The organism is Bacillus cereus group sp. MYBK15-3 (assembly GCF_051916765.1).
Classification (GTDB): domain Bacteria; phylum Bacillota; class Bacilli; order Bacillales; family Bacillaceae_G; genus Bacillus_A; species Bacillus_A cereus.
On the sequence record NZ_JBQAHG010000004.1, the window covers coordinates 402,188 to 459,858 of the forward strand.

A 57,671-nucleotide genomic window follows, 5' to 3' on the forward strand; every position below is an offset into this window, starting at 1 on the left:
TCTAGTTCTGTCGTTGTATCATATATTTCTATATCAAATGTTTGTTTCTCTTTATTTAATGCACCTAGTGCTTGTAATTCTTCTTCTGACGCATATGCGTTTGCAATAATAACATCATCAATTAATTCAGTCGCGAATAAATGCTTCGCCTGTGTTGTCATCGGTAATTCACGATGCTGCTCTAATGTACATAACCCTTCTGTTACTGGCCAAGGTCCGTATGTTGCATCAAATGATGAAATAAAAGCTGCCGTTCTCATACCGTAATCTTTAAATTGTTTCGAGCATTTAATGAAATGATCGTATGATAATCCTGAATAACGATGCGGATAAAAATTATGACAACCAATTAAATTTTCACGATTTGGTCTATGACTCATAATGTTATCTACATACTTCGTACCATTACTCATATTAATCTCAATTTTCAAACCATACGGATTATAAGTCATAATTGATTCTTCTAATCCTGAGAAACCAACATCTAAACGAATACCGTACGCACCTAATTCATGGAAGAATGATAAATCATTATACGAAATACCTAATTGTTCAAAAACAGATGGACTAATATCAACTAATACTTGGAACCCTAATGCATTCGCATGAGAGATCGTTTCTTTAAATTCTTCTATAATTTTCTCTTTTTCTCCATCCACAGATAATAAACATGTGAACACACGTGTAAATCCATATTTACTTGCTAATGTTAAATACTCCTTATCTTTCTCTACTGTTGAATGTTCTGGATAAATAGAAATACCTAATCGTCTCATATGTACACGCCTCTTTCTTCATCATATTGTAAACCTTTTCAAATATATGTAGTAAAAAAGTATATATCCCCTTCTTGTTCACTACTCTTTTGAATCCGCTTTCTTTAAAGAAAAAACAATTTCTATCATTCTTAACACCTACAAGTCTATACATCTATACTTTACATCTTTTTTTCATAGTTGTGTAGCTTTTACACAAATTTGTCAGTTTTTCATCTTAAAAATTGTTATCCGTTTTCAAGACACCTTCCTTGACTGTTGCATTGACCAATACATATACTCGAAAGAAAAGAGAAAATTTTATATAGGGGATGAATATATGGGAGAAGCAATACTCGTAAAACGAGAACCGTTATGGACAAAAGAGTTTGTTGCTTTAATTTTTGCAAACTTATGTATGTTTTTAGGGTTTCAAATGTTAATTCCAACCTTACCTGTTTATGTGAAAGAAATTGGTGGCACAAGTTCCAATATCGGATTTGTTGTCGGCATGTTTACCGTTGCGGCACTTTTTGTTAGACCGCTAACTGGGAACGCCTTGCAAAAATTCAATAAAAAAATCATTTTAATGATCGGCACTGCTATCTGTTTACTCGCTATGGGCAGTTACCTTTTCGCCTCAACTATCTTTCTCTTGCTTGCTGTTCGTATTTTACACGGAGCTGGTTTCGGTATTACAACGACTACATATGGAACTGTCGTTTCTGATTTAATTCCCTCAGCTCGCCGCGGAGAAGGCATGGGATATTTTGGCCTTTCTGGAACAATTGCAATGGCCCTCGGTCCACTTATCGGACTATGGCTTATGCAAACATATAACTTCACAATTCTTTTTTTATGTGCATTATCGTGCACAATTGTTTCATTAATATTAACGAAACTACTTCAAATCCAAAAATCGAAACAGCCTCCACAACAATCATCTAGTACTTTTCTCGATGGATTTATTGAGCGTAAAGCTTTACTTCCTTCATTATTAATATTATGTATTACATTAATGTACGGAGGAATCGGAAGTTTTATCACTCTATTTGCTACAGAAGTCGGCATAGCTGATATTAGTCTCTTCTTTTTATGTAACGCACTAGCAATCGCTGTAACTCGTCCATTCTCTGGAAAGCTATATGATGCGAAAGGCCATACATTCGTCATCATTCCGGGAGTTATTATAACTTTTACAGGCATTATTTTATTGTCGTATACGACGACAATTCCGAGCTTAATTATTGCTGCAGCATGTTACGGAAGTGGTTTTGGAGCGATCCAACCTGCACTACAAGCATGGATGATTGACCGCGTAGCACCGCATCGACGCGGCGTAGCAACGGCTACATTCTTCTCCGCATTTGACCTTGGAATCGGCGCTGGAGCGATTATATTTGGATTTATTGCTCATTTTACAAACTATGCAACTGTATATCGTTACTCCTCTCTATTACTTATTGCTTTTCTCTTCATTTACATTACAAGCATAAGAAAACAAAAGCATGGCGATAAAAACACGGAAAAAGCTGCTGGATAATTCAGTGGCTTTTTTATCGTGTTAAAAGAATTATTTCCCCTCGTTTTGCTGTTATAAAACTACATGCATTTTCCTACATATTTTTTTAACTTTCATCAAAAAATATACGATGAACTCGCAGACGCTTTCCTTGATATTCAAATGAAAAACACTATTCTAAAGAGTGTGATTTTTTTACAAAATTAAGATTTACACATGATGAAAACCAATAAAATACAGCTGTTTCTTTAAGGTATTGTAAACTTTTCTACCCTTTGTAAATTTAGTGTAAATTTTACTAGCAAACCGTTTACAGTGACTCAAGGTTCAGTTAATAATTACATCGTACATGAAATTTAAGGAGTGGAATGCGTGGAATATAATGTTCAAGATATGATCTTCCAGTTCATTGGTGGATTAGGTATTTTCTTATTCGGGATTAAATACATGGGCGATGGACTGCAACAAGCAGCTGGAGATCGTCTTCGTGATATTCTAGATCGTTTTACAACAAACCCACTCATGGGTGTACTAGCAGGTATGTTAGTTACGGTATTAATCCAATCCAGTTCAGGAACAACCGCTTTAACAGTCGGACTTGTAAGTGCAGGATTTATGACATTAAGACAAGCAATCGGTGTTATTATGGGTGCAAACATCGGTACGACAGTTACTGCATTTATTATCGGAATTAAAATCGGAGAATACGCTCTCCCAATTATGGCAGTTGGAGCTATCTTATTATTCTTCTTTAAAAATAAAAAAGTACATTCTTTAGGTCAAGTTATATTCGGCTTTGGTATGTTATTCTTCGGTTTGGAATTAATGAGCACAGGTATGAAACCTCTTCGCTCTTTAGAATCCTTCCAAGAATTAACGGTTAGTATGAGTGATAATCCAATTTTAGGAGTTGTTGTCGGTACAGTCTTTACTTTAATTGTACAAAGTTCAAGTGCAACTATCGGTATTTTACAAGAACTATTCGGTCAAGGTGCAATCGATTTACAAGCTGCCCTTCCTGTATTATTCGGTGATAACATCGGTACAACAATTACAGCTGTATTAGCAGCAATCGGTACTTCTATTGCCGCAAGACGTGCAGCATTAGTTCACGTTATCTTTAATATCGTCGGTACAATTATATTTACGATTTTATTAGTACCATTTACAAGCTTAATTCAATATTTCCAAACATCATTAAACTTAAATCCAGAAATGACAATTGCATTTGCACACGGAACATTTAACGTAACAAATGCAGTTATTCAATTCCCATTTATCGCTGTATTAGCATGGATTGTAACAAAACTTATTCGCGGCGAAGATTCTGCTATTGATTTCAAACCGCAGCATTTAAACCCAATTTTTATTGAGCAATCTCCAGCTATCGCTTTAACAGAAGCTCAAAAAGAAATTATCCGTATGGCTGAGTTTTCATTACATGGATTAAAAGAAGCAAACCAATTTTTAAATACACAAGACAAAAAACACGCTGACATGGCTACTCAATTAGAAGGAGCTATTAACAATTTAGATAAAAAAATTACCGAGTATTTAGTTTTACTATCAGAAAAGCCGCTTTCGCCTACGGATTCTGAAAAACATTCCGTTTTAGCAGGTGTTGTTGGAGATATTGAACGTGTCGGTGATCATGTAGAAAACCTTGTAGAACTTGTAGATTTCCAAATTTCAAACCGTGTTTCACTATCAGACGAAGCACTAGCTGAATTAAATGAAATGCTGGAATTAACAATTTCAACACTACAAGACTCAGTTGAAGCTTTAACAAACTTCGATACTGAACTAGCTCAAACTGTTATTGCTAAAGAACGCAAAATCGACCAAATGGAACGTGTTCTTCGTAAACGTCACGTATTACGTCTAAACGAACGCAGCTGTTCAGGTGATGCAAGTATCATCTTCGTCGATATGGTAAGTAACTTAGAGCGCATTGGCGATCACGCTGTAAATATCGCTGACGGTGTTTTAGGCGAACAAGGAAAAATCAATTTAAAACAATCATTATAATAAGAAAGAGACGCTAACGTAAGCGTCTCTTTCTTATTATATTTTAACAACTGTTCTTCCTTTTAACTTTCCTTGCAATATAAGTGTAAACTTCTCCTCTAATTCTTCTAATGTACATTCTCCTGTATAAGATCTTAACTCTTTATTACTCCATTCATTTGCTAAGAGCGTCCACACATCACTTCTCACATCTGCTGGACATTGCACAGAATCTATCCCTAAAAGGCTTATGCCTCGTAAAATAAACGGATATACCGTTGTTTGTAATTCCTGGCCTGCCACATTACCGCATGTCGTTACACAACCACCATACTTTACTGTTTTTAAAGCTGTTTCTAACATACGTCCACCTACAGTATCAATAACTCCGGCGTATATCCCTTTTAACATCGGTCTTCCTGATTCATCATTCAATTCCGCGCGATGAATCACTTTTTTCGCTCCTAGACGTAGTAGCATATCTTTCTCTTCCATTTTCCCTGTCGCTCCTACTACGTTAAACCCTAACTTACTTAATATACTAACAGCTACACTGCCTACGCCGCCTGTAGCACCCGTTACTAAAACATCTCCCATATTAGGCTTGATTCCTGCCCCAATAAGCTTATATACCGACAACGCCGCAGTAAAACCTGCTGTCCCATACATCATACTTTCCTTTAATGACATTCCTTCTGGTAAAGGCACGACCCAAGATGATGGCACGCGAATATATTCTCCGAAACCACCAGAGGTATTCATACCTAAGTCATATCCCGTTACAATAACTTGATCTCCTGCTTTAATGGTAGCATCTTCACTACTCACAACTACTCCTGCAGCATCAATTCCTGGCGTATGAGGATATGTTCTCGTAACACCTTTATTACCAGTAGCTGAAAGAGCATCTTTATAATTTAATGAAGAATAATGAACTTGTATGAATACGTCTCCCTCAGGTAAACTACTTACTTCTCTCTCAACAACTTTTCTTACAAACTGATGATTTTCCTTTTCGTTCACAACGATTGCTCGGAATGATGTATGATTCATTATGCTCTCTCCTTTATCCGTCAAATTCTTCTTTATTATATAGAAGAAATAAGTAAGCTTACTCATTTCTTCTTGGCTATATTTCAACAAATCTTACTTCCCTATCACTTTCTCATAATATATATTTTCATTTCTACTAAAAGCCCTTATACTTATTCTACATCTGACAAATAATATATAGAAAATCTGACTTTTTATAAATATATTGAATTTTTACGAAATGTAAATGTTTTGTAATGTTTTTTTTCGCTAAATTTCATTATAATAAGTGGATATGAGTGTCGTATTTCAATCCAAATGAAGGAGTACAGGAAATGGAGCAAAACCCATCTTTGCAAGAAAATACACGCAATAAACCGAAAAAAAATAAGAAAAAAATAAAAATTATTATAAGCGCTATACTATTCGTTTTATTAATAGGCGGCGGTTATACTTGGTTTTTAGTAAATAAAGCATCTTCTGCTGTTCGAAATGCCGCACACGATTTAGCACGCGGTGATAAATCTGATTTACGTGATAAGGCTGTAAAACCTATTACAAACAATGTCTCTGTTTTAATAATGGGTGTCGATGAAAGCGATGTCCGAGGAAAAGAATATGGTGAAGCTATAAGAACAGACGCGCTTTTACTTGCAACATTTAATAAAGATAGCAAAACTGTTAAACTATTAAGTATCCCACGTGACACATATACTTATATTCCAATAGAAAAGAAAAAAGATAAAATTACACACGCTCATGCATTCGGTTCTGCTAAAAACGGAAAAAATGGTGGACCACAAGCAAGCATTGATGCAGTTGAAAAATTAATGAATGTTCCTGTCGATTATTTTGTAAAATTCAACTTTAAATCATTTATAAAAATCGTCGATGACTTGGGCGGTGTTGAAGTTGATGTACCAGTTGAATTTACTGAGCAAGATAGCAATGATAATGCTGAGGCTATTCACCTAGAAAAAGGTGTTCAAAAGCTAAATGGCGAAGAAGCTCTTGCTCTTGCTAGAACAAGGCACATCGATAGTGATGCAATGCGTGGACAACGTCAACAACTCGTTATCGAGGCTATTTTAAAGAAACTAACAAGTGTTGGTTCTGTAACAAAAGTTGGCAACATCATTGATGATATTAACGGACAATTCGTTACCAACTTAACATTTGATGATATGCTTTCATTCTATAAATATGGATCGGATTCGGAAATTGAGAAATTACAAATCCAAGGTGATGATTGCTACATGGCAAAAGGTGACGATACTTGTAGCAAATCTGCTGGTGGTGGTCGAACTTACTACTACAATCCAGATAAAAAAGAATTAGCTAATGTTACAAATGAACTTCGTACTCATCTTGGGCTACCTGCATATACAAAGTCTGACTCAAACTCTGATTCGAAAAAGACAAAAGAATCTAAGTCTGAAAATTCAAGTGAACGCGAATCAAATAACAATGAAGTGAAAAATAAGAACAAAAATAGCAGTGAAGATACAGAAACATCGTCTAATGACAATGAATAATATAGAAGCGGTTCTCTATGGAGGTAGAGGACCGCTTCTTTTTATTCTTCCAAATATAAAAATCAGAACTTTCTAACTATCTTTTTTAATATTTTTAAATTATAATAAATAGTAGCAATCTATTCCAATTATCAGGGGGCTCATACATATGAAAGCTGCAGTAAAACATAACATCTCAGATTTTAAAGACTACTTAAAATCTAACGATATATACATGGAAGAAAATATAGATGAAAATGATGGCTCTGTTCATTTTTCAGTAGGATTAGAGACTGAAGCTGGCGCAAAGATTCAACTTATCGCTGCTTTCCAAAACGAACATCCTACGGTGGATATATACTGCTTCAATGTTGCTCACGTGCCTGATGCAACATCAACAAATGATATTTTACATGTCATCAATGAATTAAATACATCTTATCGCTTTGCAAAATTCACATTAAATAAGCAAAATGCAATTGATATTTCAACATCTCTTGCATTCTCAGAACCAAACTTTAATCCAGCACTTGTCTTTGAACATACGAGAATGCTATATAAATTAGCAAATGACGAATATAAAAACTTAATGAAAGTTATTTGGGCATAAAGTAAAACTATAATCCGTTAGGTTTACGGGCAATAAATAAAAGGATGGGCTGTAAGCAGCACCATCCTTTTATTTTGATATCATATCGATCCACATTTTAACAGCAGTGCCTACAATTAAAGTGGACAATACATATTGCAGTACTTTTTGATTTAGCCTCTTCCCGACTCGTGCTCCAAGTGGCGCAGCAAATATACTTGCAACCGCAATAATTAGAGCTGGAATGATAACTACTTGCCCAGTAACCATTTTTCCTGTAGTAATCCCTATTGAGGAAATAAACGTAATAGCGATAGATGTTGCGATCGTCATGCGCAGTGGTAATTTTAAAATAACTAGCATAATGGGAACTAAAAGGAACGAACCTCCAGCTCCTATAATGCCTGAAGCTCCCCCTACAACGAACGCTAACAAGCTTGCTAACCATTTATTATACTTCACATCTCCACTATTATTTTGTTTCGGTACAAACATCATAATAGCAGCAATTGTGGCTAAAGCTGCATAAACAACATTGACCGTATGTTCCGCTAATACGTTAGCACCAAAACTCCCTATGAAACTTCCTATTAATATACTAGCTCCCATATATACAACTAGCGTTTTATCCATATCATTACTTTTCCGATAGGCCCATGCCCCTGCAAAAGTTGCAAAGAATACTTGTACCGCTGTAATACCGCTCACTTCATGTGATGTATAGCCAGAAAATCCTAGCAATACCGGAATGTATAAGATCATCGGATAATTAATAATCGCACCGCCAATTCCAACCATTCCTGATATAAACGATCCTATAAATCCAATTATAAAAAGTAATACGACTAAGCTCATCTTACATCCCCTCCCTTCTAGAAAGAAGATGAATTAAATGAATAAGTTTACATTCCCATCCGAAGCATCTGCTAAATAAGCTCCTACTCCTGCAAACTCTACCCCTTCCATAATCTCTTCCTCTTTTAACCCTAATAAATCTACTGTCATTTGACAAGCGACAAGTTTAATCCCCTGTTCTTTCGCCAAATCGATTAAATCTGGTAAAGGCATCGCATTATGTTTTTTCATAATACCTTTAATCATCTTTGGTCCCATACCTGCAAAATTCATTTTTGATAATCCCATCTTATCCGCACCGCGTGGCATCATTTTTCCAAACACTTTTTCTATAAAAGTTTTCTTTACCTTCACATGCTCATCTTTCCTTAAAGCATTTAATCCCCAAAAAGTATGAAAAATAGTTACCTCTTGATCATACGCCGCTGCACCATTTGCAATAATATAAGCAGCCATTGCTTTATCATAATCTCCGCTAAATAAAACGATTGTTGTTTTCTTCTGTTGTTCCATGTTGTTCTCCCTCCGATTACCTATAGGGGTATTTTATCATTTATAAAAAGGCTCAAATCATGTATCCCTGTACTATACGACTTTACCTTCCCATGCTAACATACCACCTACCATATTAATTGCTTGAAAACCGTAGCTCTCTAAAAACTGAACTGCTCGTGCACTTCTTCCGCCAGAACGACAAACGATAATATACTCTTTCTTTTTATCCAACTCATGCATACGAAACTCTAATAGTCCTAGTGGAATATTACACGCTTCTGGAATTTTCCCTTCGGCTACTTCTTCTACTTCACGTACGTCCATGATATTTACTGCTTCTTTACGTAACAATTTTTCTTCCAATTCTTTTACTGTCATTTCTTTCATTTTAAACTCCCTCCTCACAAACCATTCATACCGCCTGAAACATTGATAACGTGCTGAAATCCTAATTTCTTTAATACCTTTGCTGCTTGCTTACTTCTCATTCCACTTTGGCAAATAACGATTACTTCCTTATTCTTATCTAATTGATTCGCCTTACTTGCTAGATCATTTAGGGGGATATTTTGAAAGCCTTTCATATGATTCCCTCTATATTCACCTACTGTACGGACATCAATAAAATACTTCCCTTTTTTCCCCACTATACTTTTCAATTCTTTGCCATTTATATTTTGAACACCTTTCACTGGTAAAAATCGTGAAATAACAAACCATGCAGCAAGTACAATGAAAAGCGTACTTAATATTGTGTTCATATAACCAACCTCTCTATATTTACAAAACTATTGCTTCACTACGCCTTCCTAATCCAAAACTTCAGCACATCGCCTTCTTCTTCAAGCTTTACGATGTCATGGCCACATTTATTTGCCCACGCTGGAATATCCTTAACTGACCCTTTATCCGTTACATGTATTTCTAACACTTCTCCAGTTTGTAGAGCATCCATTGATCTCTTTGTTCTTACAATCGGCATTGGACATGCTAAACCTTTCGCATCTAACACTTGTTTTATATTCATCATCAATTCCTCCATTTTTTATTTATTTCATTATTCGTGCACTGCACAACGATTTGGACCAATCTCCATTTCACGCTCTTTATCCACACTTGGGTGAATTTTACCCATATTGGTTTGACGAATTTCTTCATATGCATTTGGCTGAGGTGGTAAGTTTTCTGTTACAACTTTACGGAACTCTCCCTCATCCTCAATATTTAATCCTGCATTATGCTCAAATAAATCTTTTAATTTTGCACTAACGATACCACTTTCGTTCATTTCACTTATTTTTGAATAATGAGCCGGTAACACAACTAAATTTTGAGATAGCTCTTTATATCGGCTATACAAAGTATTACGTAAATCACTCACCCAATCTTCAGCCTTACCAGCAAGATCAGGACGCCCAATTGAATCTACAAATAAAATATCGCCTGATAATAAATAAGAATCATCTACAATGAATGACGTACTTCCAATCGTATGCCCTGGTGAGTATAATGCGTCAATTACAATTTTAGTACCCCCCACCGTAATAACAGATCCTTCAACAAGCGGTTCGTATGAGAAAACAACTTCCTCTGCATCTTTTGGTGGTAACCAATACGTACCACCTACCTTTTCCGCTAACTTACGTCCTCCGGAAATATGGTCTGCATGTAAATGTGTATCCATTACATTCGTAATCGTAACGCCATGCTCTTTCGCAAACTCTTCGTACGCTTCAACTGTTCTTACTGCATCAATAACTGCTGCTTCACCGTTTGAAATAACCATATATGATAAGCAACCTTTTCCAAGACGGTTAAACTGATACATACTTCCGCCATCTTTTAAATCTCCCACTTTTATAGGCTTTACATATTCACTCCAAGCCTTCATACCACCAGATAAATAGTAAATATTTTCTAATCCAGCCTCTGTTAATTGCTCTGCCACAAATATAGAAGACCCTTCTTTTGCACATACTACTAAAACATCTTTATCTTTAGGTAGTTCACTGACAATATGATCTACACCATCTAACAAGTCAAAATAAGGTTTATTAATAGAAGAAACTTGTTTCCCTTCAATTTTCCAATCTTCATAATCCGCCTCATTACGAACATCTAAAATGAATAACTCTCCGAATAACACTTTCTCTGCCACATCTTTTGCTTGTAACGGTTTAACACTCACTCTATTACCCCCATAGGTATATTTTTATTCAAAAAATTTATTTCTCTATATTCCCTTGCCACTCTAACATACCTGGAATGACATTTTTCACATTTGAATAACCTTTCTCTTTCAACATTTGGCAAGCTATATCACTGCGATTACCAGTTCGGCAAATAACATAAATTTGCTTCGTCTTATCTAATACTGCGCTGTCTAATTCACCTAATGGTACCGAAATGGCGGATGGAATATGACCAAAAGCAAATTCCGCTGCTTCGCGAACATCTAATACAATGCTCTCTTCTCCATGAGACAATATAGACTGTAATTCTGCATTCGTAATTGTATGTGGATATTTCACAATTTCATTCACTTCATGCTCGTTTGCTTTCCTAACATAATGCACCAATACATCATCCTCGTGTTTCGTCCCGATATATTGATGTCCTACTTTACCCGCCCAACTTTTTATATCTACCGTAGATCCTTTATCTGTTGCCTGAACTTCAATCACTTGCCCTGGTGCTAATCCTTCTATCGCCTTCTTCGTTTTCACAATCGGCATCGGACAAGCCAACCCTTTACAATCTAAACTCATATCCACTTTTATACTCATAATTGATTCCTCCACAACTTATATACATATACCTGTAGGGGTATATTAAAATGTTTTTGAAAATCTGTCAACAATTATATTTGACAGATTATCGGCTTTTTACAAGTAATTGAACAGCTTCTTTAATTAACTCTTCATTTGAACCATTACCACTTTCAAACTGCTCACGCAAACATTGCTCTAAATTAGTCCCAACAACGAGCCCAATTGTACGATCAAGGGCAGAACGAGATGCCGTTAACTGTGTAATAACCTCTCGGCAATCTTTTCCTTCTTCCATCATACGAAGCACACCACGAACTTGACCTTCAATACGTTTCAATCTATTTTTCATATCTTGATTATATTCCATCCTATAATCACCTCATTACCATTATGTCACTATTTATAACCTATGACAATATATTATACCCTATAGGGTATTTTGTAAACCCCTATTTTTAATATTTATCTTATATGTTCACAAAACAAGAAGTGAAACCTTACTATATAGGCTTTCATCTTCCACCAAATTTTGAAGTGGAAGATGAAAAAATATTAATATACAACACATTCTGGTACTACTGTTCCGTATAATTTAAAGCCACCATCTAAGTTCTTTACCTTATATCCTTTTTCCATTAACATGCGCGCTGCAACATACCCTCTCATACCAAGTTGGCAAGTGATATATATTTCTTTGTCCATTGGCACTTCATCCAATCGATCACGTAATTCATCTAACGGAATATTAATAGAGTCTTTAATCATTCCCTGTTTTAGTTCATTAGGCTCTCGAACATCAATAAGATATCCACCATTTTTAACAATGTGATCTATTTCATGCCATTGCACTGTGTCCACAAAACCATCTACTATATTACTTGCCGCATACCCCACCATGTTTACTGGGTCTTTTGCAGCAGAATAGGGCGGGGCATATGATAATTCTAAATCCGGCAAATCGATTACAGTTAAGTTTGCCTTCATTGCCGTTGCAATAACATCAATACGCTTATCTACACCATCACGCCCTAACGCCTGCGCTCCATAAATTTTTCCGCTTTCTTTATTAAAGATTAATTTTATTAGCACAGGCGTAGCATTCGGATAATATCCCGCATGAGAATTTGCCTGTACATGTACTACCTCATAGGGTATATTTAGTCGTTTTAATATTTTCTCATTCACTCCAGTCGAAGCAACTGTTAAATCAAAAACTTTAGCCACAGAAGTTCCCATCGTACCTTTATATAAAGAATCCGTATGACCATGAATAATATCTGCTAACATGCGACCTTGACGATTAGCTGGCCACGCTAAAGGAATCATCGTTTCTATTTCTGTAACAAAATCTTTCACTTCAATCGCATCACCAATTGCATATACATATGGGTCAGATGTTTGAAATTTCTCATTTACCTTTATCGTTCCTCTAACTCCCAATGCTAATCCTGCCTCTTTCGCTAAACTACTCTCTGGTTGTACACCAATTGCTAAAATAATCATATCTGTTTTTATAACTGAGCCACTTTTTAAACGTACAATAGCCCCGTGCTCTTCTAACGCATCTACACCATCTTCAAAAACAAGCTCAACATTGTGCACCTTCATATGCTCATGTACATATGCCGCCATTTCGTAATCAATTGGTGGCATCACTTGATTTGCCATCTCTACAAGAGCAACCTCAATCCCGCGTTCTCTTAAATTCTCAACCATTTCCACTCCAATAAATCCTCCACCAATAACCGTCGCATGACGTGGTTTCTTCTCATCAATATACGCTTTTATACGATCTGTATCAGGTACATTTCGTAACGTAAACAACGCCTTCGCTTCTTCAATGCCCGGAATAGGTGGAACAATTGGTTTTGCCCCTGGTGAAAGAATTAAAATATCATATTCCTCGTTGTATGTTTCATTTGTAGTTACATTCTTTATCGTAATTGTTTTCTCTTCTTTATTAATCTTTACAACTTCACTCAATACACGTATCTCTAAATTAAAACGTTTTGACATCCTTTCAACAGTTTGTACTAATAACTTTTGTCTTTCTGTAATGACACCGCCAATATAATATGGCAATCCACAGTTTGCGAACGAAATGTATTCACCGCGTTCAACCATAATAATTTCATCTTCCTCACTTAAACGACGAAGCCTTGCAGCTACTGATGCCCCGCCAGCAACTCCGCCTACTACAACAATTTTTCTAGACATATTTCAAACCTCCATGTTATTTATTATTTAATTTCCTCATGCATTAAACAAAAACCTATACCTGTATGGGTATATGATAGAGTATAAAAAATTTAATTTCAATCAATATGTCTTTCTTTCACAAATTTGAAACAAATAAAAAAGAACTTAGATACCTCCAAGTTCTTTTGCGTATAGTTCTATAACTTTCTGCACGATTAAACCAATGTATAAATACGTGTTTTGAAAATTTAAATACACCTGTATTTAAATTTTCAAAATCAATAGCTTCTTCACATAAGGTTAAATCCATTCCACGTAAAATTCTTTAATGCCACAACCTGAGAAAACGAATCCCAATGGACTCTTTTTCTACAATGATATATTTATTTTTTTCGTTGCATCTCTATCATTAATCATAACCATCTGCGTCTCGTTATTTGGCAAAAATACGATATATTTTCCCGTTCTCACATTCCTCCAAATAACTTTTCCTTCTTCGTCTGTTTTCCCTATTGAGATCCCAATTTCTTTACTGGGTTCAGGTGATTCGTCTTTCATAAGTATAATTTCAAAATCTTTTATTGGCTGTTTGTCTTTATTTTTCACGTGAAAAGTTACAGAATTAACAACCTTACTAAACTTCTTTTCATTATTTACTATATAACTAGTCATTACGATTATGACCAATACACAAAATAAAATCCATAAAAGCTTATTATATTTATTCAGACCATTTTTTAAGATTATTAAAAACATCGTCTGTCACCCGGTTTCCAGAATTCCAAGAATTACTTCCTACTGTATGGGTAGCTATTATTGTTACACCCGTGCGAGAATAGTCATGATATACAGGTGCTCCACTTTGACATCCATAAGTGTCCATCCTATATGTTAAAATTCTAGGACTAGTGCCTTCAATTGGTCCATAATCTGTCCACATAGTATATTTTTCATTTCCTACTTTATCACATGGATACCCTGGAACTACTGCGAGTAATCCCTTTGGAGACTCTACATTAGTAGTTCTATATCCTAACCAACCTGTATAATCTCCAGGAGATCCATTTAATTTAATGGCTCCATAATCAAATTCCGAATCTCCATCATCAGTCCATCCACTTACTGAATAAAGCTTTGTCCAACTATAAGGCAAATACGGTGCTTGGTCTCCATTTCTACCAGGAGTCACAATAACATTTTTTGCCCATCCACCAAGCTTTTTATTGTAAACACAGTGCCCAGCTGTAAATACTGTATCTTTACTAATTAGCGCTCCTGTACACCCATAAACCTCTTGTCCATTAAATTGAATTACTAAGTGTACTATAGCCCTATAAGGATACAAAGTTGTATTAGTAACTCTAATTCGATCATCTCTTCCTATTACAGAATGTGTAAGGAGATTAGATGGATAATTAAAATTACTGTCGCTTAATAAGTATCCCCAATCTTCCCCACCATGTTTACGCCCTTCAAATGAAGGTGAAACAAGATCTTCTCCCCTTCGATCATTACTATACAAAGATTGTTCTTGAAAAAGTACACGTTCTCCCTCATTTGAAACTGATGTCCACGGTACATCTTCTGCATACACCTTCTGATTCACCAAAAATACTGTACAAAAAAAGATAAAAAGAACACCAAAACTATAAAGAGCCAACCTACATCTTATAGAAATAAAGCTATCCAACATAACTTACCTCCTATACAAATGATAGCGAACAATTGAAGATCCCTTTATAAATTCTAGTTTTTCTTTTTTTAGAAGTCAATGTAATTAATAATGATTATCATTATTAATTACATTGACTTAACAAAATCAAACAATGAGTCATATTCTTTACTCTGCGTTCAAAAACCTGTCTCATTAAAGTTTCACCATATTACATAAATCCATAACCTTTTTCACAATCAACTCCGCAGTATTCTCTCCCGGTGGCATTAACAAATTTGTAACTGTTCCATACACAATAGGACTTAATTCTACTTCATATCCGCCATATGCATATTCGTCTTTTGTCGGTAAATAACCAAGATATCCGTTCATATATCCACCAAAGAAAGCCAATTCATTTTGAAGGCTCTCTTTCATTGCTAAGGCAGTTTCTGAAAAAGGTTCCATCGGTATACCTGAAAACATACCATCATTAACTTGAAACAGTTGAACTTCTAAATCTATACGTAACTTCCGAATACCTTGCCTATATTTCTCTAATACGATAGCAAGCCATTCATCCGTATTCACGCCCCACTGCTTCTCGGCTAATCGAGCCATGCTTCGTATCTCATCAATTTCAGGAATATCCTTCAACTTCATTTGCATCATACTTGAAACTGTCCTTAATTTTACAATTGGACTATATGTAACTGTTGGTAACATCGTTAATACATGTCCACTAAGTATGTAAGCCATTTGTTTTAACGCTTCCCTTGAACCGCGATATTTCGCATTCACATTTCCAGCGGCACCTTGAACAATAATAACAGGGCAGTTCACTATCTGCTCTAGAATCTCTCTCGTTATTCCAGGATAATCTGCTGATAATTCATCGCTATCACCTTTTAAAACATTCGGATGCGCAGTACAAAATACTATAATCCCAGATAGCTCCTTCGTTTCAGCATTTCTGATTGCCAACATGCCAATTCGTTTATCTACAACACCCTCAATATTTGTTCCCATCTTTGCTCTTCCATCAGATGTTCTCTCTCGTCGGTTTACACCGATATCACCTGTCGTAACACCCCATCCAACTTCGCATCGCTTTAAATTGTTATTTGCAGTAACAGCACCATGTACTACATTATTTACTAAAATCATTTTATACGACTGCACTAGCGGATCATCACCGACTGTCTCTGGACCGGAATGCGTATGAGTATAAACAACCGTTATTCGCTCAAATGGCACATGAAGCCTACTTGCTACTCGCTCACGAATCATATTCGTATCTTCTACTAACATCCCAATATTATCGATACTTATAAACACAGTTTTCATTTCATCTTTTTCAAATACAAAAACTGTCCCATAAATACGCTCTTCAATATTATTTATTCCTGTCTCTCTATGATATCCGACAAAATCAATACCTACAGGCGGCGTAATATCAACCTTACATACCCCTATTTTGCTCATTTAAATCACTCCATTTCTCTATATAATTCCCTTTTTTCAAGAATAGCATATTTAACTTGGTTCCAAATAAAAAGAACGGACACAGTATCCTATGTCCGTTCTTCCCCTCACACATACTTCCGATGCACCATCTTACCATCATAAGAAAACACAACGCCCTTACTCTCCACAATGGACTCCATATGCACCGTTCTTCCCCATAGTTGATGAAGATATGGTAATACTTTTTCTAAGTATTTTAAATCGAGCTCGATTCCTTCGTAACTATGTTTAATGTATAATTCTCCGTTCTTTAAGTAGTCTCCATCTTCTACTACTAAGTACGGGAACCCACCATTTGTACGCATATTTACGAGTTGATCACGTACATTTTCCCATTCTTTATCTATTACCTTATATTCTTTTCCTTGGCGCTGGAATAAGTACATATCTTCTCGCATAACAAGATCTTTATTTAAGTAGTTTCTTAAGAACGATACGTCCCATTCAATTTCTCGTACTTCAAACATTTTGTCACGGCCCGATCCTGGTTTTACGCCCCGTCGCTTCATTTCTTCAGTCGGATTGTTGTACCGTTCTTCAATATCTTCAAAGATTTTAATACCGAGGTAGTATGGATTAATACTTGTTTTTGATGGCTGAACGACACCTGCATTTAGTTTCGCAAATTCAATTGCTTCATCAGAGGTTAAGTCCATTTCACGAAGTATGCGTTGATGCCAGTAGGATGCCCAGCCTTCGTTCATGATTTTCGTTTCAAGCTGCGGCCAAAAATATAACATTTCTTCGCGCATCATCGTTAATATATCACGCTGCCAATCTTCTAACTCACGGCTATATTCTTCAATAAAGAGAAGTAAATCCTTCTCTGGTTGCGGTGGGATTTTCTTCTTTTTACGTATATTAGAGCGCTCTTGTTTTTTATTTCGGTTATCTAAATTCCATAAATCATCGTATTGCGATACCTTTTTCTTTTCTACTTCTTCCTCTTCTAAATCATCAATACTCCATGCGAGCTTCGGACGCATAAGCGACGGATCAATATGCTCTTGAATGGCAAGTACGGCATCTAAAAATGTTTCTACCTCTGCTTTTCCATACTTATGCTCATAAGCTTTCACACGGTCCGCTGTTGCGGCCATACTCTCTACCATATCTCGCTTCGTATTTGAAAAACGAATATTATTTTTGAAGAAGTCACAGTGTGCTAAAACGTGCGCGACAATTAATTTGTTTTGAATTAAAGAGTTCGTATCTAATAAAAAGGCGTAACATGGATCAGAGTTAATAACGAGTTCGTATATTTTACTAAGTCCTAAATCGTATTGTAATTTCATTCTGAAAAATTGTTTTCCAAAACTCCAATGTGAAAACCTTGTCGGCATCCCATATGCACCAAATGTATAAATAATTTCCGCTGGACATATTTCATAACGCATCGGATAAAAATCAAGCCCAAATCCAGTCGCAATTTCCGTAATTTCCGCAATCGCATATTGCAGTGCTTTATCGTCACTTGCTCTCATTATTTTCCCTCCTTACACTTTCCCTTAAGAAAGTGTATGATGAAGAACAAGCTTTCATGAGGATTGATTGCATAATAAAAAGACACCCCCGCAAAAACGAGAATGTCTCATCTATTAACCTTCAATAATCTCCATCTTCTCCGTAATCGGAGTACGTGCTTTTCCTTCTGGCGCTTTATCGAAATAGCCGATATGAAGAATTCCAACGATACGTTGGCCTCTTGTTAAACCGATTCCTTCTATAAATAATGGATTGTAGTTTAATCCGCCTGATTTCCAAACGCAACCTAATCCGCGTTCCCAAGCAAGAAGTTGGAAGTTTTGCATGAATGCACATGTTGCAGCATAATCTTCATCACGTTGAATTTGACGCGGATCTTCATTTATATATACAACAATTTGTGCAGGCGTGCTTAAAAAACGATCTGATAAAATTTTACCGCGTTTCGCTCTTTCTTCTTCCGTGAAAGAGTTTAATACTGCATCTACTAATTTCTTGCGGCCTTCTCCGATGTATAGTTTACAATTCCATGGTTCACGGTGCTTATGATTTGGTGCCCATGTTGCATCGTTTAATAGTTCAATTAATAAATCTTTTTCTACTGCTTTGTCTGTAAATGTACGAACAGAGCGTCTTTCTTTAATCACATTAGCGATGGAAGTATATGTAGTCATATTTATCTCTCCCTTATTTTTATCTATATGTATAAGTTTATCGTCATCATTGATATTGATTTTCAATTTCGATTATACCTTAGTTTTTTACTATTAATCAATGTTTTATGTTGGAAAACTTCTAAAAACGTCATTTCATACTGTGAATAAAAAAACTTGATTTGTTCACAAGTATTTCACATTTTATGGAAATGATATGTGTACAGTTTTCTACATTATCCATCTAGGAGGAGTTTACATGTACAAAAAAATCGCTGTTTGTATGACTATGGCAGCATTATTATGCGGGATATCCACCTTCCCTACATCCGCTGCCACACCAAAAGAAGTAACAATGCATCACCATAAACCAATTCCAGAAGAAGAAGTGCAATCGCTAGAAAAACTCGGCTATAACAAACATGAAATTTGGAAAGCTGCTCATATTGCAAGAATTAGTAATAAAGAAATAAAAGATGTTTTAGCTTACTATAAGCAAAATAAATCTTGGGAGAAAACAGCCGAGCATTTCGGTGTAGATCCAAGTAAGCTGAAAAAGCATCATATGAATAAAGAAACAAAGCAAGCACTGCTACAACAGTTAGCAACTATGCAAAAATCCACACCGGATCAGCTAAAGCAAAAAATGAAAGAATATAACATCAAATTGCGTCATCTTACTGTGTTAACAATCATCTCTCAAAAAAGCAATACCCCTCTTGATGATGTATTAAAGATGAAAAAAGATGGAATGGACATTAAACAAATTGCCGAAAAATTAAATGTAAAAAGAGAAGATATACGAGCGGAAATGATGAAATTAGTGAAGTCTATTAAAGAACAAAAAACAAATTAAACTGCTAAAAAGGAAGAGGCTTTCACTACTCTTCCTTTTCTTTATGAACTTTCAATTTTTAAGTATAAATTCCCGTCTTTCCCAAAAACTAACACAAGTAAATGATGTAAGTTAGGGGTGAGAAAATGTTCGGTTTATCATCTAAGAAATCAAAAAAGACTAATACAAAAACACTTTGTTCTATCCCAGAATTTATACAAACCATGAAAGAATCAAGCGATTTTGTCTCTTATAACATACTTAAAGATGAAACGTTGTGCTTGTTTTATTATAAATCTGTCGTGGAAGCACTTATTATTAAACAATTCATTTTAACTCCTATAAAAAAGGAATCGGAACAAATCCAAAACATCTCTGATTTATGTAATATTATCTCTATTGAAGACATTATTACCTCCCCTTCTATTGATGATATTCGTGAAAAATTATTAGGTGGATATATTTTAATACGCTTAAAAAACAATTCGAATCCTGATCAATATGCTTTAATTCGTGCCGAAAGTACTGTTTTAGGAAAACGATTATATAACGATACAGAAAATGAGTATAGCGTAATCGGGCCTAAAATCGGTTTCGTTGAAAACCTTGATACAAATATCCACTTATTACGCCGAAATATCGTAACGGAGCAACTCATTTTTAAAGAAGTTACCGTCGGATCTATATCAAAAACAAAAGTAGCAGTTGCTTATATAGAAGGAATTACAAATGAACAATTTGTCAACACCGCAATTCAACGGCTAGAAGACATTGACTTTGATGTCCCATTTGATGCAACTATGATTGAGCAATTTATTAGTGATAATAGCAATTCACCTTTTCCTGTTCTATTACCTACAGAACGATTAGATCGAGCTGTATTTGCATTAATTAACGGGGAAGTTTTAATTTTAACAGATGGCTCTCCATATGCTTTATCAGGACCAACAACGTTACTGGATTTTTTCATTTCACCAGAAGATTATTATTTACCGTGGATGATTGGATCGTTCTTTCGTATTATTCGTTTTTTCGGAGCTATATTTTCTCTTTTTTCCTCCGCTATTTATACAGCGGCTTTAACATATCATTATCAAATGATCCCTGCCGATCTACTAGGTCCTATTATTTTCTCAAGAGCTAACGTACCTTTTCCTCCTATTCTAGAAGCACTCTTTTTAGAAATTACAATCGAATTGCTTCGTGAAGCAGGGGCGCGTTTACCAACAAAAGTCGGACAAACGATCGGGATTGTTGGGGGGATTGTAATTGGCCAAGCATCTGTTGAAGCAGCTTTAACAAGTACAATTTTATTAATTGCAGTTGCTTTATCCGCCCTTGCATCTTTCACAACACCGACTGTAAAGATGTCTTCTACTATCCGGTTGTTACGCTTTCCGCTTATTCTCTTAGCCGGTGCATTCGGAGGATTAGGCCTCGCTGTCGGATTTGTATTTATTTTAGCTCATTTAATTAAATTAAAATCGCTTGGATCACCTTATTTGTTACCTTTATATCCATTTCGTGGTTTAGGTACAGCAGAAGGTTTTCTTCGATTACCATTTAGTCAAACGGCACAAAGACCTTCTTTTCTTAGACCAAAATCAAAATGGCGCTACAATCCAAACAAATCGAAGCAAAAACGTGATGGTGAGAATGAATGAAAAAAATTTTATTGCACCTTATCATTATCTTCTTCGTTTTACAAACTGGCTGTACACAAACGTATATAGTGGATGCACAGCGTATTATTCATATTGCTGGATTTGACATCACAAAAAACAAAAAATTCCAAGGAACTATTCTATTCCCAGAGTACACACATGGTGTAAAGTCTAAACCAGAGACGCAAACAACATCTGCCCGTTCACTTGAAACAATTGCTTCACGATTAAATGCGAAATCTCCTCACAATGTTGTTGTAGGTCAAATGCGTGTCGTCCTATTTGGAAAGGCTCTAGGGGAACGCGGAATGGGAGAGATTATTACTAACTTACAACGTGACCCAAATATCGGGCGTGATGTACAACTAGCAATTGTAGATGGATCGGCTGAAGAGCTTTTAAATTACGGGAAAAAAAATGGGTCTTTATATATTGCTGATTTACTCGAGCAAAATATAAGAAATGAGAACATTCCACAAACTGAATTAAACATTTTTTTATATAATTATTACTCTTCTGTATGTGATGCCTATGTTCCTTATATTAAAATGGACGATAATCATTCTGTCGCTGTCAAAGGACTTGCCTTTTTAAAAGGCGATAAAGTCGTCATGTATACGGATAAAAGACATTCTGTTTTAGCAAAATTACTTATTAATCCTACGAAAAATGGACGTTACGAAGCAGCAATAAAAAAGGATAAACATAAAGGTATGGTTGTTATACAAAACTTAGCTGGGGAAAATAAGTATGATATAGATCAAACTGGCGACATACCAAAAGTAAAAATCCATTTAAAACTAAATGGATTAATTAAAAACTCTCCTAATGGGATTGATCTAAGAAAAAAAACAAATATCAACTATATAAAAAAACAAATTGAACGAAATGTCGAAAAAGACTGTGAAGATTTAATAAAACAATTTCAAGAAAAAGAAATTGATCCTTTAGGAATACGAGATGAAATTAGAAGCCATACGAGAAAATGGAATATAAAACAACTTCGAAATATGTATAAAAATATAGCGGTAGATATAAATTTAGATCTTAATATTGTACAATCTGGAATCGGAGAATAGTGAGGTGAAATAAGCAATGAATACAATGAATAAAACAAAGACCGTATCTCCATATTTTGCATTTATTTTATTGCATTCTCTCCAGGTTGGTATAGGAATTCTCGGATATCAACGTGTAATTTTGAAAAATGCAGGTTATGATGCTTGGATTTCTCTTATTATTGCAGGTATTGCAACTCATATTGTACTGTTTTGTATGTTAAAAATGCTTGAAAAAGACGGAGATTTAATTAGTATTCATACAACAACCTTTGGAAAATGGGTTGGCTCTATATTTTCTGTAATTTTCACTCTTTATTGCTTATTATTTTGCCTTACTGTTCTTCGTACATATATAGAAGTGATACAAGTTTGGATTTTCCCTACCATTAAGTTATGGAAACTTACGCTTATGTTTTTATTAGTCACTTACTACATTATAAAAGGTGGCTTCCGTTCTGTGACAGGGATATGTTTTTGGGGTATTGTTCTTCCTATGTTCGTTGTATTCTTTTTAGTCTATCCGATGAAGTATGCACATTTTCGTAATATTTTACCCATTTTTACACATTCACCTTTTGACATGCTTATATCTGCAAAACACTCTGCATTGGAATTTCTAGGGTTTGAAACAATTCTTATCTTTTATCCCTTTATTGAAAAAGGAAAATCTTTAAAAAGATGGGCCCATGCTGGAATTGCTTTTAGCACCTTAATTTATGTAGTTTTAGCTATCGTATCTTTTATGTATTACAGCGAGGGACAATTAAACCGTACTATTTGGCCTACTTTAACGATGTTAAAAATAATTAAAGTTCCTTTTATTCAGCGCTTTGAATATATTATTATTTTCGTTTGGTTTTTAATTATTTTACCAAACCTTTGCTTAACCATTTGGTCATCATGTCAAACGATGAAGCGTTCCTTTCATATTTCATTTAAATTTACATTACCGTTTTTTATTTTCATCATATTTTCAGCTTCTCTACTTTTCACAAACCGTGAAAGTATCAACACATTAAATACCGTACTATCTCAAGCGGGTTTATATATTGTATACGCTTATATCCCAATTTTATTTCTATTCCATTCGCTAAGATGTCGCTTCAAAAATCAGTCAAAAAAATCTTCAACCGATACACCGTAATCTCTGATACAATTTGATTAATACATTTGTAAAGGGGACAAGCGAATGAAAAAGTATGTATTTTCTTTACTTGCAGTACTAAGCTTAATTCTTGCTGGATGCGGAAGTACTGGTACAAATGACCAAAAATCTTCTGAATCAAAACAAGAAGAACATGACCACGCATCGCACACTCAGCAAGCTGACATTCAAGAGAAAACAAAAGGAGTCGACACACTTCCAACCTTCCTAGATAAGCTTGATCCACAAATGAAAGATATCTACACCGTCGCTGGACAAAATGCAGAGCTATTAGATTGGATTCCATGCTATTGTGGTTGCGGTGAAAGTGTAGGACATAAAAATAATAAAAACTGCTTTATTCGTGAAATTAAAAAGAATGGTGAAGTTGTTTGGGACTCCCATGCAACGACTTGCGTCAATTGCCTAGAAATTGCAGTTGAATCTGCTTCCATGAAACAAAAAGGAAAATCAACGCTTGAAATTCGTAACTATATCGATAATAAATACAAAGAAGGCTATGGCAAACCAACACCTACGCCAATGCCAAAAGCTTAAAAAACGAGGGAATTCCTCGTTTTTTCTTTTCATTCTCATTTTTTCTTAACAAATTCTTTCAAGTGTATTTCTCCTTACTTATCACACACTATATATAACTCTCGGTAAGGAGGGTACACAGTGCAAACATATAACGACTATGATAAAGCTCTCTATTACACGTATTGCTGTAATTGGGATAAATTACTCGTTCTCATGGTTCAAACGAACGATCAATTATTTTCTAAGCGTATTGAGCATTTTTTACACGCTTATCAATACAGCAAGGAACTGCCAGAAGTTGATAAACAATTGCAGCTCCTATTTCAATATATTGACCACGCATCCCAAAAGTCGCATGTAGAAGAAGTAGAACAAATTCAAATGTAAACTATAGCGCTATTCTCTTCCGGAGAATGGCGCTTTTTTTAAATTTTTATATCAATAAAAGTTTCTCCTCATAAAACTTTTATTGATAAACATATTTTTTCTTTCTTTTCCATACCACTTCATACTATAATTTAGTATGTAACTATTATAAGAGAGGTATAAAATATGGGACGAGAAAAAAAGCAAGAATATGCTTTACTTACCGCATGGGGAGCTTCTTTTATCGCTACACTGGGAAGTCTTTATTTTTCCGAAATCATGAAATTTGAGCCTTGTGTACTTTGTTGGTATCAACGTATTTTTATGTATCCATTCGTTTTATGGCTCGGTATCGCTGTAGCAAAAAAAGATTATCGCATCGCAAGTTATTCTTTACCAATTGCAAGTATTGGTGCTTGTATTTCTTTATATCACTATGCAATTCAAAAAGTCCCAGCGTTTTCAGCTGCTGGAGCAGCTTGCGGTCGTGTACCCTGCACCGGAGAATTTATAAACTGGTTTGGTTTTATTACAATCCCGTTTTTAGCACTTATCGGCTTTATTACAATCGCTGTTTGTAGCTTTATTGTCATCAAAAACAAATAAGGAGATGAAAGAATGAAAAAAATGCTTATATTTGGTGGTATTATTATCGCCTTGTTCGTAGCAATTTTCGCTGTCACACAAATGGAAGAAAAAAATGCTACTAGCCAAAAGATTGATAATCCTACTGAAAGTAAGACAAACGGTCCTGACTACTACACAAATAAAATCTCTCTTTCAGATCTTCAAAAGAACTTAAAAGAGAAAAAAGAAGAAACAGTATACTTTTATCAAACATCTTGCGTTCATTGCCAAAAATTATCTCCTGTCCTAGTGCCAATGGCTAAAGACTTAAACGTTGATATGAAAGTTATGGATATTGAAAAATTAGATGCTCCTTGGGATGAATATAAAATTCAAGGAACACCAACAATCATTCATTTTAAAGATGGCAAAGAAGTGAGCCGTATTAGCGGTGAACAGCCGAAAGATAAATTAAAAGAATGGCTTGAGCAAACGAAAAAGTAACGAGAAAAGGAAACTCCTTCTACACATGAAATGGGTGTAAAATCCCACACTAATGTATAAGGAGGGGGTTTTATGCCAGAAGTAAGATGTTCTGTTTCCAACTGTTCTTTTTGGGGACAAGGTAACTTTTGTCAAGCAAGTGCGATCATCGTTCAGCCTGATGCAGATGAAACTGGTCAAACTGAAAATGATTCATATACAGCTGCTGTTTTAACAAACGAGACGCTAGAAAGTTCTGTAGCAACGAGTGTAGAGACTTGTTGTCATACATTTAAGCCTAAATATTAACAATTATTCCACCTCATATACGTGAGGTGGTTTTTTCTTTCTCTCTTCTTGTTTACGTCATCTCTAATTCTCCCTATAATAAAGTTAACATTTTTATGAATACGAAGGTGAAATACTATGGCTAAAACAATTGCAGATATCGCCAAATTGGCTGGCGTTGCAAAAAGCACAGTCTCTCGTTACTTAAACGGCGGATATGTAAGTGATAAAACAAAACTTAAAATCGAAGGTATTATTCAGGAAACAAATTTCTCTCCCAATACATTTGCTCAAAGTTTAAAAGCAAAAACAACAAATTTAATTGGTGTCATCATCCCCCGATTAGACTCCTTCGCTACAATGAAAACACTTATCGGGATCGATAAAACATTACAGGAAAATAACTATCAAATGCTTGTAGCAAATGCAAATCAAACAACCGAAACTGAAATACAAGCAATTGAAAACTTTATAAAACAAAAGGTAGCTGGCATTATTTTATTAACAAAAACATTAACGAATGAACATCAAAAAATTATGGCTAATTCAAACATCCCTATTTTATTCGTCGGGCAAGAATATAAAGATCAATATTGCCTCGTTCACGATGATTATGATGCAGCTTATGAGTTAGGGGCATACGTTTTATCCCAAGGCCATCGACATATTGCCTATTTAGGGATAGAAAAAGATGATATTTCTGTTGGAATACATCGAAAAAATGGTTTTCAAAAAGCAATTGAAAATTTAGAACCGACTTGCAACGTTTCATATTACGAAACAACTTTCCGCATAGAAGATGCCATGAAACAAGTACAACATATTTTAGATAATAATCGCCCAACTCTTATCGTATGTGCTACAGATAACATCGCTCTTGGCGCAATGAAAGTCATTCACTCCCACTCCCTTTCTGTACCAGGTGATATTTCTGTAACAGGATTCGGTGGATATGATATTTCAGAAATGGTACACCCTAGTTTAACGACAATTGCGTTTGACTATGAGTATGCTGGAAAGCTTGCTGCCACTTCTCTTTCACAGCTTGTTGAAAACAAAACTATACCAAAAATATTACACTCTCGTTATACATTAAAAATCCAAGAAAGCGTTGACAAAATATAAAGGCGCTCTATAATAAAATTAAAACCGGTTCCACATTTTAAAAACAGGATTTTCAACATCATTTCCCTGTTTTTTATTTTAACTCATTACGGAACCGGTTCCATAAAAGAGAATTTATAGTAAGGGGGAATTTTTATGGATATGAAGCAAATTGCAACTCAAGTAATACAGAACATTGGTGGAAAGGAAAACATTGTTCGTGCCACACATTGCGCGACTCGCCTTCGTCTTATATTAAAGGATGATACGAAAATAAACTCTGCAGAAATCGAAAGCATCGATGGAGTAAAAGGTGCTTTCGCAACGACCGAGCAATATCAAATTATTTTTGGAACTGGCATAGTAAACAAAGTATATGATGAATTCTCAAAACTAATTGGAATAGCCGAACTAGATTCTACAACATCAAACGATATACCTAAGAAAAAAATGAACCCTATCGCCCGCCTAGCAAAGACACTATCTAATATTTTTGTTCCAATTATTCCAGCTATCGTCGCAAGCGGTTTACTTATGGGTCTACTCGGAATGTTGAAAGCGTTTAAATTAGTTCCTGGAGATCACTCACTTATCCAATTACTTGATATGTTCTCAAGTGCAGCTTTCATTATTTTACCTATTTTAATTGGAGTTAGTGCCGCTAAAGAATTTGGTGGTAACATTTTCTTAGGTGCAGTTGTTGGTGGTATATTAACTCACCCAAGCTTAACAAATCCTTGGACTCTTTCAAATGCAAAACCAACTGTTTTACATTTCTTTGGTATGGATATTGATATGATTGGCTATCAAGGTACTGTTTTACCTATTTTATTATGCGTATATGTTATGAGTACAATTGAAAAAGAACTTCGAAAACGTGTTCCGAACTCTTTAGATTTATTAGTTACACCATTCTTAACAATTATTATAACTGGCTTTTTATCACTTATTATTATCGGACCAATTGGATATAAAATCGGTGACGGCATTACGTACCTTTTAAATACAATCTATCAATTTGCAGGACCAGTAGCTGGACTTATATTCGGCGGATTGTATTCAACAATCGTTCTTACTGGCTTACACCATAGCTTCCACGCTATTGAAGCAGGCTTACTCGCAAATAAAGATATCGGTGTCAATTTCTTACTCCCTATTTGGTCAATGGCGAACGTTGCACAGGGCGGTGCTACTTTAGCTGTCTATTTCAAAACAAAAAACAAAAAAACGAAAGAAATTGCAATTCCGGCCGCAGCTTCAGCATTTTTAGGAATTACAGAACCAGCTATTTTTGGTGTCAATTTAAAACTTGGTAAACCATTTATTGCAGCAGCTATTGGCGGCGCAATTGGAGGCGCTTACGTTGTTTGGATGCAAGTGGCGGCTAATGCATACGGTTTAACAGGTATTCCGATGCTTACAATTGTTGCACCTCTTGGCATGATGAACATGATTCACTATATAATTGGTTTCGCTATTGCAGTTATCACTGCTTTTGTTGCCACATTCATTTTATATAAAGAAAGTAAATAATAACGGGGTGAAAACCTATGTCAAAATATAAAACAATACTGCAATCTAATAAAGACGAATTACATTCTTTATATGAAATTGCAAACCAAGATTCATGGAAACCAATTTATCATATCCACCCACCATTTGGATTAATGAATGATCCTAACGGTGTATCCTACTACAATGATGAATATCACGTTTTTTATCAGTGGTATCCATTTGGTCCCATTCATGGAATAAAGCATTGGGGGCATGTGAAGTCAAAAGACCTTATTAACTGGGAGCGTATGCCTGTAGCCATCATCCCTACTGAAAGCTATGAATCACACGGTGCATATTCTGGTAGTGCTATCGTAAAAGATGGCCTTCTTCATTTACTTTATACAGGGAATATAAAAAAGCCTAATGATTCCCGTGATGCAAAACAATGTATGGCAACAATGGATTCACAATATACGGTGACGAAATATAGTAATAATCCTGTTATTGATATAATTCCTGACGGATATACAAAACATGTACGTGATCCAAAAGTCTGGAAACATAATGATATGTACTATATGTTACTCGGTGCCCAACGTGAAAATAAAACAGGAACTCTATTACTATACAAATCACAAGACCTATACAATTGGCATTTCCAAGGTGAAATTACAACAAATTTAAAAGAATTCGGATTTATGTGGGAATGCCCCGATTACTTCCAATTATCAGGGAAAGATGTACTTCTCTTTTCACCGCAAGGAATTGAAAAAGACGGCGAAAACTTTCACAATATATACAATGTCGTTTATGCCATAGGCCATTTCGATATTAAAAATTTATATTTCCATGTTGATTCCTATTACGAAGCTGATAAAGGATTCGATTTTTATGCCCCTCAAACTTTAGAAGACTCTACTAGTCGTCGCCTATTGTTTGCTTGGGCAGGATCAAGTGAAATCACATATCCTTCTGATGATTATATGTGGGCTCATTGCCTAACACTTCCACGTGAATTAACATTAGAAGATAACATCTTAAAACAAAAACCAGTTTCAGAATTAACAAAACTACGAACAACAAAAAAAGAAATTTCAGGAGATATAACAGCTGGATTAAATGTATTATCAACGCTTGATGATAAAGGCTCCTATGAATTAATTGTTACACTTAAAACAGAAGATGCAAAGCGTTTTGGGCTTTCTCTCTTCCACAATGAGGAGGAATGTTTCCCCATTACATTTAATCGGGCACAAGGTACTATTTCTATAGACAGGGGCAACTTCTACCATCAATTTGGCGGAGAATATGGATTTGAACGCTGTAAAAAAATCGATATTCAAGATACGATAGAACTACAAATATTTGTAGATAAAAGCATCGTGGAAATTTTCTTATACGATGGTTCAACAGTCTTTACGTCCCGAGTTTTTCCTCGAAAAGACATGAAACATCATATCGCAATCTTTTCAGATGCAAAACTAAACTTTATCATCACACAATATAAGCTGAAAAGAGGGATTGTATGAGAAATGTCTTTTGTATAGGTGAACTATTAATTGATTTTGTGTGCCGAAATACTAACGTTTCTTTAGTAAACGGTTCAGATTTCGAAAAAAAAGCTGGTGGAGCACCCGCTAACGTTGCTGCTGCGATTACAAAATTAGGTGGACACGCTACATTTATGGGGCAAGTAGGAAATGACCCATTTGGTGAGTTTCTTGAACAAACTTTACAGCGTGCGCAAGTCGATACATCCATGCTCATAAAAGATAAACAAACAACACTTGCATTCGTATCCATCGATCAAGATGGGGAACGTGATTTTACTTTTATGCGTGGTGCAGATGGTGAATATCAATTCAATAGCATTGATTTATCAAAAATACAAACGAATGATTTAATACATTTCGGTTCAGCGACAGCTTTACTATCAAGCCCATTAAAAGAAACGTATTTTCAGTTGTTACAATATGCGAAAGATAACGGCCATTTTATTTCTTTTGATCCAAATTATCGAAGTGCACTCATTACAAATACAGAACAATTCTCTCAAGATTGTCTAACCTTTATAAAACATGCACACTTCGTAAAAGTAAGTCAAGAGGAAGCTACTATGCTCTCTAAAGAGAGTGATTTACAACAAGCTGCACTCAAATTATTAAATTATGGCGCAAAAGTAGTAGCTATTACACTTGGAAAAGACGGTACACTTCTTGCGACAAATGAAGGTCAAACCATTGTCTCTTCTATTTCCATTCAACAAGTCGATACAACTGGTGCTGGTGATGCTTTCGTTGGAGCAATGTTATATCAGATTGCCCAAAGTGAACATACACTTTCATATCATTTCAAAGACTTAACAGCGTTTATCTCCTTTGCAAATAAAGTAGGTGCTATCACATGTACAAATTACGGTGCAATTGCCTCTCTTCCATCATTAACAGATATAAAAGCATACGATTAATCGTATGCTTTTTTACATTCCCCTCCAAAAATCATGCATAATAAAAAAGTACAAAATAACGAGAACGGCCGTCCCGCATAAGGTAATGCGCCGATATATACTCTTCTCTCCTTCCCTCGCTTTCACAAACGCCCAAATAAATCCGAAGAACAATATTAAATCAACATATGGAACATAAAAAGAAAAGACGAGAAACGCATATAAATACACGATAAATAAACAGGTCGTTACTAAAAAAACTTTAAACGCAAATTCACTTTTCATAATATAACCGCCCCCTATCTGTACTGTATTATATTCAGCAAAATATAATAGTTGCAGTTAAACTCCAAGTATAAATAAGCTACCGTCTATAAAACGGTAGCCATTACGGAACATTGTATTCTCGTTTATATATATTACTTAAAATCGAAGAAGGAATTTGCTCGTAACGAATTTTCTCTCCTGTTTCATCTATAATATACAAATTGTTTCCTATATAATATATTCCATCTTTTCGTTTTGAGTACACTGGATATCTTTCATTTGGCAATACCGTTTTCACTTTTGTTAACTGTCCATTTGGTTCTTGCCAATATATATCCGCGCGGTCTACTAGCGTAAGTACTCCAATTTGTTCTTCTTCTATTTTCCGACTATTCCAGCTCACAACGCGATAACCAAGCTTATTCGCTTCATATTCGGGGCTCGTATGAAAACGAGAAATGATTACTTTTGTTTGTAATTGTACTCTGTCATATAACCATTGTATATCCCTGTCATGCATGCGAATACAACCATTTGATTCCCTACTTCCAATCGTCCATTCCCGATTTGTCCCGTGAATTGCATATTCATTCTTATCTAGTCCAAGCCACCTCGTACCGAGAGGATTATTCGGTGCACCCCCAGGTATTTTTTTTCGATGGTATTCTTTATTTTTAAATTTAGTTATAATACAAAAGTTACCTTCAGGCGTAGGTGTACGATCTCTTCCAGTCGTTACTGGAAATGTTTTTGTATAATTTCCATTCTCAAAAAAAGACAACTGATTTGTCGTAAGATTCACTAATATTAAATGATCTGTATTAGCAAAAGCACTAACCGGTAGGATGAAAAATAATAGTATGACGAAACATAACTTTTTCAGCTATATCCCCCCTAGCGCTCACTATAATAAGTGGAATTAACATTACTTTGCTCTTATAAATGAAAACTATCCATTTACAATAACGCCCCCATTTACATGTATCATTTGTCCAGTAACATAAGAAGAATCACCAGACGCTAAATATACGTATGCCGGCGCTAACTCATATGGTTGACCAGGCCTTTGCATTGGGACATTGCTCCCAAACTGAGAGACTTTCTTCTCATCAAAGCTCGATGGAATAAGCGGTGTCCAAATCGGTCCTGGTGCAACACCATTTACCCGAATCCCTTTTTGCACTAACGATTGAGAAAGTGATCTTGTAAAAGCTACGATTGCTCCTTTCGTCGCGGAATAATCAATTAACGTTTCATTTCCTTCATATGCAACGATAGATGCCGTATTTATAATGACATCCCCTTTCTTCAAATGAGAAAGGGCTGCTTTCGCAACGTGAAAATAAGAAAAAATATTAATACGAAAAGTCTTTTCTAGCTGTTCTGCTGTAATATACTCTAGTCCTTGCTGCGGATATTGCTGCGCGACATTATTTACTAAAACCTGTAAACTACCTAGCTGCTGGACGGTCTCTTGAACAACATCTTTACAATGCTGTTCATCACTTAAATCACCCGGCAACAATACACACTTTACACCTTCTTTCTCAACATATTGCTTCGTCTCATTAGCATCTTCTTCCTCATCTAAATAAGCAATCGCAACATTTGCTCCTTCTTTTGCAAAAGCGATGGAAACTGCTCGTCCAATTCCGCTATCTCCCCCTGTAATTAATACATTCTTTCCTTTTAACTTTTCGCTACCTTTATAATTGGGATCTTCAAACTGTGGTAGAGGATTCATTAATGATTCAATACCAGGCTGCTTATTTTGATGTTGCGCAGGCATTGTTATAAAGTTTTTTTGCTGTGGCATAGCTGCTTTCAACTCCTTTTCCTTAGCATGTGCACAATAAAAAGCTGAAATTCACACATCGGTTTACGATTAATATTCGAATTTAAGACACAAAATATGAATTGTTATAAACTTTTTATGCAAAACTATTGCAAAATAGATAAAAAACGAATATTATATATAACTGTTGTGAAAATTATTCGTAAACAGAAAGGATGTTTATATGTTTAACCTTTCAAAACATAAAACTTCTATTAAAACTGAAATTATGGCAGGTATTATTACCTTCTTAACAATGGCATATATCATTGTCGTAAACCCTGTTATCCTTGGAGATGCAGGTGTTCCATTTGAACAAGCATTTACAGCAACAATTATTGCTGCTGTTGTCGGAACATTATTTATGGCAATCTTTACAAACTTACCAATCGCAATCGCGCCAGGTATGGGATTAAATGCTTACTTCTCTTACTCTGTTGTAAAAGCGCATGAAGGCATGACTTTCGCAATTGCATTCTCTGCTGTATTCGTAGCAGGTATGATTTTAATTTTGCTATCATTTACATCTTTCCGTACAAAATTAATGGAAGCAATTCCTGAAAACTTAAAACATGCAATTACTGCTGGTATCGGGTTATTTATCGCCTTTATCGGTTTACGATTAACTGGTATCGTTACAAAAAATGATGCAAACTTAGTTGGACTTGGTGATCTTCACTCTGCTCCAGTTCTACTAGCATTAGCTGGACTTGGAATTACTATTATCCTTATGTCTTTAAATGTAAATGGCGCACTATTTATCGGTATGCTATTAACTGGTATTATCGCTTTCCTCACAGGACAATTAACATTCTCAAACGGTGTTACATCAATGCCTGGATTACCAGAAGGAATTATCGTTTCAAATCCAATTACTGCTGTATCTGACGTAATTAACTATGGATTATACGGCGTTGTATTTTCATTCTTCCTTGTTACATTATTTGATACAACAGGTACATTACTTGGGGTAGCTCAACAAGGTGGATTTATGAAAGACGGAAAACTCCCAAAAGCTGGACGAGCTCTTCTATCTGACTCATTCTCAGCAACTATTGGTTCTATGTTCGGAACGACACCATCAACAGCTTACATTGAATCATCTGCTGGTGTTGCAGCTGGTGGTCGTACTGGTTTAACAACTGTTACAGTAGCTGTTCTATTCGCACTAGCAGCATTCTTCGGACCATTAGTAAGTGCTGTCTCTGGTGTATCAGCTATTACTGCTCCATCATTAATTATCGTTGGTAGTCTTATGATGGGTTCAGTTCGCCACATCGATTGGGACGCATTTGATGAAGCATTCCCAGCATTTTTAGTAATCTTAAGCATGCCTCTTACATCAAGTATCGCAACAGGTATCGCACTTGGATTTATTTCATATCCACTTATGAAAGTGGCAAAAGGTAAATTCCGTGCTGTTCACCCACTTGTATATGTATTTGGAATTTTGTTTGCTTATCAATTGATATTCTTACCACATTAAAAAAGTAGAGCATCGAAATCCGATGCTCTACTTTTCTTTTACAACAATCATTCAAAATATGAAGAAGGTTATAACCTTTTAATACTTCTCTTCTACCTTTAATTCTTTACTATACTTTTGAATGAAAACTGATGAAATAACCATTACTATGCCCACACTAAAACCAATAAGTTGATCTATTAACATTTCATCATGAATAAACCAGCGAAGTAAAAATACGCTACCAAAAATAAACATCATAATAAACCCAATATGCCTAAGTCCTTTATAGACATTTTCCATATGTATCACCTCTTCACATAACATTATCCATATTATACCATGCAACCATCAAGTAACCGTATCGTCCTCTGACAATATGCAGCTACCTTTTGATCATGTGTAACAACTAGCACTGTTTTTCCTTCTTTATTAATCTCTTGTAAAATACTCATAATTTTCTCCCCATTTTCTTGATCAAGAGCACCAGTCGGTTCATCAGCAAGTATAATTTTTGTATCTTGTGCTAAAGCCCTTGCTATTGCTGTTCTTTGCTGTTCTCCTCCTGATAACTCGTAAGGATATTTGTTAATATGCCTCTCAAGCCCTACCATTTTCAGCATTTTTTTTGATATTTGCATACGTTTCTTATGAGAAATTCTTCTATATATAAGCGGAAGCATTACATTGTCAACAACTGTATAATCATCTAATATAGTAGGTTACCGCTTAGAGTTGGATAGAATGCACTTGTTGAGGTTGATGTTGCTAATAATACTAAAGTCGTAATTGAAAAAACTTTTCCTTTCATTAACAATCACCTCATAAATTTAATAGTTTAGTAGCGCTACATCATCATAATATCCTTCAAATAAATTCTCCTCAACAAGAAACCCCGGTGTTTTACAAACTCTTTAAACACTTAAACATTCATACATTTTTAAAAAGTAACGTATAAGTAGCAATATAAAAAAGCTGCGGAGAAACTCTTCTCCGCAGCCTAATACTTATTTTTGCAAGAACGCCTTTAAATCTGCAAACTGTCTCTTTGCATCTTCATAGCCTTGCTCGTATAAATTTTGTAGTTTTGCTGTATCTTTTTCCATACGATCTACTTGAAGCGGCACTTCTGGGCGAATAACAAATAAATTGCCAGCTTGTTCTTCTTTTTCAATATAGTGAAGTGTTTCATTATACACTTCATAACGATTCAGCATCGTGTTAACAAGGTTCGGATATTTTTTATAAGCTTTCGCTGCAACCCATCCAAACCTTGATTTTTTCTTCGCGTAGCCATGATTTCTCGTTAAAATAACGACTGATTTTTTAAATCCATCCTCTTGCGCTTTACGAACTGGAATTGGATCAGAAATCCCGCCATCTAACAGTTGTTTACCGCGGTAATTTACTACCGGTGCAATGAAAGGCAATGAACTAGACGCTTGTAATAAATTTAGCGCATCATCATTCGTTCCTTCTTTTTCAAAATAAACAGATTGCCCTGTTTCACAATCCGTCGTTCCTACAAGGAAACGTTCCGGGCTATTAAAGTATGTTTCAAAATCAAACGGCACATACTTTTCTGGAATTTCATGAAAAATGAAATCCATATCAAATAGCTGACGTTTTCTCCATAAGTTTTTATACGATAAATATTTCGGATGTGATGCATAATCAATATTGACCGTTTTATTTCTATTTCTTTGTCTGGAAAGATACGACGCTGCATGACAAGCACCAGCTGATACACCGATTACATATGGAAAATATAAATCTTGTTCCATAAAGTATTCTAATATCCCGCCCGTGTACACACCACGCATACCGCCGCCTTCTAATACTAACCCCGTATTTTCAAGCATGTTACTCTCTCCTCTATATATATTGACTCTTTAATTATTCACCATGTTAAGTATCTTTTTCTATTATATATGAGTTCTTTCAGAAATTATATTTAAAAGACTTGAGAAGAAGGAGTTTTTTCTTCCAATTATATTTCCAAATGATTGGAGACATCCTTTATAAACCTTTGAATAAAGTCTTGCTCTTCTTTCGTATATCCATCTAAAAGTAACAACCACTTTTCTTCAGCTTGCTTATGCAATTTTTCATGAGCTTTATATATTTCATTCCCACTTTCCGTTAAGCGGAAGAAGATTTCTTTTTGATTATCTAACATTTGCATCTTCTCAACGAATTGCTTTTGAAACAACTTTGTACAAATTTTAGAGATTGCTCCCTTCGTCATGCCCATTTCTGTCGTAATTGCCGTTACATTCATCAAACCATTTTTTCCGATACATTCGATTACATGTAACTCAGATAAAGACATACTACTTACACCTGTCTCACGAAGAAACTTCTCGTTTTGTCGTTTTAAATGTTCTTCTTTTTTATGCAAAAGTGTACGAATGTCCGACAGTATTTCCATTTGCTTCGTTGCATGCTTCAATCCGTTCGCCTCCTAAGTTTCCGAAGAAACAATTTAACTATATACCATTTTAAAATTATTTTTTCATCTTTACAAGTGAGAAAATCATGTTAAAATAAATTTAGTTTCCTAGGAAACTAAATTACAAGGGGGTTAACAAGATGAAAAAATCTAAACTAAATTTCATTTTATATGTTATCTGTATTAGTGCCTTATTCGGTTCCTTCGCTCAAAATATTTACACACCTATCTTACCGATGATTCAAAATTCTTTTCATACTTCTCTTTATCTTGTAAATGTAACAGTTTCACTTTTTACATTCGTTCTTGCGATTATGCAGCTCATATATGGCCCTTTAATTGATACAAAAGGGAGAAAATCTGTCCTTATTCCTAGTTTAATTATTAGTACGATTGCTTCAATCGGATGTGCTTTTTCGGCAAACATTTATTTATTTCTCTTTTTTAGAGCTGTTCAAGCTATAGGAATAGCGGCTATACCTGTAGTTTCAGCAACGATTATCGGCGATTTATTTGAAGGAAAAGAACGCGGAGAAGCGATGAGCCTATACCAAATGTTACTTGCCCTCGCACCTGCAATGGCTCCTCTCATAGGTGGTTATCTTGGCAGTATAAATGGTCACTTATCTGTATTTCTCTTTTTATCTACACTTGGCATTATCTTATTAATGATAAACATTTCACTACTTCCAGAAACAAAGCCAAGTGTAATTAAGCAGTCTAAAGCACAAAAGAATTACTCTCTTATCTTAAAAAATAAAACTGGATTTTCTATTACTCTTATTGGCTTCATTCAATTTTGTATTTACTTTTGCTTTCTCGTTTTTTTACCGAGTATTTTAACAAATTCATTTCATTTAACTGTAAATAAAATTGGTCTTATGTTTGTACCAATGTCTCTTTCTATCATGCTAGGAAGTTTTTGCTACAAGTTTTTGCAAAAACGCCTCACAACAAAGCAAGCTTTATTTATTACGAGTTTCTTCAATATTATATGTGTCGTTTTATTCTCTTTCACATATAGCATCAATATCCCCTTCATCATTATCGTTACATCTTTGTACGGTTTTAGTATGGGACTTTCTATGCCAACTCACACTACTTTATTAACAGAAGAATTCGTACAAGAACGTGCAACAGCTATCGGTATATACAACTTCATCCGCTATCTTGGTATGGGTACAGGGCCACTTATAGGTGGATTTCTTTTATTTAACCAAAATTACTTTTGGATTTTCTTCCTAGGCGCAATTATGTTTTTACTTGTAATCTTATATGCAATGAAAATGCTAAGTTTTCATGCTGTACAAAAATTAAAATAGAGCCCCCAAAATGTCGGCTCTATTTTACCCTCTTTGATCCGCAACAATATGAATATCAATATACTTTGTTTGTCTCATAATTTCATTTACAATAGAGCCTTTTCGTATTTCTTCCCACCTTGTTCTTGCAGATTGTCCAAGTAAAATTTGCGTCACTTGTAATCTTCTTGCGACTTCAATAATAACATCCGCTGGTTTTCTCCCTTTCGCCTCTTCTAATACAAAACTCGCATCAAATTGATTGGTTAACGATTTCCACTCTTCAATCGTCTGCTTTTTTCCAGCTGAAATAGAATCTATATTTTCCCTCTCAACGTTTAATACGTACAATTCAGCATTTAACCGATCAGCCATGCGCCATCCCCGTCTTATTAATTTCTCCGCTGTTGAACTGTATTGTACACAAACGAGAATTTTTTCTTTTACGCCAATTGGTTCTATTACTGTTTGGCTAATTTTCTCGTCCATATCATCAGCAACTTCTCGAAGTGATAATTCCCTAAGTGCTCCTAAATTATTAAGTGTAAAGAAGTTTTGTAAGCTTTGCTGAATTTTTTCTTCTTTATATATCTTTCCGTCTATTAGTCTCTTCCTTAATACCTCAGGCGTTGCATCAACGAGCTGAATTTCATTTGCTTTTTGTAAAATAAAATCTGGAATTCGTTCTCTTACTTTTACATTCGTAATTTGAGCTACAATATCATGAACACTTTCTAAATGTTGAATATTAAAAGCTGATAATACCGATATACCAGCCTCTAACAATTCCTGCACATCCATATAACGTTTCTTATATTTAGAACCAGGAACATTACTATGAGCAAGTTCATCCACTATGACTACTTGCGGCGCGCGTTTTTTTATTCCTTCCACATCAAGCTCATAAAATACCTTTCCTTTATACTGTATTTCTTTTAAAGGAACTTTTTCTAAATAAGCAATTGCTTCTTCCGTCTCTTTTCTTCCATGCGTTTCAATTAAACCAATTACAATATCAATTCCATCTTTTTTCATTTCTCTTGCATCAAAGAGCATTTTATAACTTTTTCCTACGCCTGGAGCTGCTCCGACATATAGCTTTAACTTTCCGCGATTTTGCTGACGAATATATTCTAAATATTCCTCTGGCGTTCGCCTTTGAAACTTCGGTTCATAATCATCTGCATACAAAATAAACACTACCTTTCATTCGAAACAACGCTACCTCAATCCATTAGATTGAGGTAGCACTGTTACTATTTCATTAATTTCTGTAATGCCAAATTTAGCTTTAAGACGTTTACGCGGGTCTCTCCAAATAAACCAAGCGCAGCACCTTCTGTTTGATCTTTAATCAATTGATTAAGTTTTTCTTTCGGAATATTCGTTAATTTTGAGATGCGATTCACCTGCACCGAGGCCGCCTTTGGACTAATATCAGGATCAAGCCCTGAACCTGAATTTGTCACTAAATCTATCGGTACTTCTGTAACTGGAACAGCTGGATTTTTTTCCTTCCAGTCCGCAATACTTTTCTCTACTCGCTTTGCTAAATCTGGATTAGATGGTGCATAGTTATTTGAACCAGATGCTTCAGCCTTATATTCAATACTAGAAACACGCCCTTGAAAATAACGTGAATCCGTGAAGTTTTGACCAATTAATTTAGAACCAATCACTTCATTTTTATCATTATATATTAGACTTCCATCCGCATTATCCTTCATCACTGCTTGTGCAATACCAGTAACAATAAGTGGGTATACAAGTCCACACAATACTAGAAATGTAAAAGTAATACGGATAATTGGTGATAGTATACTTTGTTTCTTCTCCATCTTTTTCCCCTCTTCCTTATATAAACAAGCCGACAATCATATCAATTACCTTAATTCCAATGAACGGAACGATAACTCCACCAAGCCCATAAATAAGTAAGTTTCGGCTAAGCAATGCATTAGAACTCATCGGTTTATATGCAATACCTTTCATCGCTAACGGAATGAGTAATGGAATAATAACAGCGTTAAATATTAATGCTGATAAAATCGCTGACAATGGTGATGTTAATTTCATAATGTTCAATGCTTCCATTTGCGGAATCGCAAGTGTAAACATTGCTGGAATGATTGCAAAATATTTCGCTATATCATTCGCAATACTAAACGTCGTTAACGCACCTCGCGTCATTAACAATTGCTTACCAATTCCTACAACCTCAATAATTTTCGTTGGATTCGAGTCTAGATCAATCATGTTGGCCGCTTCTTTCGCTGCTGTCGTACCACTGTTCATCGCTAATCCAACGTCGGCCTGCGCTAATGCCGGAGCATCATTTGTACCATCACCTGTCATCGCTACAAGTTTCCCTTTATCTTGCTCTGCTTTAATAACAGCAATTTTATCTTCCGGTTTACACTCAGCAACGAATTCATCTACTCCAGCTTCTTTTGCAATCGTTGCTGCCGTTAACGGATTATCACCTGTACACATAACCGTTTTAATCCCCATTTGGCGTAACTGTTCAAAACGCTCACGCATACCCGGTTTTACTGTATCCTTTAAATAAATTAAACCGTAAATACGATTATCTACTGCAACTACAAGTGGTGTTCCGCCCTCTTTTGAAATTAAGTCTGCTTTTTGATTTACATCTTTCGGAATTATTCCGCCTTGTGACTCAACCCATTCAATAACGGCACCTACAGCACCTTTTCTCACTTTCGTTCCGTCTTGTAAATCAACACCACTCATTCTCGTTTCTGCTTTAAACGGAACAAAATCACCTTGTTCTGCAAGTTCTCTATTATATGATATAGATTTTCCCTGCACATACTCGATAACAGATCGACCTTCTGGTGTTTCATCTAAAACAGAACTAATAGCGGCCCACTTTCCAACTTGCTCAATCGTTTCATTTCCTACAGGCAATAATGTATGAGCCATCCGGTTCCCAAAAGTAATTGTACCTGTTTTATCTAAAATAATTGTATTAATATCGCCAGCAGCTTCTACTGCTTTCCCCGACATCGCTAACACGTTAAACTTTGTCACACGGTCCATCCCAGCAATACCAATTGCCGATAATAGCCCACCAATTGTCGTTGGAATTAAACAAACTAATAATGCAACTAGCACAGCAGTATCAATTTGAAACCCTAAATAATTTGTAAAAATCGGCAACGTCACAACGACGATCAAGAAAATAAGAGTTAAGCTCGTTAATACTGTATTTAAAGCAATCTCATTCGGCGTTTTTTGACGAGCAGCTCCTTCTACTAAAGAAATCATTTTGTCGATAAATGATTCACCAGGATTACTCGTAATGACAATTGTAATTTCATCACTTACGACCATCGTTCCACCTGTTACGGAACAAAAATCACCGCCTGCTTCTTTTATAACAGGAGCTGATTCCCCTGTAATTGCAGATTCATCTACAGATGCTAATCCTTTGATTACTTCGCCATCATTCGGAATCATTTCTCCTTGTTTTACGATAACAACGTCACCTTTTCTAAGATCAGTTGCTGAAACTTGGACAATGTCTCCATTTTCTTTTACTACATTTGCAAACACATCTTTCTTCGACTGCTTTAAAGAATCGGCTTGCGCTTTACCACGACCTTCTGCTAATGCTTCTGCAAAATTCGCAAATAAAACTGTAAATAATAGAATGAGAGAAACTGTTATATTAAACCAACCTGGTATACTACTAGAACTACTTGGAAGAAAAGATAAAATGAACGTAATGATAAATCCAATTTCCACAACGAACATAATCGGATTCTTTATCATGACTTTCGGATTCAATTTCGCAACGGATTGCTTCATCGCATGTGTTACGATATCACGATCCATCGTTTTCGCTTGTCTAACTTCATCTTCTACAGCATGTATTTGTGACTCATTTAATTGTTTTTCTTTTACTACTACCGGTCTCATCATTTACCCTCCATTACTTCAATGTAAGAAATTCTGCAATTGGACCGAGTACTAACATCGGGAAGAATGTTAATGCACCGACAATTACAATTGTTCCGATGAAGATGCCACCAAATAAACTATTATCTGTACGGAACGTTCCGACTGTTTCTGGCACTACCGTTTTTTCTTTCAGCGAAGCTGCCACTGCTAGCATCGTAATTAAACTGAAGTAGCGTCCTAAAAACATAACTAAACCAGTCGTAATATTCCAAAACGGTGTATTATCTCCTAATCCTTCAAATCCAGATCCGTTATTCGCAGCTGACGATGTATATTCATATACAACTTGCGTTAAACCATGAAAACCGGAATGAGAGATAGCATCCGTCCCTAAATTTGTTGAAAGAGCTAATGCCGAAAATCCTAAAATGAGCAATGGATGAAATAAAATCGTGACCGCGATTAATTTCATTTCCTTACCTTCAATCTTTTTACCTAAAAACTCTGGTGTCCGTCCAACCATTAACCCAGATATAAACACCGCGATAATTGCATACATAATAATGTTTACAAAGCCTGCTCCAACGCCGCCATACACTGTATTTAACATCATATTTACAAGTGGAACTAGACCGCCAATTGGTGTTAACGTATCATGCATCGTATTAACAGCCCCAGTTTCAGCAGCTGTCGTTACTGTTGCGTATAGTGAAGAAAATACTGTTCCAAATCGTACTTCTTTCCCTTCTGTACTTCCTTGTACATGTTCGATACTCATTCCATTTAATGCCGGGTTCCCGTTTAGTTCAGATGTCGTAATCGTTATAAACCCTAGTAAAAATACCATAAATAGTGACACGAAAAGGATGCGACCTTGTTTTTTATTTCCTACCATTCGTCCGTACGTAAATGGAAGTGCTGTTGGTAATAACATCATAAGCATCATTTGCAAAATATTACTCATTTGCCCTGGATTTTCAAAAGGATGCGTAGAGTTTGCTCCGAAAAATCCACCGCCGTTATTTCCAAGTTCCTTAATGGAAACAAATGATGCAACAGGTCCACGTAATATACTTTGTTTTGCCCCATCAATCGTTTGTGCTGTAACCGCTCCATCTAACGTTTGCGGTACGCCAAGTGCGACAAAAACTAGTGCCGCAATAAATGCCATAGGAAGAAACACTCTCGTTAACGCTCTCGTAAAATCAACGAAAAAGTTACCAAGTTCTTTTCCAGCAAGTCCTCTTATAAAAGCCATAACGAGCGCTAATGTCGTTGCTGGTGCCGCAAACATTAAAAATGTAATCCCGATTAATTGTGATAAATAGGATAAACCATTTTCACCGCTATAATGCTGTAAATTTGTATCAGCCATAAAACTAATCGCTGTATTAAAAGCGAGCGTAGGCTCCATCCCTTCAATATGCGCTGGATTTAGCGGCAACACACCTTGTAATCTGAAAATGAAATATACAATAACAATCATAAATCCGTTGAGTAAAACTAATGATAATGCGTACTGTTTCCACGTTTGATTGTATTCTTTTACACCCGTAATTTTAAAAATAAGTTTTTCAAAAGGCCCGAATACTTTATCTAGCATTTTGCTACCTTGAAAAGCTTTTTCTAAATAAATCCCCATTGGCTTTGCTACTAAAATAAACAAGAGCATTGTAATAATGACTGCAACCCAAATCATAATGAATGATTCCCCCCTAATTAAAACTTCTCTGGATTTAATAATGCATACACTAAATACACTGTAATTGCTGCGACAATAACTGATAAGACAATCATCATGATTGCTTTCCTTCTTTCACAACTTTATCTGACCAACTTGCAAGACTTGCCATTGATGCAACTAATAAAATAAAAATCCCGACCATTACAACATCTAACATAGCTATCCCTCGCTTTGTTTTTGTTAAAATTTACCATCTGAATATTAAAAAAGAACACTGAGCTCTACTCAGTGTTCAAAAAATGAACAACAAAAAGTAAACCTCCTCTCTAAACGCTTACGAGGTTAGCTGTCGGATTCGGGCCTAAAGAGTAGCCCTACTTTCAAAACTGAAAGATTCACCCCAAGTGACGATGCACAAAATTGGTTCCCCCGCTCCATTTCTGGAACTCAGCGATTTTAGGTTTTTTTGGAAATTTTATGAATGATTTATGAGAGTAAATATACTCCTCTATATTTCACTTGTAAAGGGGTAAATTACTGAAAATAATAATATTTACATTCATTTAAACGCTTACATTGAAGATTATTACTATTATTTCATCTATTTTCTTTATTTCTCTTCTCTTTTCTTAAAAATGACCTTTTAAATATGAAATAAAAAGAGCGAATGAGATGAAGTGCATAGCTTGTTGCACTCAGCATTCGCTCTTTTTATTCAACCTTTATTCTCCTCGTAAAAATGCACGTAAATTTCTCCCGCGAATATAAACTTGTGTCAATTCTGCATGTAGCTGCTCATACTCGGTAATATCCACCTCTAAATACAAAGCATCTTTTGATGGTAATATAATATACGGCCCTGGAAAAAGGGGATCGATCTGAACCAATTCTTGAACTCGCTCTACCGATACTGCCCAACGATTTGCTATATCTCCAAGTAATAATACCTTCATCATTTCTTCCCCCGCCCTATTCAAAAAATAAAAAAGAAATATTATCACAATTTGTAAACACGACAAACTTAGCTCCAATTGTTTCATAGAGCCTCGCTGGATATCGTTTATTCCTTGTAACAACAGTAATAGGTGCTTGAAAAGAAAAGCGAATGTGTTCTGTGAAAAAACTAACGATTGGAAGCTCATCCCCTAGTAAAATCACCTTCTTAATACACTCACAAATACTAGTAAAGTCCTGCTCCTTACTGCAGCTATAAGTCCAATCAAACCCACAATTCCTAACTTCAGCCGCTATCTCTTCATTTGCTGTAAAAATAATTAACTCATGTTGAAATGATACTAGATCTCTTAAACTATCTACCTTACTTTCTTCTCCAACACAAATAAGTGTTAGTTCCATGTACCTCATCCTCCTTAGTATAAAAGAAATCAAACATAGATTGATATTCCCCTATACTAATCAGATCGATGAAGTGATGTATCCATCATGGCACCGTCCTCTCTCAAGACGCTTACGAAGTTAGCTGTCGGATTCGGACTTTGAGAGTAGCCCTACTTTCAAACTTGAAAGATTCACCCCTAGTGCCTACGCACAAATTGGTTCCTCCGCTCCATATAATTGGACTCAGCGTTTACAAAAAAATGTATTCTGGCTGATATATTACTCCTGTATTTTGAAAAAGTAAACAGAAAAAAAGCCAGTTATAAAACTGGCTTTTCACTTACCTATGCACGCGTTCTATTCACTTTATATGCAAAATGATTCGTCGGTCCATGGCCACTACCAATATTCAATGGCTCTTCAATTGCTATACTAATAAATCGTTTTGCTTCTTGAACAGCATCTTGAATTGAGTATCCTTTCGCAAGTCCTGCTGTAACCGCTGAAGCAAATGTACACCCACTTCCATGCGTTTGCTTTGAAGGAATTCGCTCGCTTCTAAACTCAATAAATTCTTCTCCATCAAAGAGGAAATCAATTACTTCATTACCTTGATATTCTGCATGTCCGCCCTTCATAAGCACATATTTAGCACCTAATTCGTGCAATACTTTTGCAGCTTCCTTACTATCTTCAACATTATGAATCTCCATCCCAGTTAACACTTCTGCTTCTGGGACATTCGGTGTTATAACAGTTGCTACTGGTAATAAATATTCTTTTAATGCTTGAACTGCTTCTTGCTGTAATAATGATGCACCGCCTTTTGCAATCATAACGGGATCTAGCACAATATTATTCCAGCCAAACTTTTTAATTTGTTCTGCAACAATTTGAATTATTTCACTACTAAATAACATTCCTAGTTTCACTGCATCTGGTGTTAAATCCGTACCAATTGAATTCAACTGTTCTGTAATACCTTCTAACGGAACAGGATATACCCCTTGAACGCCAAGCGTGTTTTGAGCAGTAATTGCCGTAATAGCCGTCATTCCGTATACACCAAGCTCTTGGAATGTTTTTAAATCTGCCTGAATTCCAGCACCGCCGCCGCTATCAGACCCTGCAATTGTTAAAGCTTTATTCACTTTCATCCCACTCATCCTTTTCTATCCAAAATAGCGATGATAAATCGTTTTTGCTTCGCTTATATCTTTCGTTCCATGTACGAGCACACGGCCATCTTTAAAGGCGACTAACCTCTTGTCTTCAATAGAAAATGATAGTAAATATGGATTTATATTTAAATCATTCACACGACCTTCCAACAACTCTTTATATTGTTCAAAATTCATTTCCTCTTTATGAGGTGGTCTAATTTGAACTGTATTTCGCCCGCATAAAACTGCTGTTTTTGATGTGTTCTCTTTATTTAAATACGGATATAATGCATTCTCTCCGCATGAAGGACAATTATGCTGGCGAAGCTTTTGCACATTCATACATGAATACTCATTCTTCCACATATCAAACGATACAAGCCCATCTCGAAGTGATTCGTAATCTTCTACTAACAGTTTAAGAGCTTCTGTTACTTGATGAGAAACGACAAGAGATACAGCAGGTGATATAATACCCGCTGTATCACATGTTGCCCCGCCAAGCGGAATCGACTGTAATAAACATGATAAACATGGTGTTTTACTAGGAAGGATTGTGTAAGAAAGACCGTAACTACCTACACATGCACCGTAAATCCATGGAATAGAATATTTTTGTGCTATATCATTCACAATAAAGCGTGTTTCAAAATTATCAGTCGCATCAATAATTACATCAACATTTGTAACAAGTTCTTCTAGCTCTTCAGCTGTTACATCTTGAACGAGAGCTTCTATTGTTACATCACTATTAATCTCTTCTAAACGTTTTTTAGCCGCTATAGCTTTTGGAAGATTATTCTTTACGTCGCTCTCTGCATACAATTGTTGTCTTTGTAAATTACTCCAATCTACATAATCACGGTCAACAATTGTTATCTTGCCAACACCTGCTCTTACAAACATCTCTGCATTTGCACTACCTAATGCACCTGCACCGATAATAAGCACATGCTTTTCTCTTATCTTTTGCTGTCCTTCTTCTCCAATTGGAGAAAATAGTTCTTGGCGAGAATATCGATTATTCAACTACGCTCATTCCTTCTAAAGGACTACTTGCCGTTGCACAACGCTTGCGTGCAATACGACCTGCTTCAAATCCTAAACGACCTGCTTCAATACTTAATTTCATTGCTTGTGCCATTTTAATAGGATCTTTTGCTCCTGATACAGCTGTATTTAATAACACGCCATCTGCTCCTAATTCCATTGCAAATGCTGCATCAGCTGGGCTACCAATACCGGCATCAACGATAACTGGTACTGTTGCTTGTTCAATAATGAAGCTCAAATTTAATGGATTTACAATACCAAGTCCTGATCCGATTGGAGATGCTCCTGGCATAATCGCATGCACGCCAAGCTCTTGTAATTTACGTGCTAATACAACATCATTAGATGTATACGGAAGTACGATAAATCCTTCTTCCAGTAACATTTCAGATGCCTTTAACGTTTCTACCGGATCAGGTAATAACGTTCTATCATCACCAATAACTTCTACCTTTATCATGTCACAAAGCCCAGAGGCTTTTGCTAATTTTGCAATACGAACAGCCTCTTCAGCGTTTTTTGCTCCTGCTGTATTTGGTAATAACGTATATTTTTTCACATCAAGTTTCTCTAATAAATTAGGTTGCTTTGCATCAAAGATATCCATACGACGTACTGCAAACGTTAAAATTTCAGCTTCAGAAACGTCAATTGCCTTTTGCTGTACGTCAAAATCAGGGAATTTACCTGTTCCTAATAAAAGTCTAGAATGAAATGAAAATGGTCCAATGTTTAACATAATCAACCGCCTCCTACGAAAGTTACAATCTCAATTTGGTCTCCATCAAAAACAGATGTATCTGTATGATCATCTTTTTGTAAAATATCTTTATTACGCTCTACTACAACAATTCTGTTATCTAACTCTAAATGTGTAAGTAGCTCAGCTACTGTTTTTACACTCGCTGGCACTTCAATTTGGTTACCATTAATTTTTAAATTCAAACTTCCATCCCCTTTCTAAACGCTTCTAGAAAGCAATGAATCTAGCAAATGATTCTCTTGCTTTCCTTCTATTAAATCGGCCATATATTGACCAGAAATAGGACTTAATAAAATACCGTTTCGATAATGGCCCGTGCAAGCATATAAACCTTTTATTTCTTCATGCTCTCCCATATAAGGAGCTTCATGATTCGATTGTGGTCGTAATCCTGCCCACGTGCTTTCCCATTCTGCTTCTTTTAAAGCTGGCAATATTGTATAAGCACGCTCTAATATAGAAGTTATACTTTCTGGCTGCACAGTTTTATTGAACGTATGTGGCTTCATTGTTGCCCCAATTACGTAACGTCCACCGCGCTTTGGAGTAATGTAAAATCTTTCTTGAAAAATAGGTGCTTTTAAAAGTTGTTTTCTACTTCTTACCGCAACCACTTCTCCCTTAACTGGATATGTACCCCAATCACGGTGAAAATAACCTAGTAACTTCGTGCTCCATGAACCACCTGCAATAACGACTTTCTCACATGTGACAATACCTTCACTTGTAATAACTCCAGTCACTTTATTATTTTCAATACGGATATCAAATACTTCTGCCTGTTCATATATATCAGCACCGGAAATTGCCGCAGAATGTGCGAATGCTTTCGTAAGCTCTGGTGCAATAACATGACCGTCTTTCGGATAATATACTGCTCCTATAATAGATTCGGATAGATATGGCTCTTTTTCCCGCACATGGTCTCCCGTTAGAAAATAAGAATCTTCACCTGTTTTCTGCTGCCAATCCATAATGTGAAGAATTCTTTCCTTCTCATCTGCATTTTGAGCAATACGATAAATTCCTTTTTCTTCATATCCAATATCAATACCCGTCTTTTCACGTAAAACTGCTGCAAGTTGTGGAAATATAGCACGGCTTTCTCTAGCAAGGTCAAATAGCGGGTCATATTCATCCCATTCTGCCTGCACCCCAAGTAAACCAGCGGCTGCTTTCGAGGCTTCAGATGCAATCTGTTGCTTCTCTACAATCGCTACTTTATGTCCTCTTTCTGCTAGAAAATGTGCAACTGAACTACCAATTACACCACCGCCAATTATCGCTACATCATACTTCTTACACATGTTTTTCCGCCCACTTTCTTATTGATTCCTTATAAGATTTCGCTTTGCTATACGGGTTACTACTACTTATAATCCCAGACATAACTGCTATACCACTTACACCGTTAGTAAGAACATCCACTGTGTTTTCTGGGGTAATTCCTCCAATTGCTGTAATCGGTATAGATAAACACCTTGCAATGTCTGAAATTTCTTCAAGCCCTCTCGCTGGCACACCTTTTTTACAATCTGTCGGAAATACATGGCCATAAACGAGTGAATCCGCTCCATTTTTAAAAGCTACTATTGCTTCATCTAGCGAATGCACAGAATAACCGACATGCAAATACGAAAACTTTTCTTTCACTGACTTTACATCTGTACTTCGATATCCTAGTTGAACACGAGGTATATTTAATAAAATTGCAATATCAATTCGATCGTTTATGACAATTTTAGAAGCCGGAAAGCCCTCCATTAATAGACTTTCCACACCTTCATATAATTCCTTCGTACTCTTCTCACGCTCACGAATATGCAAATAATCAATCTCACTCTCAATTTGCATCGCTACATTCACTAACTCTTCGAATGGCATATGGCCATTTGAGATTACGTGGAGCTCATTTTTCATATTCATTCGCCTACTTTAAAATATTTTCGAATAGTTCATCGGCTGGGACGGTTTCTTTCGTCATTCCTTTGTCCTTCAGCCACTTATTTTGTTTCTCCCAAGATTCTTTTGAATCTGATAAAAATGGCTCATCTTTCGTTTCCATCTTCTCTAATAAAATTTTCATACTTTCCTTTTCAACTTCTGGCACAAGTGGGAAGTTTTCTTTTTCTTGATGATTTAATAAAATATTCAATGCTTCATCTGGGTTTTTCTTCATGAAATCATAGCCCTTTTTCGTACCACGTAAGAAAGCTTGCAACGCTTCTTTATCTTTTTTCAACGTTTTATCACCTGTTACAAACACAAGCTCATGGTAGTTTGGTACTCCGTAATCAGCTGGATTAAAGTACGCTGGTTCATGGCCTTCATGACGCATAACAGGTACTTCATGGTTAATGTATGCCCCTGTTACCGCATCTACTTTCTTCGTAATTAATGCTGGTACTAAATCAAATCCAACATCAACTACTTTCACTGTATCAGGATTACCACCAGCTTCTTTTACCATCGTTTTTAAATACATCTCACTTAAAGGTGTTCCAGAGTATCCTACTGTTTTTCCTTCTAAATCTTTCGGTGATTGAATGCCCGCTGATTTCAGTGATACAACATGATTTAATGGTGAACGTACGACAGCTCCAATTGATTTCACTGGAATTTGCTCATTCGCTCTCGCCATAACAACATCTGGCTGATAATACAAGCCAACTGTTACCTTCCCTGCTGCTGCCAGCGTTAATGGATCAGTCGGATTAGAAGGGAATTTAATATTTACCTTTACACCTTCTTCTTTAAAGTATCCTTTTTCAATTGCTGCATAGATAAAGCTATGTACCGCATTTGGATACCAATCTAACATGACTGTTATTTCTTTCTCTTTTTTACTTTTGTCTGATGCTGAATTACTCGAACATCCTGCAATTATTGCAATTAATAATGTAAACACAAAGATGCGCTTTAAAAATTTCATGAATACTTCCTCCAACTAATGAATTTCTTTTCTAATATGGAAATAATTACGACGAAGAAAATAGCTAATAATGATAACAATACAATAGGTGCAAATACGCCAGCTCCATCTAACTGCGTCATCATTCTCTTACTGAAATATCCAAGCCCAGCTTGTGCACCGAGCCATTCTCCAATTGCTGCTCCGATAACACTAAGCGGAACTGCAATTTTTAAAGCTGAGAAAAAATAAGGAAGAGCAGACGGCAACTTTAATTTAAGAAAAATATCTCTTTTTGTTGCTCCATATGTAACTAAGAGCTCCTCCCATTCTTTTTTCGTACTACGCAGTCCATCATACGTATTGACCGCAATTGGGAAAAACGTAATTAAAACTGTGACAACAACCTTACTCCAAATTGTGTATCCAAACCATAAAACAAATAGCGGAGCAAGCGCAGTAATCGGAATCGTTTGTGAAGCAACTAATAATGGATAAAATGCTCTCTCCATCCATGTACTCGCATTCATTAACATCGCTAGCCCTACACCTAATACGATAGAGATAACAACACCTATTAAAACGACGTATAACGTTGCAGGTAAATGAACTGTAAATAATATGTCTTTTAGTTTCCATATCTTCATTACAATCGCAGAAGGTGACGGTAAAATGTACATCTCATCTACAATTCTTGCTCCTATTTCCCACACAGCTAGTAAAATACTAGAAAGTGTAATAGCAGGAACTAATTCTTTCAATCGGTTCATCACACAAGTACCTGCCTTTGTAACATACTAAGAAGCTCATCTTTCAGCGCTAATACTTCCGGTTTATATAAATCTTTTCGTGTTCTGTTATAATCAAGCGGTACAGTCCGCTCAGTCAAAGTCGTTATCGGCTGCTGTTCCACTACTAAAACTCGGTTTGAAAGAAATAACGCTTCGTCAACATCATGAGTAATGAATAAAATTGTTTTTTCCCACTCTTGCCATTGTTCAAACAACCATTCTTGCAAAGAGGTCTTCGTTAAAGCATCCAACGCACTAAATGGTTCATCTAACAGCAATATTTCCCCGCCTGTTAATAAAGTTCGAATAAAAGATACACGTTGTCTCATACCACCAGATAAATCTTTCGGATATTTTTTCTCATACCCTTGCAAACCAAATTTATGTAACAGTTCCTTTGCCTTTACTTGTGCTTCTTTCTTCTGTACACCTTGGCACTCTAGCGGCAGGGCAGCATTCTCAATAATTGTTCTCCACGGCAAAAGCATATCTTTTTGCGGCATATATCCTACAGGATGGTGCTTTGTTTCTGTCAGTTCTATCTGTCCAGTACTTACCTTTTCTAGACCTGTAATAAGGCGAAATAAAGTACTTTTCCCACATCCACTCGGTCCGATAATACTGACAAACTCTTTCTCATGTATAGAAGCATTTAATTCATGGATGATTGGTTTCTCATCGTAAAGAAAAGAAACATTATGAAACTGTAGTATGTTCTTGCTCCTCAAATCCCCACATCTCCTTACGATAGGACATATCCCAGAATAAATATTCAAATCGACTGGAATATAAGAAAATCTCCTCTAATCTTTCTAGTTCTGTCTCAGACTTTCCCACTGCCATTTCATTTAATAAATCTATTAACCAAATACACAGATTACCGTATTCTTCCGAACTATATCCTTGAATCCACTCACCAAAAAACTCATGATCTCTTGCTCCAGGAATATCATTTAAACGCTTTCCAATTTCCCAATAGCTCCACATACATGGAAGAAGCGCTGCTATTAATTCCGCAAGTGTGCCATTTTGAGATACAGACATCATGTAATTTGTATAAGCTAAATTTTTAGCAGATGGTTTCGCAGACTCTATCTCCTCTATAGAAATTCCAAGTCTTTTTGCATATTGTTTATGGATTGTCATTTCGCCATTTAATATTCCATCAATTTGTTCAGCGAACTTTCCCATTACTTGTGGATTCGTTGCTTTTACAACACCAATCGCATATAACTTTGCATAATCTAGCAGATATAAATAATCTTGAATAATATAATACTGGAATTTATTTTTTTCTAACGTGCCATCTCCCATACCTACTACAAACGGATGATTATGACTCATCTCCCAAACCGGTTGCACAGTTTCTAATAATCTATCGCAAAATTTCATTTCTCTATCCCCTTTCAATATATGTATCTAAATAAAAAACCACTTCTATATATAAGAAGTGGTTACAGCAAATAAAGTTATACATTTATTCGATGTTCCACTTCCCTTCGCTAGTATTACCTAGATCAGGTGTTGTAAGGGTTAAGGATTATTCCTCTCTCAGCAAATCAAGCACCCCTAGTGGTTTCAATATGAAATTTTTAAATAAAAAAGCCCCGTTTCTATACGCAAAGAAACGGGGACTCATTGTTAGTGTCCGAATTGCTTCCCTACGCTAGCATAATCTAGATCAGGTAATAAAAAGGATCAAAGGCTTACGGCCTACTCTCAGCTGGCAACACCAGCTCTCCTAGCAAACTATAAAATTATCACTGTCAGTATAACACCCTAATAAGACATCATCAACTTTTTTAATTTTCTTAATTATCAACATAATATCAAAGTTATACAATACATACATTCTATTTTAGAAAATAAAACCCCAATTAATTGCATAAGAAGGAATCATTATCCTCAAAAAATTTATTTTTATATTGATTTCATATTACATTTATGTGAATACACCCACTATATTATATCTTTATACTATAATAAAATTACAACTATACAACTAGAGGAGGTCTCTATTCCATGAATATGAAAGCTACTGCTTTAACAGCAACTACTGTAGCGATTGCTTCTTTACTTCCTTCTATGGGTGAAACAAATGTACAAAAAGCAAACGCTGAACAATTATCTAATATTAAAACTGGGTATGTCAAAGTCGATCAAGTAGCATTACATACAGAAGATAACGTAAAAAGCACATCAATTGATACAATTCGCTTTAATACAAAAGTGAACATCCTTGAAACAACTAATGAGTGGTATAAAGTATCTGTTCATAATAAAGTAGGTTATGTACAAAAAGATACTATTTTACTAAAAAACAAACTTCATTCTAATGATCAATACATCGTTAATGCTAATGCATTAAACGTTCGCTCTGAACCTAATTTAGAATCTTCCATTTTAGATGTATTACCAAATGGCAAGTTTATTACCGTTCAAGAAGATCAAGGCGAATGGTATAAAATATCGCATAATGGCCAAACAGGTTACGTACAAAAAGCATTCATCTCTAATGGTTCACAACCCTTAGTAAAAGGAATCACCGTTCAAAATAATACAAAATATACTGTTGCAACACCTAATCTAAATGTACGTAGCAACGCTAGTACAAGTAGCGCTCTACTCGGTTCATTACAAAACGGTACACAAGTACAAGTAGTAGAAACTGTAGGAACTTGGTATAAAATTCGTTTTGGCACAGGATACGGATATGTAGCAAAACACTATGTAGTACAAAATCAACCACAAGCTAAAACAGATCAACCTTCATCAATTCCAGCTGCTTTCAAATTCCCTGCTCAAGGAAGAATTAGCTCAACCTTTGATATACGCTGGGAACAAATGCATTATGGTATAGATATTGCCGCTCCAGGAAACGTCTCTATCCAAGCTGCTGCTGCAGGTAAAGTTGTGAAATCTTATTATTCAGCTAGCTATGGCAATGTTGTTTTCATTGCGCATCAAATCAATGGGAAATTATATACAACTGTTTATGCTCATATGAAGGATCGCACTGTACAAGCTGGTGATCAAGTACAAACTGGACAATTAATAGGTCATATGGGAAACACAGGTCATTCATACGGGCAACATCTTCATTTTGAATTACATAATGGAGAATGGAATTTTGAAAAAACAAATGCAGTAAATCCACTGCCATATTTAGTTAGGTAAATTGTATGCCACGCAATATACCTCTTATAATTGAATACGTAGCCTTTTTAGGTTTAATCTGCTGTTTAATCATTTACAATACAAACATTGTATTTTTATCTATTATTATTGCTTTTGTTGCATTAGAAATTATGATGGAATCATTTCAAGTGCAACTAAAACAAAAAATTGCCCATATTTATAATGCTATATTTCTTTTGAGTGCTCTCATAACAAATATAATTAGTAATGGCTTTTATTTATCTACTGTATTTCCAGTATTCTTTATGGCTGTTTTATTATTTGTAGCTAGATATATTAATGTCCCTTATAAACAAAAACAAGAACAAGAAGCTTAGAAAGAGGAGACACTGTGTACCAATCTTTCAAAGATACTCCAATAAAATACATATTGAATTTGTATAAGAAAGCCAATAATTTTTTTGGTATACAAGGAAGTTATACTGAACAACTTCTCCTATATGGAATGTTGTTTCTTGTCTTAATCACTTTCTCCTTGTTTTACTAACAAAAAAGGATCTCACATAAACTGGAGATCCTTTTTAATTTATATTAATTTTTCATATCGAAAATATTGTTTATCCACAAGCATATTTTTCATAAATAAAGCTCAGATTATATTTTTTCTCTAAGCTCATTCGTTGTTCGTCATCGCACCAATAGAAAAGAATATCATGAATCGTTGCGTAACGCTTATTTTTAAGAAATAGCCTAAAGAATGATGGTAAACAATCATGTAATTGTATAAATATATAATTGCGTAGTGTTTCTTCTTTATATTCAATTCCCTTACAAATATACAGTAATTCTTCACAATAATATGCATGCTGTGGAACTTGTATCATTTCGAAAAATGGCACATAAGATAGTAGCTTTCCAATAAAATGACCGTATCGATCCATTACTCCTATCGTCATATGCTCCATCATTTCTTTCATCACATATAAATAATCATCTACATGCGTTGTCTTTAATGGGTCTAAGCGATCGGAAATTTGAGATAATACAGCTCTTTGACATGCTAAAACTGCCTGACTAGGTCCATAATATGATAGGAAATCTGTACACTTACGATATTTCCGTAATAAATCATGTGTATACAAATCATATACAAAAGTATTACAATACATTGCTAAACTCATCATATCACTATTTAATTGCTCTTTTGATAATGATTTCGCTCTCTTGCACATATAAAAGAATGTAAATTCCAATACTTCTTTATGAGATAATAAATGTTTACAATCGGTTATACACTTCTCATTAAATTTAACTCTATCCCAAATTTCAATATCCCTATCTGTCAATTCACCTATACGATATTTAATAATTAAATAATTTAAAGCAACTGATTGCGTCAAAAGATCCCATGTTTCATATTCCAATGAAGTATGAACAAACTCAGCTAATCCTTGCGCTATCATAAAATCATTTGCCTCTTCATACCAACCAATCTCTTGGCATAAGCGAAGGATACGCACTAAAGTTGGAATTTCATCTTTATGAAACTGCGGTAATTTCTTTGCTTTATTCATGCCATATACGATAAATGCCGCTAAATTTTCTTCTTTATAAAATTCTTTTTCTTTCCATACTAATATAGTTCGTTCTTTCCCCTGACCTTTTGGGTGACAAGGTACAAGCAAAGAAAATAATTCAGCGAAATTATTTGGTTCTATATATGTATCTGTAACCAAATTCCAATTTGGATCGCCCTGTACAGCCTTCATATAATTCCCCTTCCCTTTTCATCTATGTAGGAAATATTAATTTATTATCGCACCACTAAAAATTAATATTGTTATATTCAAAATCCCTCATAATACTTATATCTATCAGTATATCATCTTTTCTCTTATTAAAAATGAAGAATAACAAATTAAAAAAAACTGTCGAAATTATTAACCGTATCCTTATTATATAATGTCTCAGATACATCACGCTAACATATTAGTTTAATCCATATATACTAGAATAATGTATCTGAACTTTATATATAATTTAGCTCTTTATGAGTGACCATTAGACTCTCGGTTAATAAAAGTTTCAATTTACTCTGTATGCTCTGAGATTTCGCTCAAGGCAAATCCAGCTTGATCATCTGCTGATTCCCTTATAGCTAAATCTCCTAGTGCTAACATGCCAATAAGTTGACCACTATCAACTACTGGTAATCGTCTAATTTGATGCTGTGCCATTAGCTCTGTAGCTTTTTCAATAGAATCATTTGGAGAAACTGAGATAATATTTGTTGTCATTACATTTGTAATTTTATTAGATCCAGGATGTTTTTCAGCAATCCCTCGAACGACTAAATCACGATCAGTAACAAGCCCAACAACTTGCTCATTTTCAACAACAGGAATTAATCCAACTGATTCTTCCTTCATTTTAACAGCTGCCTCATATACATTGTCTAGCGGTGTACAATGTACAATATGGGTACTCATTAAGTCTCTAACTCGTGTCATTATTTATTTCCTCCTTTTTAT

At 35.4% G+C, this 57,671-nt stretch carries 63 protein-coding genes, 1 pseudogene and 4 riboswitches (1 of these 68 cut by a window edge); of the genes and pseudogenes, 21 read left to right on the plus strand and 43 right to left on the minus strand.

Annotated elements, in window-relative coordinates; translation table 11 throughout:
- A protein-coding gene (locus tag ACTFR8_RS19545) for a DUF871 domain-containing protein (protein ID WP_001253348.1) crosses the window boundary here: on the minus strand, window positions 1-776 show its 5' portion. Its footprint begins 313 nt before the window's first position; 776 of the gene's 1,089 nt are visible here — the first part of the coding sequence; the start codon lies at window positions 774-776; the stop codon falls past the left edge of the window.
- A 319-nt stretch (window positions 777-1,095) separates the two neighbouring features.
- Between ACTFR8_RS19545 and ACTFR8_RS19550 the strand changes: the two genes are divergently transcribed.
- Both ACTFR8_RS19550 and ACTFR8_RS19555 read left to right on the plus strand, forming a co-directional pair.
- Window positions 1,096-2,298 carry an MFS transporter gene (locus ACTFR8_RS19550; protein WP_000503237.1) on the plus strand — a complete coding sequence of 401 codons (1,203 nt, stop codon included), beginning with the start codon at window positions 1,096-1,098 and terminating at the stop codon, window positions 2,296-2,298.
- Between the two features lie 351 nt (window positions 2,299-2,649).
- Window positions 2,650-4,305: a Na/Pi cotransporter family protein gene (locus ACTFR8_RS19555; protein WP_000456265.1), complete on the plus strand. Its 1,656-nt coding sequence runs from the start codon at window positions 2,650-2,652 to the stop codon at window positions 4,303-4,305.
- Window positions 4,306-4,341: 36 nt separating this feature from the next.
- Here ACTFR8_RS19555 and ACTFR8_RS19560 read toward each other — a convergent pair whose 3' ends face one another.
- Window positions 4,342-5,337, minus strand: a complete 996-nt coding sequence (locus ACTFR8_RS19560; protein ID WP_001016957.1) for a YhdH/YhfP family quinone oxidoreductase — start codon at window positions 5,335-5,337, stop codon at window positions 4,342-4,344.
- Window positions 5,338-5,651: 314 nt separating this feature from the next.
- Between ACTFR8_RS19560 and ACTFR8_RS19565 the strand changes: the two genes are divergently transcribed.
- Both ACTFR8_RS19565 and ACTFR8_RS19570 read left to right on the plus strand, forming a co-directional pair.
- Entirely contained in the window at window positions 5,652-6,851 is a 1,200-nt protein-coding gene (locus ACTFR8_RS19565) for an LCP family protein (RefSeq protein ID WP_000437392.1), read from the plus strand.
- A gap of 148 nt (window positions 6,852-6,999) precedes the next feature.
- A complete protein-coding gene (locus ACTFR8_RS19570) occupies window positions 7,000-7,440 on the plus strand; it encodes a hypothetical protein (RefSeq protein ID WP_000642362.1) in 441 nt (146 codons plus the stop codon).
- 69 nt (window positions 7,441-7,509) lie between these two features.
- Here ACTFR8_RS19570 and ACTFR8_RS19575 read toward each other — a convergent pair whose 3' ends face one another.
- The 14 genes from ACTFR8_RS19575 to ACTFR8_RS19640 form a co-directional block, all read right to left on the minus strand.
- Window positions 7,510-8,274, minus strand: a complete 765-nt coding sequence (locus ACTFR8_RS19575) for a sulfite exporter TauE/SafE family protein (RefSeq protein ID WP_000060714.1) — start codon at window positions 8,272-8,274, stop codon at window positions 7,510-7,512.
- Between the two features lie 33 nt (window positions 8,275-8,307).
- Complete coding sequence (locus ACTFR8_RS19580; protein ID WP_000437728.1) at window positions 8,308-8,787, minus strand: DsrE/DsrF/DrsH-like family protein; 480 nt, start codon at window positions 8,785-8,787, stop codon at window positions 8,308-8,310.
- A gap of 72 nt (window positions 8,788-8,859) precedes the next feature.
- Entirely contained in the window at window positions 8,860-9,156 is a 297-nt protein-coding gene (locus ACTFR8_RS19585) for a rhodanese-like domain-containing protein (RefSeq protein ID WP_000661814.1), read from the minus strand.
- Window positions 9,157-9,170: 14 nt separating this feature from the next.
- Window positions 9,171-9,530, minus strand: a complete 360-nt coding sequence (locus ACTFR8_RS19590) for a rhodanese-like domain-containing protein (RefSeq protein ID WP_001092317.1) — start codon at window positions 9,528-9,530, stop codon at window positions 9,171-9,173.
- Window positions 9,531-9,568: 38 nt separating this feature from the next.
- The gene (locus tag ACTFR8_RS19595; protein WP_002098804.1) at window positions 9,569-9,799 is read right to left on the minus strand and encodes a sulfurtransferase TusA family protein; all 231 of its coding nucleotides are present in this window, start codon (window positions 9,797-9,799) and stop codon (window positions 9,569-9,571) included.
- 27 nt (window positions 9,800-9,826) lie between these two features.
- On the minus strand, window positions 9,827-10,957 hold the full coding sequence (locus ACTFR8_RS19600; protein WP_000114053.1) for an MBL fold metallo-hydrolase: 1,131 nt from the start codon (window positions 10,955-10,957) through the stop codon (window positions 9,827-9,829).
- A 37-nt stretch (window positions 10,958-10,994) separates the two neighbouring features.
- Window positions 10,995-11,555, minus strand: coding sequence for a sulfurtransferase TusA family protein (locus ACTFR8_RS19605; protein WP_000023957.1), 561 nt, complete (start codon window positions 11,553-11,555; stop codon window positions 10,995-10,997).
- A gap of 88 nt (window positions 11,556-11,643) precedes the next feature.
- Window positions 11,644-11,907, minus strand: a complete 264-nt coding sequence (locus ACTFR8_RS19610) for a metal-sensitive transcriptional regulator (protein ID WP_000456206.1) — start codon at window positions 11,905-11,907, stop codon at window positions 11,644-11,646.
- 185 nt (window positions 11,908-12,092) lie between these two features.
- On the minus strand, window positions 12,093-13,757 hold the full coding sequence (gene cdr / locus ACTFR8_RS19615) for a CoA-disulfide reductase (RefSeq protein ID WP_252209807.1): 1,665 nt from the start codon (window positions 13,755-13,757) through the stop codon (window positions 12,093-12,095).
- Window positions 13,758-14,108: 351 nt separating this feature from the next.
- Window positions 14,109-14,495 carry a DUF2606 family protein gene (locus ACTFR8_RS19620; protein ID WP_097918753.1) on the minus strand — a complete coding sequence of 129 codons (387 nt, stop codon included), beginning with the start codon at window positions 14,493-14,495 and terminating at the stop codon, window positions 14,109-14,111.
- Entirely contained in the window at window positions 14,461-15,432 is a 972-nt protein-coding gene (locus ACTFR8_RS19625) for a trypsin-like serine peptidase (protein ID WP_119781160.1), read from the minus strand. Before ACTFR8_RS19625 ends, ACTFR8_RS19620 begins: the two co-directional genes overlap by 35 nt.
- 174 nt (window positions 15,433-15,606) lie before the next feature.
- Window positions 15,607-16,878 (minus strand): neutral/alkaline non-lysosomal ceramidase N-terminal domain-containing protein, encoded by a 1,272-nt coding sequence (locus ACTFR8_RS19630; RefSeq protein ID WP_000034547.1) that lies wholly within the window; start codon window positions 16,876-16,878, stop codon window positions 15,607-15,609.
- A gap of 107 nt (window positions 16,879-16,985) precedes the next feature.
- Window positions 16,986-18,404, minus strand: coding sequence for a stage V sporulation protein SpoVR (gene spoVR / locus ACTFR8_RS19635; RefSeq protein ID WP_001202701.1), 1,419 nt, complete (start codon window positions 18,402-18,404; stop codon window positions 16,986-16,988).
- 114 nt (window positions 18,405-18,518) lie between these two features.
- Window positions 18,519-19,079, minus strand: a complete 561-nt coding sequence (locus ACTFR8_RS19640; RefSeq protein WP_000214819.1) for a nitroreductase family protein — start codon at window positions 19,077-19,079, stop codon at window positions 18,519-18,521.
- 238 nt (window positions 19,080-19,317) lie between these two features.
- Between ACTFR8_RS19640 and ACTFR8_RS19645 the strand changes: the two genes are divergently transcribed.
- From ACTFR8_RS19645 to ACTFR8_RS19705, 13 genes are all read left to right on the plus strand, one after another.
- A complete protein-coding gene (locus ACTFR8_RS19645) occupies window positions 19,318-19,914 on the plus strand; it encodes a hypothetical protein (protein WP_000276968.1) in 597 nt (198 codons plus the stop codon).
- Between the two features lie 125 nt (window positions 19,915-20,039).
- Window positions 20,040-21,557 (plus strand): spore germination protein, encoded by a 1,518-nt coding sequence (locus ACTFR8_RS19650; RefSeq protein WP_000467488.1) that lies wholly within the window; start codon window positions 20,040-20,042, stop codon window positions 21,555-21,557.
- Window positions 21,554-22,636 carry a Ger(x)C family spore germination protein gene (locus tag ACTFR8_RS19655; RefSeq protein ID WP_050821641.1) on the plus strand — a complete coding sequence of 361 codons (1,083 nt, stop codon included), beginning with the start codon at window positions 21,554-21,556 and terminating at the stop codon, window positions 22,634-22,636. The genes ACTFR8_RS19650 and ACTFR8_RS19655 overlap by 4 nt, the downstream gene beginning before the upstream one ends.
- 16 nt (window positions 22,637-22,652) lie before the next feature.
- On the plus strand, window positions 22,653-23,762 hold the full coding sequence (locus tag ACTFR8_RS19660; RefSeq protein ID WP_001095044.1) for a GerAB/ArcD/ProY family transporter: 1,110 nt from the start codon (window positions 22,653-22,655) through the stop codon (window positions 23,760-23,762).
- 45 nt (window positions 23,763-23,807) lie between these two features.
- Window positions 23,808-24,320 (plus strand): PCYCGC domain-containing protein, encoded by a 513-nt coding sequence (locus tag ACTFR8_RS19665; RefSeq protein WP_000761029.1) that lies wholly within the window; start codon window positions 23,808-23,810, stop codon window positions 24,318-24,320.
- Window positions 24,321-24,440: 120 nt separating this feature from the next.
- Window positions 24,441-24,689 (plus strand): YhdB family protein, encoded by a 249-nt coding sequence (locus ACTFR8_RS19670; RefSeq protein WP_001195459.1) that lies wholly within the window; start codon window positions 24,441-24,443, stop codon window positions 24,687-24,689.
- A gap of 165 nt (window positions 24,690-24,854) precedes the next feature.
- Complete coding sequence (locus tag ACTFR8_RS19675; protein ID WP_000532264.1) at window positions 24,855-25,274, plus strand: disulfide formation protein C; 420 nt, start codon at window positions 24,855-24,857, stop codon at window positions 25,272-25,274.
- 12 nt (window positions 25,275-25,286) lie between these two features.
- The gene (locus ACTFR8_RS19680) at window positions 25,287-25,739 is read left to right on the plus strand and encodes a thioredoxin family protein (protein WP_000738450.1); all 453 of its coding nucleotides are present in this window, start codon (window positions 25,287-25,289) and stop codon (window positions 25,737-25,739) included.
- Window positions 25,740-25,811: 72 nt separating this feature from the next.
- Window positions 25,812-26,027: a DUF1540 domain-containing protein gene (locus tag ACTFR8_RS19685; protein ID WP_001115481.1), complete on the plus strand. Its 216-nt coding sequence runs from the start codon at window positions 25,812-25,814 to the stop codon at window positions 26,025-26,027.
- Window positions 26,028-26,144: 117 nt separating this feature from the next.
- Window positions 26,145-27,131, plus strand: coding sequence for a LacI family DNA-binding transcriptional regulator (locus ACTFR8_RS19690; protein ID WP_001140396.1), 987 nt, complete (start codon window positions 26,145-26,147; stop codon window positions 27,129-27,131).
- 135 nt (window positions 27,132-27,266) lie between these two features.
- Entirely contained in the window at window positions 27,267-28,643 is a 1,377-nt protein-coding gene (locus tag ACTFR8_RS19695) for a sucrose-specific PTS transporter subunit IIBC (protein WP_000367323.1), read from the plus strand.
- Window positions 28,644-28,660: 17 nt separating this feature from the next.
- Window positions 28,661-30,136 (plus strand): beta-fructofuranosidase, encoded by a 1,476-nt coding sequence (gene scrB / locus ACTFR8_RS19700; RefSeq protein ID WP_000049734.1) that lies wholly within the window; start codon window positions 28,661-28,663, stop codon window positions 30,134-30,136.
- A complete protein-coding gene (locus ACTFR8_RS19705) occupies window positions 30,133-31,074 on the plus strand; it encodes a carbohydrate kinase family protein (protein ID WP_001246642.1) in 942 nt (313 codons plus the stop codon). Before scrB ends, ACTFR8_RS19705 begins: the two co-directional genes overlap by 4 nt.
- A gap of 12 nt (window positions 31,075-31,086) precedes the next feature.
- Here the strand turns inward: ACTFR8_RS19705 and ACTFR8_RS19710 are convergent, their stop codons facing one another.
- From ACTFR8_RS19710 to ACTFR8_RS19720, 3 genes are all read right to left on the minus strand, one after another.
- The gene (locus tag ACTFR8_RS19710) at window positions 31,087-31,338 is read right to left on the minus strand and encodes a hypothetical protein (RefSeq protein WP_000834195.1); all 252 of its coding nucleotides are present in this window, start codon (window positions 31,336-31,338) and stop codon (window positions 31,087-31,089) included.
- 103 nt (window positions 31,339-31,441) lie between these two features.
- Window positions 31,442-32,203, minus strand: a complete 762-nt coding sequence (locus ACTFR8_RS19715) for a L,D-transpeptidase (protein ID WP_044584150.1) — start codon at window positions 32,201-32,203, stop codon at window positions 31,442-31,444.
- Between the two features lie 66 nt (window positions 32,204-32,269).
- On the minus strand, window positions 32,270-33,136 hold the full coding sequence (locus ACTFR8_RS19720; protein ID WP_001136259.1) for an SDR family oxidoreductase: 867 nt from the start codon (window positions 33,134-33,136) through the stop codon (window positions 32,270-32,272).
- A 202-nt stretch (window positions 33,137-33,338) separates the two neighbouring features.
- On the opposite strand from ACTFR8_RS19720, the gene ACTFR8_RS19725 reads away from it, so the two are divergent.
- Window positions 33,339-34,640, plus strand: coding sequence for an NCS2 family permease (locus tag ACTFR8_RS19725; protein ID WP_000482712.1), 1,302 nt, complete (start codon window positions 33,339-33,341; stop codon window positions 34,638-34,640).
- A gap of 78 nt (window positions 34,641-34,718) precedes the next feature.
- On the opposite strand, the gene ACTFR8_RS19730 is transcribed toward ACTFR8_RS19725, so the two are convergent.
- The 4 genes and pseudogenes from ACTFR8_RS19730 to ACTFR8_RS19745 all read right to left on the minus strand — a co-directional run bounded on the left by ACTFR8_RS19730 (window position 34,719) and on the right by ACTFR8_RS19745 (window position 37,071).
- Entirely contained in the window at window positions 34,719-34,922 is a 204-nt protein-coding gene (locus ACTFR8_RS19730) for a hypothetical protein (RefSeq protein ID WP_000432804.1), read from the minus strand.
- Between the two features lie 32 nt (window positions 34,923-34,954).
- Window positions 34,955-35,338, minus strand: a pseudogene (locus ACTFR8_RS19735) (ABC transporter ATP-binding protein); the annotation flags it as partial.
- A 288-nt stretch (window positions 35,339-35,626) separates the two neighbouring features.
- Entirely contained in the window at window positions 35,627-36,481 is an 855-nt protein-coding gene (locus tag ACTFR8_RS19740; RefSeq protein WP_000892691.1) for a patatin-like phospholipase family protein, read from the minus strand.
- A 128-nt stretch (window positions 36,482-36,609) separates the two neighbouring features.
- Entirely contained in the window at window positions 36,610-37,071 is a 462-nt protein-coding gene (locus tag ACTFR8_RS19745; protein WP_000679679.1) for a MarR family transcriptional regulator, read from the minus strand.
- A gap of 140 nt (window positions 37,072-37,211) precedes the next feature.
- On the opposite strand from ACTFR8_RS19745, the gene ACTFR8_RS19750 reads away from it, so the two are divergent.
- A complete protein-coding gene (locus ACTFR8_RS19750; RefSeq protein ID WP_000748711.1) occupies window positions 37,212-38,393 on the plus strand; it encodes an MFS transporter in 1,182 nt (393 codons plus the stop codon).
- A 24-nt stretch (window positions 38,394-38,417) separates the two neighbouring features.
- Here the strand turns inward: ACTFR8_RS19750 and kdpDN are convergent, their stop codons facing one another.
- The 18 genes from kdpDN to tenA form a co-directional block, all read right to left on the minus strand.
- Window positions 38,418-39,572, minus strand: a complete 1,155-nt coding sequence (gene kdpDN, locus ACTFR8_RS19755; RefSeq protein ID WP_080989179.1) for a KdpD-like non-kinase potassium sensor — start codon at window positions 39,570-39,572, stop codon at window positions 38,418-38,420.
- 56 nt (window positions 39,573-39,628) lie between these two features.
- Entirely contained in the window at window positions 39,629-40,210 is a 582-nt protein-coding gene (kdpC, locus tag ACTFR8_RS19760) for a K(+)-transporting ATPase subunit C (RefSeq protein ID WP_252209806.1), read from the minus strand.
- Window positions 40,211-40,226: 16 nt separating this feature from the next.
- Entirely contained in the window at window positions 40,227-42,317 is a 2,091-nt protein-coding gene (kdpB, locus tag ACTFR8_RS19765) for a potassium-transporting ATPase subunit KdpB (RefSeq protein ID WP_050821635.1), read from the minus strand.
- Between the two features lie 13 nt (window positions 42,318-42,330).
- The gene (gene kdpA / locus ACTFR8_RS19770; protein ID WP_050821633.1) at window positions 42,331-43,998 is read right to left on the minus strand and encodes a potassium-transporting ATPase subunit KdpA; all 1,668 of its coding nucleotides are present in this window, start codon (window positions 43,996-43,998) and stop codon (window positions 42,331-42,333) included.
- Between the two features lie 20 nt (window positions 43,999-44,018).
- Entirely contained in the window at window positions 44,019-44,099 is an 81-nt protein-coding gene (gene kdpF, locus ACTFR8_RS19775; protein WP_000973728.1) for a K(+)-transporting ATPase subunit F, read from the minus strand.
- Complete coding sequence (locus tag ACTFR8_RS19780) at window positions 44,096-44,200, minus strand: SipW-dependent-type signal peptide-containing protein (RefSeq protein ID WP_000887894.1); 105 nt, start codon at window positions 44,198-44,200, stop codon at window positions 44,096-44,098. Before ACTFR8_RS19780 ends, kdpF begins: the two co-directional genes overlap by 4 nt.
- Before the next feature lie 100 nt (window positions 44,201-44,300).
- Window positions 44,301-44,446, minus strand: a riboswitch (cyclic di-AMP (ydaO/yuaA leader).
- 259 nt (window positions 44,447-44,705) lie between these two features.
- A complete protein-coding gene (locus ACTFR8_RS19785; RefSeq protein WP_001985933.1) occupies window positions 44,706-44,939 on the minus strand; it encodes a hypothetical protein in 234 nt (77 codons plus the stop codon).
- 13 nt (window positions 44,940-44,952) lie between these two features.
- Window positions 44,953-45,339, minus strand: coding sequence for a hypothetical protein (locus ACTFR8_RS19790; RefSeq protein WP_000424067.1), 387 nt, complete (start codon window positions 45,337-45,339; stop codon window positions 44,953-44,955).
- A gap of 93 nt (window positions 45,340-45,432) precedes the next feature.
- Window positions 45,433-45,580: riboswitch (cyclic di-AMP (ydaO/yuaA leader) on the minus strand.
- Window positions 45,581-45,665: 85 nt separating this feature from the next.
- Window positions 45,666-46,478 (minus strand): bifunctional hydroxymethylpyrimidine kinase/phosphomethylpyrimidine kinase, encoded by an 813-nt coding sequence (gene thiD, locus ACTFR8_RS19795; protein ID WP_000867377.1) that lies wholly within the window; start codon window positions 46,476-46,478, stop codon window positions 45,666-45,668.
- 15 nt (window positions 46,479-46,493) lie between these two features.
- Complete coding sequence (gene thiF, locus ACTFR8_RS19800) at window positions 46,494-47,513, minus strand: thiazole biosynthesis adenylyltransferase ThiF (protein ID WP_001065422.1); 1,020 nt, start codon at window positions 47,511-47,513, stop codon at window positions 46,494-46,496.
- Window positions 47,506-48,276 carry a thiazole synthase gene (gene thiG, locus ACTFR8_RS19805; protein ID WP_252209805.1) on the minus strand — a complete coding sequence of 257 codons (771 nt, stop codon included), beginning with the start codon at window positions 48,274-48,276 and terminating at the stop codon, window positions 47,506-47,508. The genes thiF and thiG overlap by 8 nt, the downstream gene beginning before the upstream one ends.
- A gap of 2 nt (window positions 48,277-48,278) precedes the next feature.
- Window positions 48,279-48,482, minus strand: coding sequence for a sulfur carrier protein ThiS (gene thiS / locus ACTFR8_RS19810; protein ID WP_001049502.1), 204 nt, complete (start codon window positions 48,480-48,482; stop codon window positions 48,279-48,281).
- A gap of 15 nt (window positions 48,483-48,497) precedes the next feature.
- Window positions 48,498-49,607 carry a glycine oxidase ThiO gene (thiO, locus tag ACTFR8_RS19815; protein ID WP_000335182.1) on the minus strand — a complete coding sequence of 370 codons (1,110 nt, stop codon included), beginning with the start codon at window positions 49,605-49,607 and terminating at the stop codon, window positions 48,498-48,500.
- Window positions 49,600-50,220: a thiazole tautomerase TenI gene (gene tenI, locus ACTFR8_RS19820; RefSeq protein ID WP_000787169.1), complete on the minus strand. Its 621-nt coding sequence runs from the start codon at window positions 50,218-50,220 to the stop codon at window positions 49,600-49,602. Before tenI ends, thiO begins: the two co-directional genes overlap by 8 nt.
- A gap of 10 nt (window positions 50,221-50,230) precedes the next feature.
- A complete protein-coding gene (locus ACTFR8_RS19825; protein WP_000670416.1) occupies window positions 50,231-51,232 on the minus strand; it encodes an ABC transporter substrate-binding protein in 1,002 nt (333 codons plus the stop codon).
- The gene (locus tag ACTFR8_RS19830; protein ID WP_001080856.1) at window positions 51,229-51,981 is read right to left on the minus strand and encodes an ABC transporter permease; all 753 of its coding nucleotides are present in this window, start codon (window positions 51,979-51,981) and stop codon (window positions 51,229-51,231) included. Before ACTFR8_RS19830 ends, ACTFR8_RS19825 begins: the two co-directional genes overlap by 4 nt.
- Window positions 51,981-52,730, minus strand: coding sequence for an ABC transporter ATP-binding protein (locus ACTFR8_RS19835; RefSeq protein ID WP_252209804.1), 750 nt, complete (start codon window positions 52,728-52,730; stop codon window positions 51,981-51,983). Before ACTFR8_RS19835 ends, ACTFR8_RS19830 begins: the two co-directional genes overlap by 1 nt.
- Entirely contained in the window at window positions 52,699-53,394 is a 696-nt protein-coding gene (gene tenA, locus ACTFR8_RS19840) for a thiaminase II (RefSeq protein WP_000666841.1), read from the minus strand. The genes ACTFR8_RS19835 and tenA overlap by 32 nt, the downstream gene beginning before the upstream one ends.
- Before the next feature lie 85 nt (window positions 53,395-53,479).
- Window positions 53,480-53,583, minus strand: a riboswitch (TPP riboswitch).
- Between the two features lie 60 nt (window positions 53,584-53,643).
- Window positions 53,644-53,755: riboswitch (TPP riboswitch) on the minus strand.
- A 269-nt stretch (window positions 53,756-54,024) separates the two neighbouring features.
- Between tenA and ACTFR8_RS19845 the strand changes: the two genes are divergently transcribed.
- Together ACTFR8_RS19845 and ACTFR8_RS19850 are read left to right on the plus strand one after the other, a co-directional pair.
- Entirely contained in the window at window positions 54,025-55,179 is a 1,155-nt protein-coding gene (locus ACTFR8_RS19845) for an SH3 domain-containing protein (protein ID WP_001056034.1), read from the plus strand.
- Between the two features lie 5 nt (window positions 55,180-55,184).
- The gene (locus ACTFR8_RS19850) at window positions 55,185-55,517 is read left to right on the plus strand and encodes a hypothetical protein (RefSeq protein WP_001137821.1); all 333 of its coding nucleotides are present in this window, start codon (window positions 55,185-55,187) and stop codon (window positions 55,515-55,517) included.
- 240 nt (window positions 55,518-55,757) lie between these two features.
- Here ACTFR8_RS19850 and ACTFR8_RS19855 read toward each other — a convergent pair whose 3' ends face one another.
- Together ACTFR8_RS19855 and ACTFR8_RS19860 are read right to left on the minus strand one after the other, a co-directional pair.
- Window positions 55,758-56,909 (minus strand): DUF3965 domain-containing protein, encoded by a 1,152-nt coding sequence (locus ACTFR8_RS19855; protein ID WP_000648920.1) that lies wholly within the window; start codon window positions 56,907-56,909, stop codon window positions 55,758-55,760.
- 321 nt (window positions 56,910-57,230) lie between these two features.
- Complete coding sequence (locus ACTFR8_RS19860; protein WP_000199010.1) at window positions 57,231-57,650, minus strand: CBS domain-containing protein; 420 nt, start codon at window positions 57,648-57,650, stop codon at window positions 57,231-57,233.
- Between the last annotated feature and the right edge of the window lie 21 nt (window positions 57,651-57,671).

Bases quoted from the DNA above. Each gene is read 5' to 3' on its own strand.
- ACTFR8_RS19790 (WP_000424067.1), bottom strand. From the start codon at position 45,339: ATGGAACTAACACTTATTTGTGTTGGAGAAGAAAGTAAGGTAGATAGT.
- ACTFR8_RS19640 (WP_000214819.1), bottom strand. From the start codon at position 19,079: ATGACTACATATACTTCCATCGCTAATGTGATTAAAGAAAGACGCTCT.
- ACTFR8_RS19785 (WP_001985933.1), bottom strand. From the start codon at position 44,939: ATGATGAAGGTATTATTACTTGGAGATATAGCAAATCGTTGGGCAGTA.
- ACTFR8_RS19830 (WP_001080856.1), bottom strand. From the start codon at position 51,981: ATGAACCGATTGAAAGAATTAGTTCCTGCTATTACACTTTCTAGTATT.
- ACTFR8_RS19690 (WP_001140396.1), top strand. From the start codon at position 26,145: ATGGCTAAAACAATTGCAGATATCGCCAAATTGGCTGGCGTTGCAAAA.
- ACTFR8_RS19605 (WP_000023957.1), bottom strand. From the start codon at position 11,555: ATGAGTATAAAAGTGGATATGAGTTTAGATTGTAAAGGGTTGGCTTGT.
- ACTFR8_RS19580 (WP_000437728.1), bottom strand. From the start codon at position 8,787: ATGGAACAACAGAAGAAAACAACAATCGTTTTATTTAGCGGAGATTAT.
- ACTFR8_RS19850 (WP_001137821.1), top strand. From the start codon at position 55,185: ATGCCACGCAATATACCTCTTATAATTGAATACGTAGCCTTTTTAGGT.
- ACTFR8_RS19860 (WP_000199010.1), bottom strand. From the start codon at position 57,650: ATGACACGAGTTAGAGACTTAATGAGTACCCATATTGTACATTGTACA.
- thiG (WP_252209805.1), bottom strand. From the start codon at position 48,276: ATGTTAAACATTGGACCATTTTCATTTCATTCTAGACTTTTATTAGGA.
- kdpF (WP_000973728.1), bottom strand. From the start codon at position 44,099: ATGATGATTGTCTTATCAGTTATTGTCGCAGCAATTACAGTGTATTTA.
- thiD (WP_000867377.1), bottom strand. From the start codon at position 46,478: ATGAAAGTGAATAAAGCTTTAACAATTGCAGGGTCTGATAGCGGCGGC.
- ACTFR8_RS19705 (WP_001246642.1), top strand. From the start codon at position 30,133: ATGAGAAATGTCTTTTGTATAGGTGAACTATTAATTGATTTTGTGTGC.
- ACTFR8_RS19590 (WP_001092317.1), bottom strand. From the start codon at position 9,530: ATGAACACAATATTAAGTACGCTTTTCATTGTACTTGCTGCATGGTTT.
- cdr (WP_252209807.1), bottom strand. From the start codon at position 13,757: ATGTCTAGAAAAATTGTTGTAGTAGGCGGAGTTGCTGGCGGGGCATCA.
- ACTFR8_RS19660 (WP_001095044.1), top strand. From the start codon at position 22,653: ATGAATACAATGAATAAAACAAAGACCGTATCTCCATATTTTGCATTT.
- ACTFR8_RS19720 (WP_001136259.1), bottom strand. From the start codon at position 33,136: ATGCCACAGCAAAAAAACTTTATAACAATGCCTGCGCAACATCAAAAT.
- ACTFR8_RS19825 (WP_000670416.1), bottom strand. From the start codon at position 51,232: ATGAAATTTTTAAAGCGCATCTTTGTGTTTACATTATTAATTGCAATA.
- ACTFR8_RS19710 (WP_000834195.1), bottom strand. From the start codon at position 31,338: ATGAAAAGTGAATTTGCGTTTAAAGTTTTTTTAGTAACGACCTGTTTA.
- ACTFR8_RS19620 (WP_097918753.1), bottom strand. From the start codon at position 14,495: ATGTTTTTAATAATCTTAAAAAATGGTCTGAATAAATATAATAAGCTT.
- ACTFR8_RS19585 (WP_000661814.1), bottom strand. From the start codon at position 9,156: ATGAAAGAAATGACAGTAAAAGAATTGGAAGAAAAATTGTTACGTAAA.
- ACTFR8_RS19845 (WP_001056034.1), top strand. From the start codon at position 54,025: ATGAATATGAAAGCTACTGCTTTAACAGCAACTACTGTAGCGATTGCT.
- ACTFR8_RS19675 (WP_000532264.1), top strand. From the start codon at position 24,855: ATGGGACGAGAAAAAAAGCAAGAATATGCTTTACTTACCGCATGGGGA.
- kdpA (WP_050821633.1), bottom strand. From the start codon at position 43,998: ATGATTTGGGTTGCAGTCATTATTACAATGCTCTTGTTTATTTTAGTA.
- thiO (WP_000335182.1), bottom strand. From the start codon at position 49,607: ATGTGTAAGAAGTATGATGTAGCGATAATTGGCGGTGGTGTAATTGGT.
- kdpB (WP_050821635.1), bottom strand. From the start codon at position 42,317: ATGAGACCGGTAGTAGTAAAAGAAAAACAATTAAATGAGTCACAAATA.
- ACTFR8_RS19570 (WP_000642362.1), top strand. From the start codon at position 7,000: ATGAAAGCTGCAGTAAAACATAACATCTCAGATTTTAAAGACTACTTA.
- ACTFR8_RS19725 (WP_000482712.1), top strand. From the start codon at position 33,339: ATGTTTAACCTTTCAAAACATAAAACTTCTATTAAAACTGAAATTATG.
- ACTFR8_RS19855 (WP_000648920.1), bottom strand. From the start codon at position 56,909: ATGAAGGCTGTACAGGGCGATCCAAATTGGAATTTGGTTACAGATACA.
- kdpC (WP_252209806.1), bottom strand. From the start codon at position 40,210: ATGGAGAAGAAACAAAGTATACTATCACCAATTATCCGTATTACTTTT.
- ACTFR8_RS19575 (WP_000060714.1), bottom strand. From the start codon at position 8,274: ATGAGCTTAGTCGTATTACTTTTTATAATTGGATTTATAGGATCGTTT.
- ACTFR8_RS19565 (WP_000437392.1), top strand. From the start codon at position 5,652: ATGGAGCAAAACCCATCTTTGCAAGAAAATACACGCAATAAACCGAAA.
- ACTFR8_RS19610 (WP_000456206.1), bottom strand. From the start codon at position 11,907: ATGGAATATAATCAAGATATGAAAAATAGATTGAAACGTATTGAAGGT.
- ACTFR8_RS19645 (WP_000276968.1), top strand. From the start codon at position 19,318: ATGTACAAAAAAATCGCTGTTTGTATGACTATGGCAGCATTATTATGC.
- spoVR (WP_001202701.1), bottom strand. From the start codon at position 18,404: ATGAGAGCAAGTGACGATAAAGCACTGCAATATGCGATTGCGGAAATT.
- ACTFR8_RS19680 (WP_000738450.1), top strand. From the start codon at position 25,287: ATGAAAAAAATGCTTATATTTGGTGGTATTATTATCGCCTTGTTCGTA.
- ACTFR8_RS19650 (WP_000467488.1), top strand. From the start codon at position 20,040: ATGTTCGGTTTATCATCTAAGAAATCAAAAAAGACTAATACAAAAACA.
- ACTFR8_RS19625 (WP_119781160.1), bottom strand. From the start codon at position 15,432: ATGTTGGATAGCTTTATTTCTATAAGATGTAGGTTGGCTCTTTATAGT.
- ACTFR8_RS19750 (WP_000748711.1), top strand. From the start codon at position 37,212: ATGAAAAAATCTAAACTAAATTTCATTTTATATGTTATCTGTATTAGT.
- ACTFR8_RS19665 (WP_000761029.1), top strand. From the start codon at position 23,808: ATGAAAAAGTATGTATTTTCTTTACTTGCAGTACTAAGCTTAATTCTT.
- ACTFR8_RS19655 (WP_050821641.1), top strand. From the start codon at position 21,554: ATGAAAAAAATTTTATTGCACCTTATCATTATCTTCTTCGTTTTACAA.
- ACTFR8_RS19730 (WP_000432804.1), bottom strand. From the start codon at position 34,922: ATGGAAAATGTCTATAAAGGACTTAGGCATATTGGGTTTATTATGATG.
- ACTFR8_RS19695 (WP_000367323.1), top strand. From the start codon at position 27,267: ATGGATATGAAGCAAATTGCAACTCAAGTAATACAGAACATTGGTGGA.
- tenI (WP_000787169.1), bottom strand. From the start codon at position 50,220: ATGAAAAATGAGCTCCACGTAATCTCAAATGGCCATATGCCATTCGAA.
- ACTFR8_RS19595 (WP_002098804.1), bottom strand. From the start codon at position 9,799: ATGATGAATATAAAACAAGTGTTAGATGCGAAAGGTTTAGCATGTCCA.
- ACTFR8_RS19780 (WP_000887894.1), bottom strand. From the start codon at position 44,200: ATGTTAGATGTTGTAATGGTCGGGATTTTTATTTTATTAGTTGCATCA.
- ACTFR8_RS19685 (WP_001115481.1), top strand. From the start codon at position 25,812: ATGCCAGAAGTAAGATGTTCTGTTTCCAACTGTTCTTTTTGGGGACAA.
- ACTFR8_RS19630 (WP_000034547.1), bottom strand. From the start codon at position 16,878: ATGAGCAAAATAGGGGTATGTAAGGTTGATATTACGCCGCCTGTAGGT.
- scrB (WP_000049734.1), top strand. From the start codon at position 28,661: ATGTCAAAATATAAAACAATACTGCAATCTAATAAAGACGAATTACAT.
- tenA (WP_000666841.1), bottom strand. From the start codon at position 53,394: ATGAAATTTTGCGATAGATTATTAGAAACTGTGCAACCGGTTTGGGAG.
- ACTFR8_RS19550 (WP_000503237.1), top strand. From the start codon at position 1,096: ATGGGAGAAGCAATACTCGTAAAACGAGAACCGTTATGGACAAAAGAG.
- ACTFR8_RS19560 (WP_001016957.1), bottom strand. From the start codon at position 5,337: ATGAATCATACATCATTCCGAGCAATCGTTGTGAACGAAAAGGAAAAT.
- ACTFR8_RS19740 (WP_000892691.1), bottom strand. From the start codon at position 36,481: ATGCTTGAAAATACGGGGTTAGTATTAGAAGGCGGCGGTATGCGTGGT.